The sequence below is a fragment of the Gottfriedia acidiceleris genome (genome assembly GCF_036421055.1).
Taxonomy (GTDB): Bacteria; Bacillota; Bacilli; order Bacillales; family Bacillaceae_G; genus Gottfriedia; species Gottfriedia acidiceleris_C.
Genome location: NZ_JAZGQS010000006.1, coordinates 1 through 57,671 on the forward strand (window position 1 = coordinate 1; position 57,671 = coordinate 57,671).

43 protein-coding genes, 1 pseudogene and 3 other annotated features (1 of these 47 running past the window's edge) are annotated in these 57,671 nt (G+C 34.9%); of the genes and pseudogenes, 11 read left to right on the plus strand and 33 right to left on the minus strand.

Annotated features, from left to right (window positions below):
- Positions 1 to 236: 236 nt before the first annotated feature.
- A complete protein-coding gene (locus tag RAH41_RS10690; RefSeq protein ID WP_331222446.1) occupies positions 237 to 1,964 on the minus strand; it encodes an AAA family ATPase in 1,728 nt (575 codons plus the stop codon).
- Positions 1,965 to 2,177: 213 nt separating this feature from the next.
- A complete protein-coding gene (locus RAH41_RS10695; RefSeq protein WP_069035332.1) occupies positions 2,178 to 2,474 on the minus strand; it encodes a hypothetical protein in 297 nt (98 codons plus the stop codon).
- A gap of 367 nt (positions 2,475 to 2,841) precedes the next feature.
- Between RAH41_RS10695 and RAH41_RS10700 the strand changes: the two genes are divergently transcribed.
- On the plus strand, positions 2,842 to 3,573 hold the full coding sequence (locus RAH41_RS10700; RefSeq protein ID WP_331222448.1) for a hypothetical protein: 732 nt from the start codon (positions 2,842 to 2,844) through the stop codon (positions 3,571 to 3,573).
- A 114-nt stretch (positions 3,574 to 3,687) separates the two neighbouring features.
- Here the strand turns inward: RAH41_RS10700 and RAH41_RS10705 are convergent, their stop codons facing one another.
- The 4 genes from RAH41_RS10705 to rpiA form a co-directional block, all read right to left on the minus strand.
- The gene (locus tag RAH41_RS10705) at positions 3,688 to 4,359 is read right to left on the minus strand and encodes a GNAT family N-acetyltransferase (protein WP_331222450.1); all 672 of its coding nucleotides are present in this window, start codon (positions 4,357 to 4,359) and stop codon (positions 3,688 to 3,690) included.
- A gap of 15 nt (positions 4,360 to 4,374) precedes the next feature.
- Positions 4,375 to 5,046 carry a GNAT family N-acetyltransferase gene (locus RAH41_RS10710; protein WP_331222453.1) on the minus strand — a complete coding sequence of 224 codons (672 nt, stop codon included), beginning with the start codon at positions 5,044 to 5,046 and terminating at the stop codon, positions 4,375 to 4,377.
- A 44-nt stretch (positions 5,047 to 5,090) separates the two neighbouring features.
- Positions 5,091 to 5,945, minus strand: coding sequence for a carbon-nitrogen hydrolase family protein (locus RAH41_RS10715; protein WP_331222455.1), 855 nt, complete (start codon positions 5,943 to 5,945; stop codon positions 5,091 to 5,093).
- A gap of 112 nt (positions 5,946 to 6,057) precedes the next feature.
- Positions 6,058 to 6,732 carry a ribose-5-phosphate isomerase RpiA gene (gene rpiA / locus RAH41_RS10720; protein WP_331222457.1) on the minus strand — a complete coding sequence of 225 codons (675 nt, stop codon included), beginning with the start codon at positions 6,730 to 6,732 and terminating at the stop codon, positions 6,058 to 6,060.
- A 170-nt stretch (positions 6,733 to 6,902) separates the two neighbouring features.
- Between rpiA and RAH41_RS10725 the strand changes: the two genes are divergently transcribed.
- The gene (locus RAH41_RS10725) at positions 6,903 to 7,100 is read left to right on the plus strand and encodes a hypothetical protein (RefSeq protein WP_331222459.1); all 198 of its coding nucleotides are present in this window, start codon (positions 6,903 to 6,905) and stop codon (positions 7,098 to 7,100) included.
- 96 nt (positions 7,101 to 7,196) lie between these two features.
- Here the strand turns inward: RAH41_RS10725 and RAH41_RS10730 are convergent, their stop codons facing one another.
- A complete protein-coding gene (locus tag RAH41_RS10730; protein WP_331222461.1) occupies positions 7,197 to 8,546 on the minus strand; it encodes an FAD-binding oxidoreductase in 1,350 nt (449 codons plus the stop codon).
- A gap of 98 nt (positions 8,547 to 8,644) precedes the next feature.
- A complete protein-coding gene (locus RAH41_RS10735) occupies positions 8,645 to 9,976 on the minus strand; it encodes a cytochrome P450 (RefSeq protein ID WP_331222463.1) in 1,332 nt (443 codons plus the stop codon).
- 417 nt (positions 9,977 to 10,393) lie between these two features.
- Here RAH41_RS10735 and RAH41_RS10740 point away from each other — a divergent pair, with 417 nt between their 5' ends.
- Complete coding sequence (locus tag RAH41_RS10740) at positions 10,394 to 12,817, plus strand: immune inhibitor A domain-containing protein (RefSeq protein WP_419471591.1); 2,424 nt, start codon at positions 10,394 to 10,396, stop codon at positions 12,815 to 12,817.
- A 175-nt stretch (positions 12,818 to 12,992) separates the two neighbouring features.
- Here the strand turns inward: RAH41_RS10740 and RAH41_RS10745 are convergent, their stop codons facing one another.
- The 13 genes from RAH41_RS10745 to RAH41_RS10805 all read right to left on the minus strand — a co-directional run bounded on the left by RAH41_RS10745 (position 12,993) and on the right by RAH41_RS10805 (position 30,027).
- Entirely contained in the window at positions 12,993 to 14,780 is a 1,788-nt protein-coding gene (locus RAH41_RS10745; protein ID WP_331222466.1) for a hybrid sensor histidine kinase/response regulator transcription factor, read from the minus strand.
- 94 nt (positions 14,781 to 14,874) lie between these two features.
- On the minus strand, positions 14,875 to 15,453 hold the full coding sequence (locus RAH41_RS10750; protein ID WP_331222468.1) for a sensor domain-containing protein: 579 nt from the start codon (positions 15,451 to 15,453) through the stop codon (positions 14,875 to 14,877).
- 181 nt (positions 15,454 to 15,634) lie between these two features.
- On the minus strand, positions 15,635 to 16,975 hold the full coding sequence (locus RAH41_RS10755; RefSeq protein ID WP_331222470.1) for an erythromycin esterase family protein: 1,341 nt from the start codon (positions 16,973 to 16,975) through the stop codon (positions 15,635 to 15,637).
- A gap of 464 nt (positions 16,976 to 17,439) precedes the next feature.
- On the minus strand, positions 17,440 to 18,423 hold the full coding sequence (gene asnA, locus RAH41_RS10760) for an aspartate--ammonia ligase (protein ID WP_331222472.1): 984 nt from the start codon (positions 18,421 to 18,423) through the stop codon (positions 17,440 to 17,442).
- Between the two features lie 70 nt (positions 18,424 to 18,493).
- Positions 18,494 to 18,754, minus strand: a binding site (T-box leader).
- A 259-nt stretch (positions 18,755 to 19,013) separates the two neighbouring features.
- On the minus strand, positions 19,014 to 19,586 hold the full coding sequence (locus RAH41_RS10765) for a histidine phosphatase family protein (RefSeq protein WP_331222475.1): 573 nt from the start codon (positions 19,584 to 19,586) through the stop codon (positions 19,014 to 19,016).
- 88 nt (positions 19,587 to 19,674) lie between these two features.
- Positions 19,675 to 19,833, minus strand: a complete 159-nt coding sequence (locus tag RAH41_RS10770; protein WP_331222477.1) for a hypothetical protein — start codon at positions 19,831 to 19,833, stop codon at positions 19,675 to 19,677.
- Between the two features lie 208 nt (positions 19,834 to 20,041).
- Complete coding sequence (locus RAH41_RS10775; protein ID WP_331222478.1) at positions 20,042 to 21,214, minus strand: sugar ABC transporter permease; 1,173 nt, start codon at positions 21,212 to 21,214, stop codon at positions 20,042 to 20,044.
- 15 nt (positions 21,215 to 21,229) lie between these two features.
- Positions 21,230 to 22,744 carry an ATP-binding cassette domain-containing protein gene (locus RAH41_RS10780; RefSeq protein ID WP_331222479.1) on the minus strand — a complete coding sequence of 505 codons (1,515 nt, stop codon included), beginning with the start codon at positions 22,742 to 22,744 and terminating at the stop codon, positions 21,230 to 21,232.
- Positions 22,745 to 22,855: 111 nt separating this feature from the next.
- Positions 22,856 to 24,004, minus strand: a complete 1,149-nt coding sequence (locus tag RAH41_RS10785; protein ID WP_331222480.1) for a sugar-binding protein — start codon at positions 24,002 to 24,004, stop codon at positions 22,856 to 22,858.
- A 377-nt stretch (positions 24,005 to 24,381) separates the two neighbouring features.
- Positions 24,382 to 25,923 (minus strand): response regulator, encoded by a 1,542-nt coding sequence (locus RAH41_RS10790; RefSeq protein ID WP_331222481.1) that lies wholly within the window; start codon positions 25,921 to 25,923, stop codon positions 24,382 to 24,384.
- Between the two features lie 11 nt (positions 25,924 to 25,934).
- On the minus strand, positions 25,935 to 27,362 hold the full coding sequence (locus RAH41_RS10795) for a sensor histidine kinase (protein ID WP_331222482.1): 1,428 nt from the start codon (positions 27,360 to 27,362) through the stop codon (positions 25,935 to 25,937).
- Positions 27,352 to 28,344 (minus strand): sugar-binding protein, encoded by a 993-nt coding sequence (locus RAH41_RS10800; protein ID WP_331222483.1) that lies wholly within the window; start codon positions 28,342 to 28,344, stop codon positions 27,352 to 27,354. Before RAH41_RS10800 ends, RAH41_RS10795 begins: the two co-directional genes overlap by 11 nt.
- 432 nt (positions 28,345 to 28,776) lie before the next feature.
- Entirely contained in the window at positions 28,777 to 30,027 is a 1,251-nt protein-coding gene (locus RAH41_RS10805; RefSeq protein WP_331222484.1) for a dicarboxylate/amino acid:cation symporter, read from the minus strand.
- Between the two features lie 237 nt (positions 30,028 to 30,264).
- On the opposite strand from RAH41_RS10805, the gene dcuS reads away from it, so the two are divergent.
- The 3 genes and pseudogenes from dcuS to RAH41_RS10820 form a co-directional block, all read left to right on the plus strand.
- Complete coding sequence (dcuS, locus tag RAH41_RS10810) at positions 30,265 to 31,875, plus strand: DcuS/MalK family sensor histidine kinase (protein WP_331222486.1); 1,611 nt, start codon at positions 30,265 to 30,267, stop codon at positions 31,873 to 31,875.
- Complete coding sequence (locus tag RAH41_RS10815) at positions 31,868 to 32,581, plus strand: response regulator (protein ID WP_331222488.1); 714 nt, start codon at positions 31,868 to 31,870, stop codon at positions 32,579 to 32,581. Before dcuS ends, RAH41_RS10815 begins: the two co-directional genes overlap by 8 nt.
- Positions 32,582 to 32,728: 147 nt before the next feature.
- Positions 32,729 to 33,049: pseudogene (locus RAH41_RS10820) on the plus strand (malic enzyme-like NAD(P)-binding protein); the annotation flags it as partial.
- Positions 33,050 to 33,133: 84 nt separating this feature from the next.
- Here RAH41_RS10820 and RAH41_RS10825 read toward each other — a convergent pair.
- Together RAH41_RS10825 and RAH41_RS10830 are read right to left on the minus strand one after the other, a co-directional pair.
- On the minus strand, positions 33,134 to 33,631 hold the full coding sequence (locus tag RAH41_RS10825) for an ABC transporter permease (RefSeq protein ID WP_331222490.1): 498 nt from the start codon (positions 33,629 to 33,631) through the stop codon (positions 33,134 to 33,136).
- A gap of 275 nt (positions 33,632 to 33,906) precedes the next feature.
- A complete protein-coding gene (locus RAH41_RS10830; protein WP_331222492.1) occupies positions 33,907 to 35,259 on the minus strand; it encodes an amino acid permease in 1,353 nt (450 codons plus the stop codon).
- A 61-nt stretch (positions 35,260 to 35,320) separates the two neighbouring features.
- Positions 35,321 to 35,555 (minus strand) — a binding site (T-box leader).
- Positions 35,556 to 35,798: 243 nt separating this feature from the next.
- Here RAH41_RS10830 and RAH41_RS10835 point away from each other — a divergent pair.
- Positions 35,799 to 36,041, plus strand: a complete 243-nt coding sequence (locus RAH41_RS10835) for a hypothetical protein (RefSeq protein ID WP_331222494.1) — start codon at positions 35,799 to 35,801, stop codon at positions 36,039 to 36,041.
- Between the two features lie 124 nt (positions 36,042 to 36,165).
- Here RAH41_RS10835 and pstA read toward each other — a convergent pair whose 3' ends face one another.
- The 5 genes from pstA to RAH41_RS10860 form a co-directional block, all read right to left on the minus strand.
- The gene (gene pstA, locus RAH41_RS10840; RefSeq protein ID WP_331222496.1) at positions 36,166 to 37,053 is read right to left on the minus strand and encodes a phosphate ABC transporter permease PstA; all 888 of its coding nucleotides are present in this window, start codon (positions 37,051 to 37,053) and stop codon (positions 36,166 to 36,168) included.
- Complete coding sequence (gene pstC, locus RAH41_RS10845; protein WP_331222498.1) at positions 37,050 to 37,946, minus strand: phosphate ABC transporter permease subunit PstC; 897 nt, start codon at positions 37,944 to 37,946, stop codon at positions 37,050 to 37,052. The genes pstA and pstC overlap by 4 nt, the downstream gene beginning before the upstream one ends.
- Before the next feature lie 69 nt (positions 37,947 to 38,015).
- Complete coding sequence (locus RAH41_RS10850; protein WP_331222694.1) at positions 38,016 to 38,918, minus strand: phosphate ABC transporter substrate-binding protein PstS family protein; 903 nt, start codon at positions 38,916 to 38,918, stop codon at positions 38,016 to 38,018.
- Between the two features lie 413 nt (positions 38,919 to 39,331).
- A complete protein-coding gene (locus tag RAH41_RS10855; protein WP_331222500.1) occupies positions 39,332 to 40,228 on the minus strand; it encodes a phosphate ABC transporter substrate-binding protein PstS family protein in 897 nt (298 codons plus the stop codon).
- Between the two features lie 239 nt (positions 40,229 to 40,467).
- Entirely contained in the window at positions 40,468 to 41,694 is a 1,227-nt protein-coding gene (locus RAH41_RS10860) for a Zn-dependent hydrolase (protein WP_331222502.1), read from the minus strand.
- A 479-nt stretch (positions 41,695 to 42,173) separates the two neighbouring features.
- Here RAH41_RS10860 and RAH41_RS10865 point away from each other — a divergent pair, with 479 nt between their 5' ends.
- Positions 42,174 to 46,598 (plus strand): alpha-amylase family glycosyl hydrolase, encoded by a 4,425-nt coding sequence (locus RAH41_RS10865; RefSeq protein ID WP_331222503.1) that lies wholly within the window; start codon positions 42,174 to 42,176, stop codon positions 46,596 to 46,598.
- Positions 46,599 to 46,780: 182 nt separating this feature from the next.
- Here RAH41_RS10865 and RAH41_RS10870 read toward each other — a convergent pair whose 3' ends face one another.
- The 3 genes from RAH41_RS10870 to proC form a co-directional block, all read right to left on the minus strand.
- Positions 46,781 to 48,073, minus strand: a complete 1,293-nt coding sequence (locus RAH41_RS10870) for a right-handed parallel beta-helix repeat-containing protein (RefSeq protein WP_331222504.1) — start codon at positions 48,071 to 48,073, stop codon at positions 46,781 to 46,783.
- 229 nt (positions 48,074 to 48,302) lie between these two features.
- Positions 48,303 to 49,127, minus strand: coding sequence for an amidohydrolase family protein (locus RAH41_RS10875; protein WP_331222505.1), 825 nt, complete (start codon positions 49,125 to 49,127; stop codon positions 48,303 to 48,305).
- Between the two features lie 1,045 nt (positions 49,128 to 50,172).
- Complete coding sequence (proC, locus tag RAH41_RS10880) at positions 50,173 to 50,988, minus strand: pyrroline-5-carboxylate reductase (protein ID WP_331222506.1); 816 nt, start codon at positions 50,986 to 50,988, stop codon at positions 50,173 to 50,175.
- Between the two features lie 358 nt (positions 50,989 to 51,346).
- Positions 51,347 to 51,559: a binding site (T-box leader), on the plus strand.
- Positions 51,560 to 51,663: 104 nt separating this feature from the next.
- On the opposite strand from proC, the gene proB reads away from it, so the two are divergent.
- Both proB and RAH41_RS10890 read left to right on the plus strand, forming a co-directional pair.
- Positions 51,664 to 52,767 carry a glutamate 5-kinase gene (proB, locus tag RAH41_RS10885; RefSeq protein ID WP_331222507.1) on the plus strand — a complete coding sequence of 368 codons (1,104 nt, stop codon included), beginning with the start codon at positions 51,664 to 51,666 and terminating at the stop codon, positions 52,765 to 52,767.
- Positions 52,768 to 52,935: 168 nt separating this feature from the next.
- Entirely contained in the window at positions 52,936 to 54,183 is a 1,248-nt protein-coding gene (locus RAH41_RS10890; protein WP_331222508.1) for a glutamate-5-semialdehyde dehydrogenase, read from the plus strand.
- 202 nt (positions 54,184 to 54,385) lie between these two features.
- On the opposite strand, the gene rlmD is transcribed toward RAH41_RS10890, so the two are convergent.
- Positions 54,386 to 55,768 (minus strand): 23S rRNA (uracil(1939)-C(5))-methyltransferase RlmD, encoded by a 1,383-nt coding sequence (rlmD, locus tag RAH41_RS10895; protein WP_331222509.1) that lies wholly within the window; start codon positions 55,766 to 55,768, stop codon positions 54,386 to 54,388.
- Between the two features lie 13 nt (positions 55,769 to 55,781).
- Positions 55,782 to 56,642: a DNA-3-methyladenine glycosylase gene (locus tag RAH41_RS10900; RefSeq protein ID WP_331222510.1), complete on the minus strand. Its 861-nt coding sequence runs from the start codon at positions 56,640 to 56,642 to the stop codon at positions 55,782 to 55,784.
- Positions 56,643 to 57,207: 565 nt separating this feature from the next.
- On the opposite strand from RAH41_RS10900, the gene RAH41_RS10905 reads away from it, so the two are divergent.
- Positions 57,208 to 57,671, plus strand: partial view of a CDP-glycerol:glycerophosphate glycerophosphotransferase gene (locus RAH41_RS10905; RefSeq protein WP_331222511.1) — the start only. Its footprint extends 2,266 nt past the window's final position; the window shows 464 of its 2,730 coding nt (coding positions 1-464); the start codon lies at positions 57,208 to 57,210; its stop codon lies beyond the right edge, outside the window.

Sequence of the window (57,671 nt, forward strand, 5' to 3'; positions counted from 1 at the left end):
AGATAATGATACTACGAATTTTTTCTTCATTTTAATTCACTCCTTGGAATGTATTAGACTTTTATTATATTTCAGATACTCAATAAATTGGTTTCAATCATGTGAAGGAAGGATGAAATTAAGTCATTATTCTAAATTTGTTCACAATTTCTGATGAATACAATTTAAAAAAATCCACAAGGCAATTACCTTGCGGATTGTCTTTATATATAATCAATAAAGCACAATTGTTTCAGCTAGTTCTGATCACTTTCAGGTAATTTATCAAAATCCTTAAGCAATCCTTGAATATTTTTCTCATAAACAGAACCAATTTTGACAATAGGTGGTTCAGGACGGGTACGTGAATAAATGCTTTCGTAAATATCTTCTATTTCTTCGCCTGTTAAGTCTCCTCTTTTTAGCAACTCTTGTGCAATTGAGTGTACGAAATCCGCGTGGTCAGTAACAAGTTTTTTTACTTGACTCATTTGGTCCTTTAGAAGAAGGTTAATTTTTGGTCGTAGTGCTCTAAGACCTTCTGCTTGAGATCCGAATACATTCCAGCTGAATAACTCATCACCCATTCCAACTAAACCTAAATAGGCACCAGCAAGTAGGGTTGCTTGTTGCAAATCAGATGTGACACCGTTTAATTTCTTGAATAGAAACTCTTCTTCTACTGCTCTTGCTGCCAAACAAACTTGGATTGCTGCAAGTATTTCGCTATCACTTCGATTATATCTTTCTGTTGTTGGCTTAGTCGCGGCCAGCCCTAGTGCGTCACCTCTACGAATAATTGTTACCTTCCATACTCGATCATGTGGCTTCAACAAATATTGAGCTACGGCGTGACCTGCCTCATGATACGCTACATTTCTCTTCTCATCTTCACTCATGGATCTAAGTGGCTGCTTAAGTCCCCACTCATATGTTTCCATTGCATCACGGAAGTCAGTGTAATTTGCAACATCAGCACCTCGCTGATGAGCAATTACGACAGATTCATTCACTATATGTTTAATTTGTGCTGGACTATATCCAATCGTATCAAGAGCTGCTCGCTCTGGTGTTAAAGATGAGTCGATTTTCACCTTTTTTAGATAATATTGGAAAACATCAATCCGCCCATCATAATCAGGAGAATCTACCCAAAGTTTTCGGTCAAAACGCCCTGGTCGTAGTAATGCTTGATCAAGTACATCAGGTAAATTTGTAGCTGCAATCGTCAGAACTGCGGGGCGCTCTGCTTTCTTTTTACGTAACCCGAGTGAGCGAAGAAATTTTGCTAATTTAGAACTATCAATGTTTGGAGGATCCATTTGTAGCAACAACTCATTCAATAATCCAGAACCCATTCCCATACCAAATAATCCACCACCACCGGCTCCTCCTCCTTGACGAGACATACCAATTGCGTCAACTTCATCGATAAAAATGATACACGCTCCGTAAATATTAGCTAACTTTCTAGCCTTTTTGTAAATTCCCATTACTTTCAAATTCCCTACACCAAAAAACATGTTTTGAAAACTTGGAGCCGAGGCATATGCAAAAGGTACTTGGGCCTCATTCGCAATAACCTGTGCAAGATAAGATTTACCTGTACCTGGAGGACCACAAAGCAGCAATCCACGAATTGCCTCTCCACCCATCTCTTTAAACGTTTTAACACCTTTTAGTAATGTTACGATTCGTTTTGCATTTTCAACAATCTCAGGGTTTCCACGATAATCATCCCACGTCGATCCAGTCTCACCAGGTAATATCCAATAAGTACGACCTCTAGCTAGAAACCAGAAAATTGCTACAAATTGGATGATCGCCATGAAAATCATAACGGCGAACTGAAATAAAAGACTAACAATCGATATTGCTACACTCCAGTATGTTGGCCCCCCTTTAGTAAGCACAACACCAATAAAAATAATAACAGCTAACCAAATTAATACTCTTCGCCATTTAACCCATTGATATTTTGTCATAAACATTACTTCCTTCTAGGGAATTTTTTGAATATTCTATGAAAAAATTAGCCCATTGGTGCCTAGAAATATATGTATGCAAAAACTATATAAATTTGTTTAGTTAATTAAAATAAAATAACCTCTTTGACATTGGCTTTTCAGTCTGTTTACAAAGCCCTAAAAATTTGATTTCATACTAAAAAGCCCTCCATAAAAGAGGGCTTTCAATACTTATTGAAATTTACTAAAAATGTCTTTCAAATACTTAATAACGATTGCGATTCCAGCAATGAAATAAAACGTTATTAAAATCCATCCTGTAGGATCAAGTCCAAACATTGTTATTAAAAACTTCAGTGGAAAAATGAAGTATAGAATATCCTTTAAATATCCTAGTATAAAAGATGTATCGAATGAACCTTTCCAGAATGAACGGATAAATGCTATTACAAAATCAAGAATCATTAATCCAGTAACTGCCCAAATAGTATATAGCATCCAATCCGCAAGTCCGAAGCCTAAATCCATATTTATCACCACCTTACATCATACTATTCAAATAAAATAGGCTGGTGATATGAATTCACTTAATTTTCAGATAATATTTTTTAAACCTTTTAAAGACTATTGTTCTGTTCTTTATCCCTGTGTTTATCATATTAATTTAATAAGAGATTAAATGGCAAAATGAGTCTAAGTTCCCACTTCATATTTACTAAAAATACTCTTTTACTAAAATTTATTATAAGGAAAAAACAGAACATTACACACTTCAAATTTCCTAACTAATCGTCGATTTCCAGCTAAACAATAGCCCAACTAAACATACCCAAGTTCCCCCATCTGTACTTGAACATAAAATATTAGAAAAAAATATAGAAAGGGAGATATAGTAGTGGGATTATTTATTAATAAGAATGAACACCCTGATGTCTTTAAAAATAATGAAACAATCCAAACACCAAATCAAGGGCTTGTTCGGCATAATTACTTAGCTGAGCTAATGGAAGAACAACAAAAAAATAACATGAACTTAGAAAAATCAATCTCTGAATTGAAACCACGATATGAGCAATTAGAAGAATTGCAAACAAATCAATGGAATCATGTTAAAAATCAAATAAATAGTCTCATAGGTAGTAACCGTGAGCGTGAACAATTTGAAAAAATCATGATCCAGCGATTAAATACATCAGACAAAAATGAAAGTCTGGAAAAACAATCGTTGATTGATAAAATGATTAGTTTAAATGAAGCTTATACAGAATTGGCAAAACGATTGGAAAAAAGTGAATCTGATAACCAAGCTCTCTCTTTACAACTAGATAAGCTAATCGAAAAACAAAATGAAGTCGCTCATGGATTGTTACAGCAAGAAGAATTTCAACATGGGGTTTTAGATCGCCTTGATACGCAAGAAGCGATGATGGATAGAATCTCTCACCAGCTTAACAACATACGCTCGATTATTTTTGAACGAGCAAGCTATATCACTACAAAACTAGAAGACAGTTATAAACTAACAACTGACTATATTTATAAATTTATAAATGGCACAGATAAGCCCAAATCCTATACTACTACGGTGAACACAAAAAAAGAGGAAAAACAAAAACAAGCAGACTAATTATACGGCAAATCCTCAATTGGAGAATTGTTCGAAAATCTTTTAAGTTTAAATTAGAATCGAATATAAAAAAAGCTTCTCGAAGTCTAATCGAAAAGCTTTTTTTATGTTCACTTAAAAATACACTAATGCGACTTTTTCTTTCTCTTCTAACTTTTCAATCATTGAATACCAAGACTCTGGTTTATTTGACAGCACTGTATAATAACGCTTTAGAAACTTTACGATCAAGTCTGATTGTAGCTCATTCTTCTCCTCATTCATTGGAAGGAAACATAAATCTAAACCTGTTACCGCTTCACCGTCGTTGTTCCATGACGGATGGATATATTCAAAATCTAGACGCTTATAACCAAGGTGGGCTAATACTTCTCGACGAACATATGGATTCATTGGTTTAACACCGCCAAACTCATGGTGTTCTACTAGATAGGGATTGTAAATTTCAGCAAACATACCTGATAACTTCTTATTATTTTCAGTTGCTAATCTCTGTAAATCTACTAATCTATTTTGGGCCAAATATGGGCCAATTCCCAAACCAGCTTGGCCAATTATAGTAAAGTCAGTCATGGCAACATTAAAATCATCATAATAGCGATATTCTGTAGCGCCTACTACTTTATCTTCATGGACAGCAACAAAAACACGAATGCCTGGATCCTCCAAAGGCTCTTTCCAAAGATCAAATTCTAATACTTCTTCTGGAGGAAATATATCTTGCATTAATTGATGCATTTGTTTAAATAATGGGTCATTAATCTTTGTAATTCTTCTATATTCCATTTTCTTTCTCTCCCTTTAATTAGAATGTTTAAATGGATTTTTCCATTCCATTAGAGTCCCATAATTGCATGATTCTTCATCCTCTAAATAATTAGCTACTACCTTAAATGGAGTACGACCACATCGAAGTAGAAAGCTGATCACATGATCCTTTAGCTCTCCTTTTATTACAGCGTCTATGTATTGTTCGGCAGACAAGTTATTCGCCTCTTTATGATAACCTGGCATCCTGCCTCCTCCAAGCAATCTTACCAAACCAAGTTGTACAACAACATCATACATAGAAAACATTAGCCATTTTCCTAAACCTAATTTTCGATATGACGGTCTAACACAGATATCAACGACATAAAGTGTATTACCGTTTGGATTGTGATTACGAATATATCCACGATCAGTAACCTCTTCCCATGAATGGTCAGGCTGGCTAGGATCAAAATGAACAAGTAAACCTGTCATAGAACCTGCCATTTGACCATTTACTTCGATACATAACGCTCCCTCTGGAAAAAGAGTAACATGATTTTTAAGCTGCTCCTCATTCCACCAAAGTTCTGATGGGAATGGTGGGGGAAAACTTTCTTGTTGAATACGGATTAAATCAGTAAAGTCATTCTCTTTATAATTACGGATTACCACTGGGACAGGTTTGTCCTGGTCGAAAACAAAAAATTCCTTTCGATACATGTGCGAAAATCCTCTTTTCTATTTAAGAATAAGCTTACTCTAGTTTACCAATCCGGATAAAGATCTGTACGTCTGTCACGCCAAGTTGTAACGGATCCCTTTTCACGGACTTTGTATAATAAGTCTAAATTAAGATCAGCTGTCACAATCATATCCTGATTCATTTCACCTTCTACCATAATTCCTTTTGGAGGAAATGGGATGTCGTTAGGAGTGATTACAACTGCTTGGCCGAAATTTGCACGCATAAAATCAACCGTTGGAAGTGAACCAATCGTACCTGTATTTACAACATATACTTGATTTTCGATTGCCCTTGCATGACATGTATAACGAACTCGGTGGAACCCATGGCGATCGTCTGTGCATGATGGACAGAAAATGACATCTGCTCCCTTAGCTTTTGCCATTCGAACGATTTCTGGGAATTCAATGTCATAACATGTCAACATCGCAATTGTTCCTTTATCTGTTTCAAAAACCTCTAGACCGTCACCAGCACTCATATTCCACTCATTTACCTCTGTTGGTGTAATATGTAGCTTTGCCTGCTCACCAATTCGTCCATCTGGATAGAACAAATGTGCAACATTATATAGTCGATCGCCTTTTTTAATAACATGCGTCCCTCCAATAATGTGCATATTGTATTGTTTTGCCAACTTTAAAAATAAAGAACGATATTGCTCAGTAAAGTTAGGTAAGTCCTGGATTGTTAATGCCTCTTTTTTTTCATTACCAATTGACATAAGCTGAGTTGTAAAAAATTCAGGAAAAATGATAAATTCCGCTTCAAATTCCTCAGCTGTTTTAATGTAATGCTCTACTTGTTTTTCAAACTCTTCAAAGGAGTTTATTGTGTGAAGATGATATTGAACGGCTGAAACTCTTAACTGCATAGTATTCCCCTCTTCCCATTAACTCTTTATCTTTTACTTTTATTATTGAATAAACAGAAGGAACGGGCAAGTATGTACTCTTCATTACATTTGTAAATGACTTAACTTTGCATCATTTACGTAACATTTGAACATTTTCATTTTTATCCAGCGTAATAACTAAATCGGTCATTCCAACAAATAATCCGTTTTCTACTACACCTGGAATTAAATTGAGTTCTCTTTCTACTATTTCTGCTTGAATATGATCAGGTATACCGCAGTCAAAAATATAGTTTCCGTTATCCGTAATAAACGGAGTCGCTCCATTTAAACGAAGTTCAGGGCTTAAACCGATTGCTTTAATCTGTTTCATCGTCATTTCCATGCCAAATGGAATAACTTCTACTGGAAGGCGGAACTTCCCTAATCTCTCTACCATCTTAGTTGGATCTGCAACTACTATAAAGGTTTCAGCTGCTTTCGCAATGATTTTTTCTCTTAATAGTGCGCCTCCCCCACCTTTAATTAGCTCGAAGTTTGGATTAATTTCATCGGCACCATCAATTGCAATATCAATCTGTTCAATTTTACTAAAGTTTACGAGTTGGATGCCCACCTCTTTAGCAAGCTTTTCAGTTTGTATGGAGGTTGGAATCCCCTTTATATTCAGTCCTTCCTGAACTAATTGCCCAAGTTTTTTTATCGTATATAAAACTGTAGATCCTGTACCTAATCCAACAACCATACCATCTTTTACAAATTCTGCTGCCTTTTCTCCTACAATTTGCTTAACATTCTCATTCATATTTACACCTTCTATTTTTTGTTCTATTTCTTAACTAGTATAAGTAATAAATCCAAATTTCATTTTTAGATAGGATGTTCCATTTAATAGTACTGTATAAAAATAGTTTGAATAAAGATTTTTAACTAAGAAAAACTAAATGAAAAAATAGTAAGTAAGGTGAAGATGAGATGGATGTCCCTAATTTTGTACTTAAGTTTTGTATCATTTTAATGATTTTACCTGTGACGATCGTGTGTTGTTATTTTGGTTATTTAGATAAAAACTATCAAATCGTTATTTTCGGTTTTGTACTACTAGGATTTTCAATATTCGGTAATTACTTTGTCTTTACAAGAGGCAATAAAAGTAGTAAATCGGAGCAATAAAAACCTCTGTTAGTAACTTCTAAGTTAGTGAAAAACCGACCAATTTTGAACATCATCGATCGGTTTTCCACTAATATTTTTTTTGAATTTTTCACTTTAAAACCAACTAATAAAAGGTGGAATACTTTGAGGAAATTTAAATAGATTAAATGGGTCATATTCTCGTTTTACAACTCTAAGACGATTTAGATTCCCACCATAATATGCACTTGGCCAATTTCTAATAAACCGATCAGGCCAATTTACGTAGTCACCAGTAGTGTATCTAGATAAGGCAGTTCTTATCTCTTCAACCCATTGATTGTTTTTTCGTTCTTCTTCAGGTGTACTCCAATTTGCAAGATACTCTTGAGCAATAATGGCATTCCTGTAATAGTAGGCAGTTTCATCTGGCCTAATCCGTCTTACTGCTCCTCCAAGAGATTGGTGCCAAATACTTGATTTTCCATTTGGTGTATTTTCTAGAAAATTTTTCATGATCAAAATTGCTCTCTTTGGAAAAGTTTTATTTAGAAAAGACCCAGATCTCTTTTTATAAGCTGGGACATTACCACTTGGATCATCAAAAAAATGAACAGCTTCTATATAAGGTACTTCCTTTACCATTACGTTTATTGGTGAACCAGTTTCTGTTAGGGGCCTTAACAGTTCGTTCAATTTTGTTACTGGGCCTACAAATTCCCCTTGAGCAATAATTTGATTTACTTCCTTTGATTTTAGTTCAATCTCTGAAGTTAGCTTGATATCCGTATTAATTGCCCAATTTTGCCAAGCATCAAAAACATCTTCAAAGTCTTTCCACTCCCAACTAATCGAGAAGATCGAAACAGTTGAAATTGGGTGTACTTTAAATTTAAGCGAAGTGACAATGCCAAAATTTCCGCCTCCACCGCCACAGCAAGCCCAAAAAAGATCACTATTCTTGTTTTTATTTGCTTTAATGAGTTTAGCTTTCCCATGCCCATTCGATACGACTATTTCTATTTCTAATAGATTATCACATGTAAGACCATACAATCGCGACAGCATTCCAATACCTCCGCCAAGTGTAAGACCAACAAGGCCAACACTACTTTCAGTACCTGCTGGGATTGTCGTACCATTTTCCCATAGAATCTTATATACTTTCCCTAAATCAGCACCGGCTTGTATTTTTGCAGTCATGTTTTTGCAATCTACACTAACTGTATTCATTTCATTAACATCGATCACAAGACCACCATCTACGAGTGAAAAATTTTCATAGTTATGCCTACCACTTCTTACTCTAAATGGCATATTCTTTTCCTTCACCCAATTCAAAGCATTTAATACATCTCGTTTCTTTTGACAAAATACAATTATTTTAGGAAATTTTGGATTGTTTAACGTATTGTTTGTTCTAGCCTGTTCATAGTCCGCATCATCCGGTGTAACAATCCGTCCAGTAAGTTTTGCCTTTTCCAAAAAATATACCCCCTTTCAAACATACTGTAAGAGAATGCTATATTCTATGAAAAAACTCCTGGAAAAGACACTTGCCTATGTGTGTACACTAAATCTACTCATTTTCTCTTTTTTACAATCATACGCAAACCATCTTTTGGCCGAAGTGTAATAAGTGGTTCTGTCTCCACTTTATGATGGTTCGAAGCTAGATCAATCGTATAATGCTGAACGATTGTTGCTAATACTAAAGTAGCTTCCATAATGGCGAAATGATTTCCGATACAAACACGTGGTCCACCACCAAAAGGAAAATACGCATATTCAGGAACACCTTCTACCTTTCCATCCTTAAACCGCTCTGGAAGAAATTTTTCGGCATGTTTGTAATATCTTTCAGAACGCTGCATGATATAAGAACTCATCATAACTGTCTCACCTTTTTGAATTTTGTAATCGCCAATGCTGACATCTTCTATTGCTTTTCTGCTAATAAGCCATGCAGGAGGATAGAGGCGAATACTTTCCCAAATTATTTGCTGAGTATAGATTAAATCTTTTATAGAATGATAATCTGCTCGTCTTTTGCCAAGAACGTGATCTACTTCTTCATATAATAATTTAGCTTTTTCGGGATGCTGAGATAAAAGATATAAGCACCAAGACAATGCATTTGCTGTCGTTTCATGACCTGCAAGGAAGATTGTCATAGCTTCATCCCTTAATTGTTGATTCGTCATGCCTTCATTAGACTCCTCATCCCTTGCTTGCATTAGTCGTCCTAATAAATCCTCCTTTGTTTCTGAGCTATTTCTTTTATCAATCATTTCATATAACACTTTATCGATAGCCTTAATAGCCTCCGATAAAGATTTATTTTTAGGTGTATTCAGTTTGAGTGGAGCTTTTAAAACAGATCGAATTCTCTTAGTCGCAATATCCATAATAATGTCAAAGTGTTTCCCAACACGATCATGTCCCTGATTCAGATTCATACTAAACATAGTTTTAGCAATAATAGCTAATGTAAGCTCCATCATATCTCTACTAATGAGACGCTCTTCACCATCCTTCCAAGAACTAATAAACTCTTCCGTGAGCAACGTCATATCTTCTGCATAGGATTGTATATGTTGCTTCGTAAATGATGGCTGAATTAAACGCCGCTGCCTCATATGTACTTCATCTTCACTTGTTAACAATCCCTCACCAAGCAAGGTTTTCATCTCTTGAAATGGCTTTGATTTATGGAAAGAATGCTGCTTCGTTACTAATACCTCTTTTATTAAATCGGGCTCCAACAGCAAGTTCATTTTACGATGAGCAAATCGAAATGAGACAATCTTATCATGATTTCTATAAAGTTCACTTAAAAAAAGTATTGGATCTTTCCGAAAATCATTCAAATGCCCTAAAGGGGAATACGAAGCCAGTCCTCTTACTTCAAGCATAAAATTCACTCCATTTCAGGAAATTTTTATCATAGAATACTCTTATTATATTAAGAAGAAGAGAGGGCTAATGCTTTTTATAATTTAATATACATGTACTTAAATTTAGCAGACTCGTATTTTAGGAGTTATTTTTAATAAGGAAGGCTTAATCCTCTTCCAAACTATGTCCGAACCATTCTGAAACTACCCAAGAAATACCATGACCTTTTTAACATTCAATCTCGTGATTCTCGTCATATTGCTTCTGTTATACCTAGTCCTAATGCCTAATTCTTCTCAAAGTTTGTCGAAGCTTTTAATTATTTCTTAATAATATAAACATTCAAAATATTCAGGTTTATTATATAATTATATTGTCCTTTCGACAGGATAGAGAGAAAAGACATCATTTTTTATCGAAATGTCGAAACAAAAATGAGGAGGAATGGAAACTTGAACTGGAAAAATCGCATTACCACACCAATTTTATCCGCAGGTCTTGTTTTAAGTACTATGGGACCAGGTGTGACTCACCACGAGAAAGTCGTAAAGGCCTCTACTAGTGAAGTTGCACCAGTTGATTTAGCCATCGCAAACGAAGGTAGATTAATTGACATGTTAAAGAAAAATGGAACCATCCCACAAGATGCTACTCCTGCAGAGGCAGACAAAGCATTACAAGAATATCTACATAAGCTAGCAACATCTTCAGCTGCTAAGAAAGAAACAGATTCGTTTGCGAAAAAACGTGCTACTCTAACGGATCAAATTAAAGCGAACATGCAAAGTAACGGCGTAACGAAAGGTAAAGGAAATAAAGTAGGCGAAGCACAACAAAATACTGTTTCTCCTGTCACAAAAGAAAAATGGGATGGAAAGCAACGTAAAGATGAAGTCCTTGTCTTATTAATTGATTTTCCTGACCTTCCACATGGCCAATTAACACCTGATGAAACTGATATGTATTATAGTGGCTCGGATGCTTATTCTCATCAACATTATCAAGACATGATTTTTGGTGAAAAAGGGTATCTTGGTCCAGACGGAAAAACAAAAATTTCAATGAAGCAATACTATGAGCAACAATCAGGTGGTAGTTATACGGTTGATGGTGAAGTCGCAGGTTGGTATACGGCCTCTCATAATTCAGATTATTACGGTGCCCATACGGCAACTGGAGGAAACGATGCAAGACCAAGGAATTTAGTGTACGAAGCGTTAACAAAGGCTGCTAGTAATGGTGTAAACCTTAACAAATATGATATCGAAGATCCGTTTGATTTAGATGGAGACGGGAATACTCGTGAACCAGATGGCATCATTGATCACTTAATGGTTATTCACTCTGGTGTTGGTGAAGAAGCTGGTGGTGGTAAAATTGGTGCAAATGCGATCTGGTCGCATAGTTGGGATTTAGGTGGAGTCGTGCCTATTCCAGGTACAAGCTCAGATGTTCCTTACTGGGGAGGAAAATTAGGCGGTTATGCTTACACAATCGAACCAGAAGACGGAGCGGCCGGTGTATTCTCACATGAATTTGGTCACAATTTAGGTTTACCAGATGAGTACGATACACTTTACAGCGGTTCGGGTGAACCAGTGAGCTATTGGTCTATCATGTCGAGTGGAAGTTGGACTGGAAAGATTCCAGGTACAGAACCATCTGGCTTTAGTCCATATGATAAAGAGTATTTACAACAATCAATGACAACTTCATCGTTTACGCCAAATTGGCAAACGGGCGATTCAATTGATCTTAATCAAGTAACATCAAAAGGAACAGAATTCCTTCTTGATGAAGCAAGTTCAAAAGGAACGAATAACGATGTGGTAAAAGTCAACCTTCCGAATAAAGTAACAGTTGTCAACACACCAACAAGTGGCACTTCTGAGTACTTCAGTGGTAGTGCAAATGATTTAAATAACAAGATGTCTACAACACTTGATTTGACACAAGCTACAAGTGCTCAACTTAATTTTAAAACTTGGTACTCAATTGAAGATGGATATGATTATGCATCTGTTCAAGTAAATGGAGAGACAATTAAAGGAAATATTACGACGACTGCACCTGGTGAAGATGGCGGGAATCCAGGTAACGGAATAACAGGTAATTCAAATGGTTGGGTTGACGCATCATTTGATTTATCAAAATACGCTGGTCAAAAAGTTACTTTAAGCTTCAATTATCAAAGTGATGCAGGTGTTGCCCTTCCAGGTTTTTATGTTGATGATGTCAAAGTGTCGACTAACAATAAGGAAATCTTATCAGACGATGCAGAAGGAGCTTCGAAGTTTAACCTTAGTGGATTCTCAAAAGATTCTGGTAAAAAGGAAACAAGTCACTACTACTTATTAGAATGGCGTTCTCACAACGGCTCTGATTCAGGTTTAGCAAATGTAAATCGTAGAGGTACTATGTTATCTTATGACCAAGGGCTAGTGGTTTGGTATGTCGATAATAGTTATGATAACAACTGGACAGGTCAAGGTTACCATCCTGGTGATGGCTTCTTAGGAGTTGTCGATGCCGATCAACACAACAATATCTGGCATAATAAAAATTGGACAGATCCTACCGATAGCTACGGTCTAAATAAAGTACTAGGTTCAAACAGCTACCAAATGCATGATGCAGCATTTAGCTTGAATAAAGGCAGCGATGTCACGATTGGTGATTCATCTTTCTACATGAAAGATAACTATACGCAAAGTAATCCCCTTTTCGATGATTCTCAAGATTATAGCAACCCTCAAGATCCAGATGTTGGCCGAAATGTTCCTAAATACGGATTGAAAGTTCGTGTAGTTGGTCAAAGTACTGACGGTTCAGTTGGGAAAATTGTTGTTTTTAAATAAGGAATGAAGTGAACACAATACGTTTATAAAGTTGTTTAACGAGGATTGAAACCTGTATTGGACAGGATTCAATCCTCTTAACTTTGTCTTAAATGGTTTGTATTGTTATATTAAATAGATTTTTATTTTCCAACTTGCTAAATTCGTATTTATATTGGGTTCCATTCCACTTTTCTCATTCAATAATTCCGATTTCTTGAGCCATCTGAACAGCTTCTTCCTTGTTACGTACTCCTAACTTTGTATAAGCCGTGGAAGCATAGTTTCTAACCGTTCCATTCGATAAATATAATCTTGATGCGATCGTATTGTATCTTAGTCCCTTTGCGACTAGTTGCAATATTTCTATCTCTCTAGCTGTTAGCTCATAAGCATTGGCTTTTGATTGTGGTGTCTCATTTTGCGCATCAAACTTTTCAAATATTTTGTGAGACATTCCCTGATCTATCAGGGTCCCACCTCTATGAATAAGTCGAATCGCATTAGCTAGCTCCAACGTTTCAATCGATTTAAGTAAAAAACCATCCGCACCGTTTCGAAGCGTGTCCAACGCCTGTTCAGTATCCTGAAACGTTGTAAAAATCAATACGCGGATATGTGGCCATTGTTGCTTAATCCTTTTCGTTGCTTCGACTCCATCCATGTGTTGCATATCTAAATCCATTAGTACAATGTCAGGTTGAAGGCGCCCGCATAAGTTAATGGCTTGCTCCCCATCTTCAGCCAAACCAACTACATTAAAATCTTTATATTTTTCGAGAAGTGTCCTCAAACTTTCTCGAACAAACGGTTGATCGTCGACAATTAACAAACGAATCAGCCCATCTTTTATTTCAGTTTGTCGCGGTATAGTACATGTAACAAGCATTCCTTCATCTGGCTTAGTATATACAGACAATTGACCTTGCAAATTCATTACCCGCTCTTTCATCGCTTTAATACCGAAGCCTTCCTGCCATTCTACATTTCCCTTACCATTATCTTGCACTTCTAATCTAGTAAATTGTTGTTCAAACTGCAATGAAACTATCATTTCATTTCCCTGACCATGACGTACTGCATTTGTAAGGGACTCTTGTAAGCAACGGATGAACGCTATTCTTGCTTGCCGAGACAGTTCGTATTCCTCTCCGAATGCTCGAAAACTTACATTCACCCGAGCGTACTCTTGGAATTCGGTTCCAAGATCTTGTAGAGATTGAACTAAGGAAAGCGATTGACACGGAGAATCCATTTGATGTAGATAACCTCTTACGTCCTCAATGCTTTTACGTCCCATTTCAAGCAGGGAATCTAGCCTCTGTATACCCTTTTCACTCACGAGCTCGGCACGAAGCGTTTCCATCCCCAAAATAATGGAAGTATAAGCGTGGCCAACTGTATCATGAAGCTCACTAGACAGCCTACTTCGTTCCTCTGCAAGTGTAATACGTTCGATCTGAGACATATATTGCTCAAGTACAGCGTTTTGTTTAGAAATCGCCTCATTTTGTTTATGATTGACGATTAATAAATGAAAAGCAAACCCCATTACATAAGCAAACCCGTAGTAGGTGAACATAATCCAATAGCTATTACTTGGCGCAACCGCATAGAAAATTCCAGTTATAATAAAAATTGTTGTTGGAGCTGTCCAATAATAGGACAAATTCCTACTATTTGCTGCGATAAGAAACACCGATATAAGAAATGTATTGTAAGCTTCTGGAAATAAAGAAGTTAAATAGATACATAGTCCGCCATATATAAATATTTCTGTGAACAAGTAATATTTATAATTGAACAGTAAGGCTACCCATGGAATAGAGAAGGCAACAACCTCCCAAGGAATAATAATCCAAAGTGGTAATGTTAAACCATCCTGAAAATTTAATGTAGCTAGGATGATAGACATACTAACTAGTAGACGGATTCCTAACATAATCCAATCATACCAAAACCAATACTTAACCATATTCAACAAGTCATTTACCTCCTAAGTAGCCTTCCTTCTTATTTCCTATATTATAGAATAATCTTTATCGGATTTTTATACTTTTAATTTAAACTGCAAACTTCTATCGATTTAGCTGCCGAATCATAAAACGCGTATAACCTCCAATTTTTTTTGCCAAACCATCTACTAATTTAATACTTATAGCCGTAGACGCTATACCCACAGACATTACAAGAAGTGATTTGGCAAAAGTATCGATCTGCATGAAAAAAATATTCATGTCGATGGATTGATACAGTAGTGGTGCCAATAGAAACATAAGTGGCATTACATATAAAATGACGGCACTTATGAGACTGAAAACTCCAATCACAAATTTCTGCATTAACCAAAAGACAGCAGACCAGGTGCGACGATTCGTAAGTCCTAATTTCACTTGTGCCCAATCCGATGTATCAATTGTTACACTACTATTGTAAGAGTCTGTCGAAATATCAGTGTAAATTTTCGTTTGTATTCGTTCGAATTGGATAAAGGCTGTGGTAGTCTGAAGTATACGTATAACTAGTGGAATCCCGACTATGGTAAATGAAAGGGTGAAACTCAATAGCAGAGCTACTAGGTAAAAACAAAAATAAAACAATCCTGTTACGAAAGTTAGCAATAAAAAATAACCATTCTGGATGAATCTTAATTTCATAAGGTTCATTACTCCTCTCTGTTTAATACCAGCATCATACTGCTTTCTTTGTCAAACTCACTAGTGTAAAAATGTCATATGACATTTTTAAATATTGCTAAAAAAGGAGCAACAGCGCCTATGATTTTCATCAAAAAACAACCCCGTTCTTGGCTCTGCAAGAAGGGATTGTTTTGTACTCTTAATTAATATGAGATGGACTTGTTTTTCGGATATGAAAAATTATATCGAACTGCTCAAGCAATGAAGTATCATTATATAAAGAACTATTTGGGATGAGCTGTCCCCCTATACTCAGTAATGGCCTCTTTTCTCTAACCCATTTCTTTGCTTGACCATTAACGTGACGAATATCTAACAAAAACATATTATATGGGACTTTTCCAAGGATATAATTGAAACTATTCACATTTTGTGGAATAGTATCCGTTGCAATCTTACCTCCAGTGGAAGGATTATATTCGCTGTATAAGGTGAATTTCCCCTCTGTAGTTGTACTACCAATTGAGACATAATTATTGTCTAAACGTTCTTTCAAAAACTGTCCCGCAACATTAGGGTAAAATTTTTCATCGATTATTCCTTTGGCTATGTGAATATTATGTGCCCACACCATAGTTTTACCGCCTAAGTACTCTTGTGCCCACATTGCATGATCGGCCAAATATTGATCGTGTAGCTTCACCATACTTGAATAATCTTTAGGAAGTAGCATTGTGGTAAATTCCTCTATTACATTCGCCGTCTCTTTCACCCAGACTAAGTCGGATGAAACACTCTCTGTGTTTGCATGTTCATTTTCATCATTTAGCAATTGGACTACTTTCTCAGCATTTGCCTTGAATTTTTCTTTTATTTCAGGAGCAAGTTGCATATATTCCTGTAGACTTCCAGTGTAAGTAGAAAGCTCTTTATAGTTTTCTTCCACTTCTGCCAGTATATCTGGTCGATGCTGCTTTACATAATCTATTACTTTATTAAAGACACTTTGGTCCATAGTTTTTAAGTCCAGACCGATAAATTGGATCTTCTTTTTATTGGATGGATCAGCATTATAATCTTTCATCCACTCAATCATGGCTATAATTTCATCAGTAGGATATAACAATTTTAAAAATTCTCTTGGATTTCCTTTTCCTGTTTGAATATATTCATTTAGCTTTATGCCGTTACCCCAATCTTCTTCCATTCCGAAATTCGTAAAACCCATCTCAGTAACCAAGTATTTCACAAGACGAAACTTCATAGTGAAAATTTCAGAGCTTCCATGAGTATTCTCTCCCAATCCTACATATTGTGAGCTCCCAATCATGTTCTTAAGTGGCTTTAAATCATCAAATGGTTTTGATGGTTCTATCGTTTTTAATCGCTTTGCCTGTGATTCTATCGAATTAACGATATTATTTTGGATTGGTTGAACTGAATCTTCGACTGCTACCGTTTGAGCTTTTCCTTCTCCACCAAATCCTGCTACTAATATAGCTGTACTAACCATTGCGCTATACATCTTTTTCTTATTCATTTTCTCACCTCAATTGAATTATTCAAAGGCAAGATTGATTCATGAACTTGCACGGATCAATCAATTGCCTGAATTCAATTGTTAGTTATTCAATATCACATTTTCTAGTTACATATTGTCATAAGATTAATTGACACAGGTCATATGCTAATCATTACACTTTCGTACTTTCGGTTTTATCTGTAATTTTTTACAAAATTAACCCTAAGCTAACTCTATTATAACTTCCAATTAACCCGTTCAATATTCGACTAAACTGTCACTGTCATTCTGTGCAATAAAAAAAATCGAATTTACATTCGATTTTTTTTGTACAACCAATGCATGGTTTATTTTAGTTTTCGATTTTCTAAAGTTTATCAAGAAAATGGTTTATAGCCTATGGTGTATTCTGATTGTTTGATCTCTGGTTTTGTATATTGCATTCTTATAAAATCATGCTTTAATTTAGAGGTCATATTTTCTTAAAACAAATGAATGTTTTCTTTCCTACATGCTTCTTTCATTTCATCAGGCCATACAGAAGATTGAACTTCACCAATATGCGCTTTACGTAAGAAAAACATGCACATTCTTGATTGCCCAATCCCACCACCTATTGTTAGTGGAAGCACTTCTTCTAAAATACCTTTATGAAAATCATAATCACGTTTGAAATCTTCACCTGTCTTCGTTAACTGCTCATCAAGTGATTTGCTATCAACTCGGATACCCATAGATGATAATTCAAATGAAGATTGCAATACTGGATGCCAGAATAAGATGTCTCCGTTTAATTTCCAATCGTCATAGTCAGCTGCACGTCCATCATGTTTTTCCCCAGAACGAAGTGCATCGCCAATTCCAATAATAAAAACTGCACCGTGCTCTTTTGCAATCGCATGCTCACGATCTTTCGGTGTTAAATCTGGGTATTTATCTTCTAATTCTTGAGCTGTGATAAATACGATATCTTCTGGTAAATACTTCCCAAGGTAAGGATATTTTTCAAATAAATAATTTTCCAAATCTTTGAAGATTCCATAAATTGTTTGTACGGTTTCTTGCAAATAACCTACTGTACGCCATTCTTTTTGAATAATTTTTTCCCAATCCCATTGGTCAACGTAAATTGAATGAGTTGCATCAAGTTCCTCATCACGGCGAATCGCGTTCATATTTGTATATAGACCTTCACCAGCTTCGTACCCATAATCATGCAGTGCAAATCGTTTCCATTTCGCTAGTGAGTGAACAATTTCTAACTCTTCTCCTGAATGAAGCATATCAAATTCAATTGGGCGTTCTACACCGTTTAAGTGATCGTTTAAACCTGATTTTTTCGTTACGAATAATGGTGCAGATACGCGGAACAATTCAAGTCGTTTTGATAATTGATCCTCAAAAAATGTTTTTACTTCCTTAATTGCGATTTGTGTCTCTCTTACTGTCATTAATGATTGATACATACTTATTTCCTCCTAAAATGTTTGGATGTAAGGAAAAAAGCCAACAAAAAAAGCCCTTCTTTCCCAAAAAAACTGGGACGAAAGGCTTTGGTTCCGCGGTACCACCCAAATTAGCAACAGAGGTTGCTCACTTATTCAGTACGGAGATTAGAGAGATCTCGATACTGTTCTTCTTTAACGGCGAAGTTCACGGCTAAGTCTACTTTCCCTCAAAAGGATTTCGGTTAGCGACTCCAGGAGGTTCTTCATAATAGGCTTCGTATCAGGCTCACACCACCCCTGACTCGCTTTGTCTACTTCCTATTACTACTCGTCCTTTCACAGTCGTTCTATTGTCACATCTCTGAAACATTTTATTAATGATTATTTTATAGATAAAAATGAGAATGTCAATATTTTTTTCATTTTTTATTTTATTCTAAACAAATAAACATGATAATGATTTGGACTAACACTGTAGCTATTATGCTTTTTCAGCCAGTAATATTGCTGATCAAATTTTAGGTTTCATTCATTATTGTACTCAATTTTCATCGATGCTTATCTGCACACGCATGCGTTATTTACATAAAAAGTAAATGTGAAATCTTTTAACCATCGATTGAAAATGTGGTTATATCCCAATGTTTCGAACTTGTTTTTTTATTTGCTTTCCAACCCGTCTTTTTAAGTTCTTTAGCAATCAAAAGATTAAAAAAGCCATGTCCGACCAATACAATATCCGTATGCTCTTGGGCATATTTTATTAATAATTTTGATGCTTTTTTAGCTCTAATTTTTGCATCATTTAATGACTCACAGTTACTTGAATAACCACAAAACCATAGACATCTCAATATTACTGCCCAAATACTGGGTTTTAGCCTCAATCCAAACAAATTTGTAAAAGGAGTAGGTAATTCCGTTTCACGAAACAATGGATTTGCTTTAGATGTAATATCATAAGCATTCAAAAACTCAGCTGATTTAATTGATCTTACCAAATCACTCGTAATGATTACTTTAGTATTAGAGACTATTTTTAAAGTTTCTGATGGATAATTCTTTTCTTCAAATACCCCATTCTCATCATACTTTTGTATCCAATTTTTAAAATCTCTTGTAGTTATTGGTTTATCTTCAGTCCACTGAGATTTACCATGTCTTATCAACGAAATTTCCATAGCAGACTCCTAAGATTATTTTCTAGTACTTACTAAACTAACTCATTACTTTAGTTGGAAAGTAAATTTAACATCCACTTAGTTTTTTCTAACTTTTTCCTACAAAATAAAAAGAGCAAGATAAAAATATAAGACCTAATCCCACACCAAATATCATCGAAAATTCAAGAACATTTTTAAGTGCTAAGCCACCCGTAATTGAGGCAATAAACAAAAGTAAAAAAAGTACTGTGTATTTATTTTTCATAGTTAGAAAACTCCTAAAAATTAATTACCGTCTGATAAATGTTAACATATTTTGGAATTAATTTTGTTGTTTTTTTGATAACTTATGTTCAACTAACCTACCATTTAAGTCGCATAAGATAACCTCAATCCGCTTTAACAAATTCAAATCGTAAAAAATAAAAAAACAGAAACAAGCCACTACAATTGACTGTTTCTGTTTTTCTATATTATTTCCCTTTATTGCGTGTCATTACGTCAAACACAACTGCAAGAACAAGTACTGCTCCTCGAATGATGTATTGGTATGAGATATCAATACCCATTAAGTTCATCCCACTTGTTAATGAAGCCATTACGAATGCACCGATAATTGTACCTGTTACTTTACCAACTCCACCAGCAGCAGAAACACCACCTACATAAGCTGCAGCAATTGCATCTAATTCAAACATTGTACCTGCTTGGGGAGAAGCAGATGCAAGTCGAGCTGTAAACAATACGCCTGAAAGGGCTGCAAGCATACTCATTGAACCGAATACAATGTAAGTGATTTTCTTTACGCTAATTCCACTTAACTGAGCTGCTTCAGGGTTTCCACCAACAGCATAAATGTGACGGCCTAAAGGAGTTCTAGTTGTAATGAAATGATAAACTACTACAACAATAAACATAATCACAGCAGTCCAAGAAATCCCTTGATAGCCTGCAAGAATATAGCAAATGTAACCAATGATACCAGAAATAAATACTAATTTTAGAATTTGCATTGGCATTGAAAGTACTTCAAAACCGTACTTGATGTTTACGCTTCTCTTTTTAAAGTCACTCCATATAAGAAGAATGATACAGATCGCACCAATTAATAGTGTTGATACGTGTAAGCCATTTAAATCTCCTAAACTAGGAATATAGCCATTTCCAATTGCCTTGAAACTTTCATTAGCAACGATGATCGTACCAGTTTTAACAAGAGACATTAGTAGTAATCCCTTGAATATTAACATTCCCGCTAGTGAAACTACGAATGATGGAATTCCTAAATTAGCAACGAAGAATCCATTTATTAAACCAATAATAGCGCCAAATACTAGAACTGCAATGATTGAGATCCAAACTGGCATGCCATGTGTTAGAAATAGAGCAACCACTGCTCCTAGAAAACCAGCTACAAACCCAACTGAAAGGTCAATATGACGAATGACAATTACTAGTGTCATCCCTACAGCAAGAACAGCTACATAACCTGTCATATTGATTAAATCACTTAAATTACGAGATGACATAAATAGTCCATCTGTATTTAAAGTAAATACTAACATTATTACTGCAAGAGCAATATACATTCCATATTCACGGATGTTTTTCCTTAATAACATGCCTGCTTCTTGAAAAAAGTTCATTCTATTCAACCTCTCTTAAACGGTAGCTAGAGCCATAACGCTCTCTTGAGTTGCTTCATCTCTTGATAATTCCCCGGTTATTTTACCTTCAGCCATAACATAAATTCGGTCACTCATACCAAGGACTTCTGGAAGTTCAGAGGAAATCATGATAATGCTCATGCCTTGTTCAACCAGTAGATTCATAAAACTATAGATTTCAAATTTTGCACCTACGTCTATTCCACGAGTTGGTTCATCGAGAATAAGTACGTTTGGATTCGTAAATAACCATTTACTCAATGATACTTTTTGCTGATTACCCCCACTTAATTTTCCAACGATTGAAGTGATTGAAGGAGCTTTTATGTTTAACTTGTTTAAATAATTATTTGCGACAACGATTTCTTCATGTTGATTGATTACACTTGTTTTCGAAATTTCAAATAAGTTCGTAATTGAAATATTGTTTTTAATATCTTGTTCTAGAATTAATCCATCGCCTTTACGATCCTCTGTTACATAGGCTACTCCAGCTTTTATTGCATCTTTTGGATGTTTAAAACGCTTTTGCTCACCTTGTACTAAAACGGAACCGTCAAGTTTGAAATTTGTAGGATTTCCAAAAATACTTTTCGCAAGTTCAGTTCGACCTGATCCCATCAAACCTGCAATACCGATAATTTCACCTTTTCGAACATTTAGGTTGATATTATGAAGAATCTTTCGACCTAATTTTGGATCATATACATTCCAGTCTTTTAATTCTAATGAAACTTTACCAAACTTTTGGTTTGGACGCTTCGGATAAATATCGTCAATTTCGCGACCAACCATGTGCTTTATTATTGTGTTTTCGGTGATTTCTTCTTTATTTAAAGAGCAAATTGTTTTCCCGTCGCGAAGTACAGTAACAGTATCAGCGACAGCAATTACTTCTTTAAGTTTATGCGAAATCATAATACAAGAAATTCCTTGATTCTTTAATTCTCCCATCAAGAAAAGTAGGTTTTCACTATCATCTTCATTTAAGGCAGCAGTAGGCTCATCGAGAATTAGCAATTTAACATCTTTACTAAGTGCTTTTGCTATTTCAACAAGTTGTTGCTTACCTACGCCTAACTCTTTAATTTGCACGTCAGGATTTACGTCTAGTTTTACTTTTTTTAGCAATTCAATTGCACTTACAATCGTTTCATTGAAATCAACGGTCATTCCCTTTTTAATTTCATGTCCGATAAAAATATTTTCATATACAGACAGCTCTGGAAAAAGAGATAACTCTTGATAAATGATCCCGATACCCTTTTTTTCACTATCACTTATTTTTGAAAACTTTTGAACCTCATCTTCAAAAACAATATCGCCTGTATATGTTCCAAATGGATAAATACCACTTAAAACTTTCATTAAGGTTGATTTTCCAGCACCATTTTCACCAACTAAGCAATGTATTTCACCTTTTTTAACTTTGAAGTTTACATCACTTAAAGCTTTAACACCTGGAAATTCTTTTGAGATATTTCTCATCTCTAAAATAAATTCACTCATATGATCCGTCTCCCGAATTTGCCATCTACTTGAGTCATTGACTAAATTGAATAATTAACAAAATAGTGACGGTTAGACCATCACTATTTTGCAAGGTTTTCCTTTTATAAATTACTTCAATCCAGTGAAGTCTGAAGCACTATAGTATCCAGAATCAACTAAGTCTTTCTTCACTGAGCTTTGGTCAACAACAATAATATCTGTTTGTTTTGTTTTGATATCAGCTTTACCATTGTTTGTAACGCCTGAAGCATCAGGTGTTTCATTTTTTAAGATTGAAGTTGCAGTAGCGATTGCATCTTTAACTAAAGTACGAACATCTTTGAAAACAGTCATAGATTGTTTTCCATCAATAATGTATTGTACAGAAGCTTTTTCAGCATCTTGACCAGAAATTACATATGAAGATACGTCTTTATCTGATTTAAATGTATCAGCGATTGAACGAGCAGTTCCATCGTTTGGAGCAAGAACTAATACATCGCCTTTATCAGCTTTTGAAGCTTTAGTTAAGTTAGATGAAGCTAAGTTTTTAGCCACATTGAAATCCCAGTTAGTTGTAACTTGACCAATAATTTTTGCTTGCTCATCACGAGTTAAATCAGCTTTAGCTTTTAAGCTATTTGCAGCAGCTGAATTCTCAACTTTGAATGTGCCATCAGCAATTTTTGGTTGAAGAACTTTCCAAGCACCTTGGAAGAATAAGAATGCATTGTTATCAGATGCAGCACCTGCGTATAGGTATAAAGGTTGACCTGATTTACCTGATGCATGATCTACAAGATATTGTGCTTGTGCAGCACCTACAGCAACACTATCAAATGATACATAGTAATCAACTGCGTCAGTACCTGTAATTAAACGATCGTAAGAAATCACTTTAACACCAGCAGCTTTTGCAGCTTCAGCTGAAGCAGCAGCAGCAGCACCGTCTTGAGGACAAATAATTAAAACTTTGATGCCTTTTGCAATTAAAGAATCAACATTTGCTTTTTCTTTTGCAGAGTCACCTTGTGAGAATAAAATTTCAACTGAATAATCTGTATCTTTTAAAGCATTTTTAAAACGAGTTTCATCTTGAGTCCAACGAGGCTCATCTTTCGTAGGTAAAACGATACCAATATCAACTTTACCATCTTTACTTTTCTTACCAGCAGAAGTGCTATCACTTGATGTTGCTGAAGATCCACATCCAGCTGCAACAAGAGTCATTACTAAAAATACAGAAATTATTGCAAAAATCTTTGATAACTTTTTCAAAATGTTTCCCCCTTTTTTTCTGGTTACGCTTTCATAAATAAGGTTATCACGATTTTTATTGAAAACGCTTACTCATTTCCTTCACTCTTTTGTCTATTATCTGCACTAATTTACCTAACTTCAGAAAACGTTTACATTCAGAATATTAAAACTAGCATTATTTTAACTTTAGGACATATTAGTGCAGATAATTTTCATATAAAAACAAAAAAAGAGTAAAACTTAAAACTAATAAAAGTATGTACAAATTAAAAAGCAATTCGTATATACGATCATTAAGTTCGTCGTTGACTCTTTTAACAATAAATATTCACATATTGTAAGTAATCTTTTATCAGCAGTTCAAATTCAAGTATTCAATTCTCCTCTTATTCTCTTTAACTATTCATTAATACCTTTTTTCGATATTCCTTAGGAGATTCATTCGTACATTTTTTAAATACTCGGCTAAAATAATTTGGATCATTATAGCCCACTTGGTAACAAATTTCTTTTAAATTTAATTCTCTTTTTTCCATTAATTGTTTTGCTTTATTAATTCTCAAATTCATTAAATAATCACTGAAAGTTTCACCTGTTTGCTTTTTAAATAGTTTACTAAAGTAAACAGGATTCAATTTTAAATAGTTAGCCACTTGCTCAAGTGAGAGATCCTCAATGAAGTGATGAGCGATATATTCCCTGGCCAATATCATCAGATGATTGGTTTTGATTTCCTTTTCTCGATCGATTTTTGTAATTAAATGAATGATTTGTTTCTCCACAATCATCTTCAATTGACTGATATCGTTAATGTCTGGAATCTGAAATTTCTCAACTTCAATCGATGAGCTACGGAGTGATTGGAAAATTTGATTAAATAGTGAATTTAATTCCCTTCTAGCTTGCTTAACATTATAATTAACAAGTCTTTCATATAAAATATTAAATTGGTTTATAACGTCTTCTAAATCAGCTTTTCTAAAAGCGTCAATTAAAACTTGTTTTTCCTCATCCGGTATACTTAAAGATAGATTTACTGAATGCAGATTAACACGTGTTAAGTCATCACACTCTAAACTTGCTTGGTATGCCTCCTTAAAGGACTGTCGTAACCCTTCAACTCCTTGCTTTAAAGACCCAATACCAATCACTGTTTGATAACCAGTTTGATTTTCTATATATTCAATCGTTTTTAAAGCATCTTGATAGTGTACAAGCGATTGAAGATCTGCTTCTCGATTTGGCTTTACTGGAATAAATATCGCTAATTGGCCATCTACAACAGGGCTAATTAAACAATTCCTCGAAGATTTCATAAAATGCCTAACACATTCATAAATTCTCCTTTGCTCCTTATCATTTTGACTAATTTCTGTAGGCAATTTTATGACGTTCGCATAACCTAACTCGATTTCAAAACCAAGAATACTAGATAATTGAGACACATTAAGCTCTTGAACAGTATTAAACATTAACATTAACGTATATTCATTTTCAGTGAGAGGACGTATAATCGATAAATTTTCAATAGCCTCTAACTCTTGTAATCTTTTCTTATGGTCATCTTCTATTTCATCGATCATCTTTTGAAGTAAAGAGATGATATGATCTCGTTTAGCAGGCTTTAAAATATAATCTTTAACACCTAATGAAATAGCTTCTTGTGCATATGTAAAGTAATCATATGCAGTGACAATGAATATTTTTGTATCAGGTAATTTTTGTTTTATAACTGAAACTGCTTCAAGCCCTTGAATACCAGGCATTTTTATATCCATAAAGATAATATGAGGCTGGTATTCAATTGACTTCTCAATCGCAACTCGTCCATTTTCAGCCTGTTCAAATTGAAATTGATTAGGCATTGAACGGTTAATCATCAATTCAAGTCCCTCACGCTCTAATGGTTCATCATCTACAATTAATAAGCGGTACATAGTTTCCTCCTTCAATTTTCAAATTTTGATGAGACAGGAAGTTTTAAAAAAATGGTTGTCCCTTTATTTATTTCACTTTTGATATCAACAGTATTTTCTTCTCCATAAAAGAGGCGCCAGCGTTTAAACACATTTGTTGTACCTAACCCTGTTGAGCTTTTTTGAGAGATGATTGGCATAGACGACGTTAAAAGAGCCTCTCTAGTCTCTTCATTCATACCAGCACCATTATCATAAATTTCGATGTTAATATATTTTTCATGATTCTTAATTGTAATCCCTATTACTGCTCCTTGCTCCATCCCCTCGATACCGTGTATAAATGCGTTTTCAAGAAGTGGTTGTAATGTTAAACAAGGAACTTTATTTCCTAAACAGGACTCATCTATATTTAATTCAAAGCGTACACGATCTCTAAACCTCGCCTTTTGGATCGAAAAGTATTCCTCAGCATTCTTAACTTCTTCCAAAAGAGTTACAGGCTCGTCTAATTTTCGTAAATTATAACGAAGTAAATTCGAAGTCGATACCGTTAGATCACTCGTTTGCTCAGCCCCTTCAATATAAGCTAACTTAGAAATAACGTTTAATGTATTGAATAGGAAATGCGGGTTTATCTGACTTTGTAAAGCTTTTAACTCAAGTTCCTTCACAAGGCGATCCTTCTCTACTATTTCAATATTTTTTATCATTAAATTGCTTAAATTCTTAGACATTTCATTGAGGATTTTACCAAGAATACCGATTTCATTATTTCGATACAATGTAGGGGGGGCTACATTGAAATTACCTTTACCAATTTGTTTAGCCATATAAACTAATCGATTAATTGGAATGACAATACTTCTAGACAACCATATTGCAAAAACAATACTAATGATAGTCGTTATAACGAACAACTGGACACCTAATTGATTCATAGACTGAGTATTCGCAATAATTTTTCCAAAAATAGGCTGATAATTACTTAGTTCTAAATCAACTAAGTTTTGACTATCTTCTCTAATAAACCCTGATATTTTCTCTATATCCCGATATTGATCTGTATAACTTGAAAAATTTTGAGAGACTAAATTATCCGTAATGGATGATTCTAACTCTAGAAAAGAATCAATCATATGGGTGAAATTTTCTAACACAAGCTGATTATTTTTAGTAGCATTATGTGTTAATAATTCTTTTTTTAACTTCTGTAAATTGCTTTTATGCTGCAAAATTGATCGATAGTTTTTTGGCTGTGGATTAATAATATAACTACTAACTAAACTTAAGTTTTCCTGAGTTTCAGATGAGATTTGTTTATATAAAAATATTTTATTAATCATTAAATTATAACTCTCTTGAACTTTCTTACTATTTTCAAAAACAAAAAACGAAACTAGATTTAATAAAATAACTAGAATAGGGATAAAAATAAATAACTTTGTCCTAATTTTCAACGTTTCTCCTCCTGATCAACGTTTCTTTCGTCACCACCTCGGTTGGTGTAAAATTTTCTTTATTAATAACTTTTCCATGTAACCAGTCGATTAATAATCCTACAGATTGAAAGCCCATTTCATATGGCTTCTGAATAACGGTTGCTTTAATCGCATCATCTTGAACTGCTTGAAGTGTACCTTCAATATTATCAAATCCAAATATCTCAACTTGATTTAACTTTAAATTTTTTGATGCATTCAAAATACCAATTGCGTCTAAAGCACTCGTACCAACCATAACTGAAATGTCTTTATTATTACGAAGCATACTTTCAGTTTGAAGCTTCGCTTGAATAATCGATATATTAGAGGACTCAATATCCTTAACTATTAATTTCGGATGCTTTTTAACAATACTTAAAAATCCGTTTAGTCTCGCCTGCTGACTTTCTGATTTTTCACTCCCTATAATAACGCCAATTTTTCCAACACCATTCGTTTCCTCTACAACAACTTTTCCTAACTGCTCTCCTGCGCTAAAATTATTTGTTCCAACATAAGCAATACGCTTACTTTTTGGTGCATCTGTATCAATTGTAATAACAGGGATATGTTGTGTAACCGCTTTATTTATTACGGGCGAAAAAGTATTCTCATCCAGACTTTGTACGATAATACCATCCACCTGAGAGGCAATTGCCTTTTCTAATAACTTAATTTGTTCTTCTGGACTTGTCCGTAAAGGACCGATGTATTCAACATTCACTCCATATTTTTCTGCAGCAACATCTGCTCCTTCTTGTACTTTCCTCCAATAAGGATTATCATACTCCTGCGAAATAAGGACAAAATGGAGTTTTTTCTTCGATTCTATTTCCCGATCCTGTAATTTTTGAACTGAATTTTCAATATTTCTAGCATTTATTTCAAAATGAATAAGTACATAAACAAACAATAAAAAAAGTACGGTTAAAATAATCGACCATTTTTTCTCTTCCATAACGTCCCCCAGTCCTATATTAAAATAGTACATTTTGATTATACAGTTTACAAGACTATTAAACTTTACAATTTTTTCCCTTTTATGTTAAATACTAATTTTCCCAATTGTTTTATAAATAAGTTTGACGTTGTACTATACTTTATTTGTTAGTCAAACATCTCTCATAAAATTTTAAATCGTTATATTGAAATTTTTTCAATAAAAATGATCTCCTTTCTATAAATAGGAGATCATCATTTTCATAAATTTTATTGTATCTATGTATGTTATTCCTCTTACAAACCCAAGAATTTTAACCAATCTCAATAACCATTGGTTGACTCAAAAAAGTGCACAAAATATCTGTGCACTTTTACAATATCGTTTCTATAATTTTTTTCTTTCACTTAATTTGTTCAGAATTCAAAATGTTAGATCACATTTTCTAACTTAAACTGTCATTTTTGTTTCCTCAAACTCGTAGGTCGGATGAAATTCCCCTTCAGACTTTGATACTACAACAGTAGCAACACCGTTTCCAATAAGATTAGTAACTGCGCGTGCTTCCGACATGAAACGGTCAACACCAAGAATGAGTGCCATTCCCTCTACTGGGATGGATGGAAATACAGCTAATGTTGCGGCTAATGTCACAAATCCGGAACCAGTAACTCCCGCAGCGCCTTTAGAAGTCAGCATTAAGACTCCTAGTAACGTAATCTGCTGCAACATGCTTAAATCAGCGCCATAAGCTTGTGCTATAAACAATGCTGCCATTGAGAGATAGATAGATGTTCCATCAAGATTAAAAGAATAACCTGTTGGAATAACTAGTCCTACTACTGATTTTGAACATCCATATTTCTCAAGCTTTTCCATCATTTTCGGCAACGCTGCCTCAGATGATGAAGTTCCAACAACAAGAAGGATTTCTTCTTTTATATAAGCAATAAATTTAAAGATATTAAAACCGAACATTTTAGCAATTCCGCCAAGAACTAGAACAATGAATAACGCCATTGTTAAGTAAACAGATCCCATTAGTTTTCCAAGATATAACAGAGAGCCGATACCGAATTCTCCAATTGTATATGCCATCGCACCGAATGCGGCAAATGGAGAAACTTTCATGATAATATTTACAATTCCGAAGAACACTTCAGTCAATTTTTCAAAAAGCTCTATAACCGGTTTGCCTTTCTTGCCTAAATGGGCAAGAGAAATGCCAAACATTATTGCTAGTAGAAGCACTGGTAGAAGCTGACCATTTGCAAATGCTCCAATAAAGCTATCAGGTATAATTGAGGCGATAAAGTCCATAAAACCATGGCTTGTTTCCGCAGCTGCCTTTGTATATTGCGTAATATCTCCTTTTCCTGAAGTTGCATCAATCCCTTTACCCGGCTTTAATATATTTGCAACAATAATACCAATCACTAAAGAGATTGTCGAAACGATTTCAAAATAAAGTAAGGCCTTCCCACCAATTTTGCCAACTTTCTTTATATCCCCCATACCCGCAATTCCAATCACAATGGTTAAGAAAATAATCGGTGCAATCACAACTTTTACTAGTTTTATAAAAATATCAGCAATAACCTTTAACTGTGAACCGAAATCTGGATATACGAACCCTACCAAAACACCTAGAAAAATACCAAGAATAACTTGAGTTGTAAGACTTTTAAAATTAATCCTCATTGCCCTTATCCTCCTATCACTTTTTGAAAACGATTACATTTTTTGAATTATTTACATGTTACAATTTTGTGAACATTATAAATAGTTAAATTAACTTTTTAAATTGTTTTGTAATTAAAGTAAGTAACAAAATCAAGATGTTTCGTTCAATTGGCCTATATTTTATAGTAAATTGGAAAAGTATGAATAAAATCATGCTAACTTTTAATAATTACTAGTAATTTTACGGAGGTAAATGTGCGCGATCAGCGATTTAGATTTAAATTAAGTACAATTATCATTTTTTTTGTTTGTTTAGTTGTTCTACTCTCTTTAATGATTACTGATTTATTAATAAGTAACAATGTCAGTAATAAACTTATAAAAAATCAAGAAGAAAAGGCCATAATTGTAGCCAGAACTGTTGCTAAATCTCAACTTGTAATTGATGAAATAAGTGACAAACAGCCCACTACTGCAATTCAAGATTATACAAAGGACATTCAAACCGCCACAAATGTATTATTTATTGTTGTAATGGATATGAACGGAATACGTAAATCCCATCCAAACCCAGAAAAAATTGGCAAACATTTTGTTGGTGGTGATGAAAAAGCAGCACTAAAGGGTAAAGAATATATATCGATCTCACATGGTACATTAGGTGAATCAGTTCGTGCTTTTACCCCTATATACAATGGAAGAAATGAACAAATCGGCGTAGTAGCAGTCGGAATATCACTTAAGAGTGTAGAGTCCGTACTTGGCAAAAGTCATTGGAACATTCTGATCGTTACAATTCTTGGTTTAATAATAGGCATTATTGGTGCCATTTTACTTGCAAGGTTTATTAAAAGGATATTGCTGGGACTCGAACCCTTTGCCATTGCAAAGATTCTTGAGGAGAGGAGTACAATGCTCCAATCCGTTCATGAGGGAATTATCGCAGTCGATAATCAATCGATCATTACTTTGGTAAATAAATCGGCATTACAAATCTTTCAAAAGGCTGGACTTTCTCAAAAACCTGTTGGCATGAAAATAGATGAGTATATGCCATCAACAAGATTAGATTATGTTTTAGAAACAGGTAAACCTGAATTAGATGAAGAACAAAACATAAACGGTATCTCCATCCTCGTTAACCGAGTTCCACTTCTAGTAAATGGTGAAGTCGTAGGGGCGATTTCCACTTTCCGAGATAAGACCGAAGTAAATCAGTTGGCCGAACAATTAACAGGGGTAAAAATGTATGCCGAATCCCTTCGCGCCCAGTCCCATGAATTTATGAATCGACTTCACGTCATTCTTGGGATGGTCCAAATGAAATCTTATGATGAATTATCAGATTTTATCCGGACTTTAGTGAACTATCAAAATCAAGAATTTGGAAATATTACTCAAACCATTAAAGACCCTGCTCTGGCTGGATTTATTATGGGAAAATTAAGTTATGCTAGGGAAGAAAATGTAGAGCTATCTTTTGAATGTAATAATGTCATACCAGAGCCAAAAGATCCTCAGTTCACTCAAGAATTAATAACCATTCTTGGGAATTTGATTGATAACTCGATAGAAGCAATGTCTGATACTGATGAAAAAACATTGGAAGTAAATTTTAATTACACTGAGAAATTTTTAACAATCGAAGTTTTAGATTCAGGACCTGGCATGTCTGATGAATTACAAAAGAAAGTATTTGAAAAAGGTTTTTCCACAAAAGGAGAAAATCGTGGCTATGGCCTTTATTTGGTTGCAAATAGCATCCAAAACCTAAACGGGGGATTAATTATCGACTCAAAATTACAGTTAGGGACTGAATTCCATATACAAATTCCATATGAAGAAAAGAGGTATGATCATGATTAATGTCTTAATTGTAGAAGATGATCCGATGGTTGCTGAATTCAACAAACGTTATCTTAAAGAGATTAAAGGTTTCAGTTTATTAGGAATTACTCATTCCGTGAAAGATGCCATTGAGTTCCTTAAAAATGAACAGGTAGACCTTATTTTGCTAGATGTTTATATGCCTGGATCGACTGGACTTGAATTACTTAGCTTTATTAGAGAACAAAACATGGCAGTAGATGTCATTCTAATAACTGCAGCTGCAGATAAAGAAAAAATCCGTACAGCTATAAGATATGGTGCAATAGATTATTTAATTAAACCGTTTGAGTTTGAAAGATTTAATCAGGCCTTGATGAAATATAAAGATAAATATAATTTTTTTGCAACTAAAAATTTGTTTAGTCAGGAAGATCTAGATGAACAGTTCTTTAGTATCGATCAAAAAACTATTGGAGACGCAATGAGTAATTTGCCTAAAGGCTTAACTAGTAGTACTTTACAGGTAGTCATAAATGTGATCAAGTCAAAAGGAAACAGTCAGTTTACAACAGATGATATCTCTGAAACTACCCTTATATCACGAGTGTCGATACGAAAATATTTGAAGTTTCTAACCAGTCTTGGTGCTCTTGAAGAGTCATTAACATATGGAATTGGAAGACCAGTCTATTTGTACACGCTAAAATTAGATAAACTAAAACATGTGAATATATTACTTTAAAAAGCCTTGCCACTTTTTTAATTTTAAAACGTTGATTAATTACATAACCTATTTATCTTCTAAATTATTTTTTAGGGTAAAGTTGATAATAACTGAAAGTGATTACCAACTGGGGCATTGAAGTTCGACTATTTTAAATCAATGGCAAAAGATCCAATCGTCTTTCCACTGGCTAACCCTATCCCTGAAATCTATCCAGAAGATGCGATTGCAGCAGGTGCAGCAGTAGTAGGTACATGGAGATCTGATTATCCTAATCAGGTAAATAATTTACTAGCATTTCCCGGTATTTTCCGAGGTGCAATTGATGCAAGAACAAGTAATATTACAACCGAAATGAAACTGACTGCTGCCTATACAATTGCTAGAATCGTTACGGAAAAAGAATTAAATTCCAACTACGTCATTCCAAATGCACAAGACGAACGTGCTGCCAAAGAAAAGAATTATTTCTACAAATTAAATTAGTAAAAAATAATAAGGCACTGACTTTTAGTCAATGCCTTTTTCAATACTAGTTTAGTTTTTTTTTTCTCTCTTCCCTCTCTTTTTTTAGGATGGAGACGGAAATCTCGCAGCTTCAAAATGAGTACTAACTTCACCATCAACATTGGCATCAATCGTACCAGCTAGGCTACTTTGGGCAAAAGCCTCAACTTTATCCATAGCACTTAGTTTCAGGATTGTTGAAACATTTACAGTATTTCCAAAAAGGATCGGACCAAAAAAATCATTATCTATAGCGATTGCAGGTTTTCCATTCACCCGAATTTCAATCCGTGCTCTATAATTGACATTGTTGTTAACTGGAAAAAAAGTAATTGTTGCAGATACCAAGTAGACTCCATTATTTTTGGGCCTAAATGTTGAAGTAAACTGATTATATTCATTTGCTAAATCAAATTGTTTTTGTTGGTAGTTTACTTTTACAAAAGTATTTTCAGGTACAGTTTGAGTTGTATTGCTTATAGCTCTAAAAGCCGATGCTATATTAATATTCTCTTCATTTGAATCATCTGGTTTTTTCATTTTTGGAGGCACACTTTTCACTTCACTCTCTAATAAACTCCTATCATTATATTGAGACGAGTTTTTAAGTGATTGTATGCTTGTCCCTTAGCGAGTACTTATGGCAACTTAAATGTTATTCTCTGATAGGCTCAGTTAAATTAACTTTCTGATCTAGTCATTAAAAAAAAGGCTTTACTCATTAGAGTAAAGCACCTATTAATGGAAGAACATGTATAGCATTAGTTTAGTCGCTGCATGAGCTGCCTTAAGTAAACCATTTTCAACATCTATTTCAATCATTACTACTATCTCATTTACAAGTTTTTGTTAAGGCGTTTTTTCCATAAATACGTCATGGTAATAAAGATATAAATGCAAAGTGTAATAATCGTAACGATGATTGGTGTCGTGAATATGATTCCGATTAGAATCAACATTAACGCGATGATTACAGCCCAAGTCGTATATGGGAACCATTTAACCAAATAGGCACTTGTTTTTCCAGATGACTGTTTACGAGATTTTAAATGGGCAAAGGCAATAATCAACCAGATGAATAATACAGTATATCCAAGCGAACCCATCAGGAAATCAAATGTTTTACTACCAGCAAATAAGGAAATCAGTACTCCACCAAATAAAGTGGATGTACACATTAAAATTGCGTATACAGGAACTTTCCTCTTAGATAATCTTGAAAAGATTTTTGGGATGCGACCGTCCGCAGCTTGCGTATACAGAACGCGGGATGAACCATACAATCCAGAGTTCATCGATGAAATAATCGCTATTAGAACAACGGCGTTCATAATATGGTCAGCACCAGGAATTCCAATCATTTTAAAGACCATCACAAATGGACTTTCAGGAACCCCGTTTACTTTGTTCCAAGGAATTAAACTAACGATAATGAAAAATGGAATGATATAAAAAGAAATGATTCTGACCAATGTACTTCGAACGGCTTTTGGAACTACTTTTTCGGGATTTTTTGTTTCTGCTAATGTAACTCCGATAATTTCAGTACCACCATATGAATAAATTACCACCAGCATAGCCGAGATTAAACCAGTTGATCCATTCGGAAAGAAACCACCATGTTCTGTTAAGTTAGAGAAACCTACTGCTTTGTGATCTCCAAAATTCACTAGCAATAACACGAATCCAGCTAAGATGAATACAATGATGACCGTAATTTTAATTAAAGCAAGCCAATATTCAGTTTCAGCAAAAACCTTTACTGATAGTAAGTTGATTGTTGTAACTAACACTGAAACAACTAATGCCAGTATCCAGATTGGATAGTCAGGCACCCAATATTGAATGAAAATGGCAGCTACGATTGATTCGGCCGTGATGTTCAATACCCACATTTTCCAATAGATCCAATCAAGGAAATAAGCAGGATATTTTCCTAAAATAGATTGGACAAGATCCCTGAATGTTCTTGCATCGCTATTTCTAACGGCCATTTCAGCTAAACCTTGTAGGATGAATAATAAGATGATGCCTCCTAGCAAGTAGGCAATTAAAATGGATGGTCCAGCCATATCAATTGCTGAACTACTTCCCTTAAATAAACCTGCCCCAATAGCTCCGCCTAATGCCATCATCGTAATATGTCTTGACGTCATTGTCCTTTGTAAATTCCGTTTTTCCGTTTTCATATCCTAACCTCCCAAAAAAATCAAAAAAGGCATATCATCTCATTCTTCATAATCAAATGAAGAAAGAGACGACATGCCTTAGCTTACCGCGGTACCACTCTTATTGGCTCTTTACGAACCCGACTTTAAAAACCTTGTAACGAAGGTTAATCGTTAAAACAAGAGAAAAGATTAAATCTAATCATTCGTTTTACCACTCCCAGGCAAGTTCAAAGTATCATTGGACTGCGTTGCACCAACCCGCAGCTCTCTTAGCCTAATAATTAACTTTTACTACTCCTGATCTTTGCGTTTCGATAAATATTTCTGAATATTTTTTATAATAACTAATACTATACGGACGTGATGCATACTTGTCAACAGTTTTTTCAGGATAATTTTTTTCAAAAAACAAATTATAAGCTTATTGATTCAATAGCAAAATAGATCTTAAAGTCCTTTTAATTGAAGTATCCTCTGTCAATTTCGTTAGCTCTAAAAAACTAAATAAATCCACTTAAAAATACCACAAAAACTAAACGAAATGGAGCATGCCAAGAATGAATGAAATGATTGAAAATCTGAAAAGTATGCATAATGAAATAAGTGTAAAGCTTAGCAATGCTTTCAATTTCTCAGAAACCAATGATAAGCATCACCAAAATTCACATCACGATTATGCAAAATTATCTAAAGTAGCTAAAGAACAGTTAGAACAAAATAAAGAACATCAAATAGCTCAAACAATTTTAAAACATTTAGATACATTACTTCGTGAGGTTGATATAATAAAAAACACTTAACTTTTAATCACTACTTAAGAATAATATTTTCAATCAAAATAGCACTCCCAACATGTATAAAGCTCTCTAATACAAAAAATCTCTACGGAATTTTCCATAGAGATTTTTTAAAATCCTTATTTGATTATCTTTTTGCCCCTGTGAAGCGTCTATTTAAAAATTTAGCAAACAATCTGGCAAATAAATTAAATAATAGGATCATTACGATTAAGACTGCCGCAGATTTTGTAGCGATACTTTGCGCATCTGGAACAATACCTTCTGAATTTAATTTCCAAATATGAACTGTTAATGTTTCTGCTGGTCTAAAAATATTAAATGGATTCATTGGTGTATTTAATGGAGCAGCATTATTTAGAATCGGCGTTGTAAGTCCAGCAGTATAAATTAATGCCGCTGCTTCTCCAAAAATTCTGCCAGCTGCTAAAATAATTCCCGTAATTAATTGTGGAATTGCAGTTGGGATACTAATTTTAGTAATTGTTTGCCATTTTGTAGCTCCTAATCCAAGACTACCTTCTTTACTAGTTTTAGGAACATTTAATAACGCTGTTTCACTTATCCTCGTTAAACTTGGAAGATTTAAAATTGAAATCGCAAGTGCACCACCAATTAAAGTGTAACCCCATCCAGTCATCGTTACAAAAACTAATAAACCGAATAAGCCAACTACGATTGAAGGCAATGATGCTAACGTTTCAATACATAATCTTAAGAAATTCAAAAAACGACCTGGTTTTGCGTATTCTGCCATATATATCCCTGCTCCTACTCCAATCGGAACTGAAATAATTAATGTTAATACTAAGATATAAAATGAATTAAAAAGTTGTGGTCCAATCCCACCGCCTGCTTGAATATTACTAGGTTTTCCAAACAGGAAATCAAAGTCCCAGAATCCCCAACCTTTAAAAATAATTTCACTTAATAAAAATAATAATAATATTACAACTAAACCAGCTATTGAACAAAGTATTCCCGTCCATATTTTATCCATTTTTCTTGCAATCATGATTCATATCCTCCTTTTCTTCCGATTAATCGAATGACTAGAATAAATAGGAAGGATATTAAAAGTAAGATCATTGCTAAAGTCCATAGCGTGTTATTCCAAGCTGTACCATTTAATGTATTTGCCATATCCATTGTTAAAATCCCTGTTAAAGTTGCTGTTGGGTCAAAAATACCATTAGGGAACTTAACTGTATTTCCGATTACCATTTGTACCGCTAATGCTTCACCAAAAGCACGAGCAAGACCTAAGACAATCGCAGTTAAAATGTTTGTTTTTGCAGCTGGAACAATTGCCATCTTAATTGCTTGCCATCTAGTTGAACCTAGTCCATATGATGCTTCTAAAAATGTTCTTGGAACAGCTCGCACAGCATCAGATGCTATACTTGCAATTGTAGGTAAAATCATGATACTAAGCACTATAATCCCTGCAATTAAGCTAAAACCTACGCCACCTACTGTATTTCTAATAAGAGGAACTAATACGGTTACGCCAAGAAATCCATAAACTACTGAAGGAATACCGACTAGAATTTCTAATACTGGAATTAATACTTTTTCACCAAACTTAGGTGAAATAAAATTCATGAAAATTGCTAATGCAATCGCAATTGGTGCAGCGATAATTACAGCACCAACAGATACTAGAATTGAGCCAACAATAAAGATTAAAGCACCATATGTTGGATTTGAAGCATTATTTGGGCTCCAGTGTTTTGAAAACAAAATATCACTTAAACTTATATCATTAACTGTAAATGATTGGATTCCTTTACTAACAATAAATCCTATTATTGCTATTGTAATACCGATCATTAAGAAACCACATAAAGTTACAAGAGTTCTTCCAAGGTATTCAATTAGAAAAAAGTTTCTTTTTTTGAAATTCATGATAAACCCCTATCATCCATTAATAAATTAGTTTGAGAGTTGGTATAAAACCAACTCCCATTTTTTATATTATTCTAAACCTGTCATTTTTGAAGCTGGGATATAACCCATTTCTACTAACTTGTTAGCAAACTCATCGCCACTAATAAATTCAATATATTCTTTTACAGGAGATTTCGCATCGCCTTTTGTAATCATGTACTCGTAAGAATAGAATGGGTAATCACCTGCAACGATATTGTCTGTAGTAGACTCTTTTCCATCAATTTTCACAGTTTTTAAAGCATCTTTCTTATCGCCGATTAAATATGAGTTAGCAAGGTATGAAATTGCACCTGGAGTAGAGTTTACAGCTTGTTCAACTGCACCGTTTGAGTCTTGAACAGTCCCTACGCTATCATTAATCTTAACGTCTTTCATAATTTTCTTTTCAAATGCTGCGCGAGTACCAGATGATGCTGGACGATTGATTACATTAATTTTCTCGTCTTTACCGCCAACCTCTTTCCAGTTCGTTACTTTCCCAGCGAAAATATCTTCAATTTGTTGAAGTGTAAGTGAATCTACACCAACATCTTTATTTGTTACCATTGAGTAACCAACACCAGCAACTTTAGCTTCTACTAATGAACTTGCTAAAGATTTATCTTCTAATTTTTCAGCAGCTGGTACATCTGAGTTACCAATTTGAATTGCTCCAGTAGAAACTTGGTTTACACCAGTACCACTACCGCCACCTTGAACTGTAATTGATACTTGTGGGTACTTCGCCATGAATTCAGTAGCCGCTTCGTCAGCTAATGGTTGTAATGCTGTTGATCCTGCAGCACCAATTGTTCCTGTTAATTCTACTTTTTTATCATCAGTATTAGTCTTACCAGTTGATTTATCATCTTTATTAGAACATCCTGCTAACATACCTGTAATAGCCATTGCTGCAAATGTTAATTTTAATCCACGTTTCATTTTAATCCCCCTAAAATGTTTGTTTTTATTTTTAATTTTGTTTTATTTCGTTTGTTATCTCTTACATTCTCTACTTTAAAGTTTTTAAGTTAAGCAAGTTTTAATCAATCGTAAAGAAATTGTAAATCTTTTTAAGAGGTAGTATGTTTAGTTGATTTATGGGAAGTGTAAGTAACGATAAATTACTAATTACTTATTAAAATTTTATAAATACAATAAGAAAATCTACTTAAAAGTGGCTTAACTTTAAAGTAGTTTTAGGTACTGATCTATAGTAGGGAATATTAAAAACACATAGTGCACTTATAAAGTTGCTAAAGTTCTTTCATAAAGACGTATACTTCATTGACATAGTAAAAGAAATAGAAAAAGCTGACTCAAAAAGTCATAGACCCTTTGAGTCAGCTTTAATTGCAGTATTATTGTAAACCTGACATTTTTGAAGCTGGGATATAACCCATCTCTACTAACTTGTTAGCAAACTCATCGCCACTAATGAATTCAATATATTCTTTAACTGGAGATTTTGCATCACCTTTTGTAATCATATACTCATATGAATAGAATGGGTATGCACCAGAAGTAATGTTATCAGTTGAAGATTCTTTCCCATCAATTTTAACTGTCTTTAATGCATCTTTTTTATCGCCGATTAAATATGAGTTAGCAAGGTATGAAATTGCACCTGGAGTAGAGTTTACAGCTTGTTCAACTGCACCGTTTGAGTCTTGAACAGTCCCTACGCTATCATTAATCTTAACGTCTTTCATAATTTTCTTTTCAAATGCTGCGCGAGTACCTGATGATGCTGGACGATTAATTACATTAATTTTCTCGTCTTTACCGCCAACCTCTTTCCAGTTCGTTACTTTCCCAGCGAAAATATCTTCAATTTGTTGAAGTGTAAGTGAATCTACACCAACATCTTTATTTGTTACCATTGAATAACCAACACCAGCAACTTTAGCTTCTACTAATGAACTTGCTAAAGATTTATCTTCTAATTTTTCAGCAGCTGGTACATCTGAGTTACCAATTTGAATTGCTCCAGTAGATACTTGATTTACACCAGTACCACTACCGCCACCTTGAACTGTAATAGAAACTTGTGGGTATTTCGCCATAAACTCAGTTGCTGCTTCATCAGCTAGTGGTTGTAATGCTGTTGATCCTGCAGCACCAATTGTTCCTGTTAATTCTACTTTTTTATCATCTGTACTAGTCTTGCCAGTTGTTTTTTCATCTTTATTAGAACATCCCGCTAACATACCTGTAATAGCCATTGCTGCAAATGTTAATTTTAATCCACGTTTCATTATTGATTGTCCTCCTAAGGAAAGTTATTATTTTCTACATCTCTAACTATAAAAAAGAATAATTAACCTAGTTTTAAACGATTGTAAATAATTCGTAAAGTTGGGATAAGAGGAGAAATTAAAGATAAAAATAAGACTCTCTAATTATTTAAGAGAGTCTCGTCAAACAATCTATTTCGCTTGGCATACGATTCGTGAAAAACATACAAAGTATTACTAGTAGTTTTGATATAAAAGCCTTATTTATTCACTTTTTCAAGGCATAGTTTTAATACTGCATTTAGTAATACATTCGCTCCTTTAGCACAATCTTCATATGAAGTTAATTCATCTTCACGATGACTATACCCATTTATACTTGGGACAAAAATCATCGCAGTTGGAATATAGGAAGCAACGAATTGAGCATCATGTCCGGCACCGCTATACATACGGTTTTCCTTATATCCTAACTCTTTGCAAGCATATTCCACAGCATTTACGACTTCTTCATCAAAGTGAACTGTGTCTCGATCCCATAGGCGTGTGGATTTGATTGGACAGCCACTTAAATTTTTTGGCAGTTCTTCTATCATTCGTGTAACTTCTGCAATTATACTAGGATCCTTATGTCTCGCTTCTAAAGTAAAGGTTACTTCTGAAGGAATGACCGTGTGAATATTTGGATATGCATTTATGCGACCGATCGTGTAAACGAGCTCTGAATCTAGTCTTTGTAATTGTTTTTGTAAATCTACTACCACATTAGCAGCAGTGAACATCGGATCTTTGCGCATGCTAATTGGTGTCGTACCTGCATGGTTGGATTCTCCAAAGACAGAGATTTCATAGCATACCATCCCTAATACACCTTCTACTACACCTATTTCTAAGTTTTTCCGTTCTAGTACCGGTCCTTGTTCAATATGTAGTTCGATATACGCGCGAGCATCTTTTAGGCGATTTGCTTCAGATCCCTCAAAACCGCTTTCACTAAGTGATTTAGCAAAAGTAATTCCATTTTTATCCGTAGAAGCAATCATCTTCTTTTTATCAAATTTACCTGATAGCACTCCAGAAGACATAAGTGATGGCTCAAATCTTGCCCCTTCCTCATTTGTAAAATTGACAATAGTAATTGGGTAATCTATTTCAATCTTTTCATCTATTATTGTAAGAACAGTTTCTAAAGCTGTAAGTACACCTAGTACACCGTCAAAACGACCTCCCTTAATCACTGAGTCCAAATGGGAACCAATTACAATTGGAGGCAAGTCTTGCTTCCCCGGTAAAGTAGCATACATATTCCCCATATCATCATGCTTTACGATCATTCCCACTTCTTCACATAACGCTTGAAATTTCTTCCTTGCAGCAATATCTTCAGCAGTTAATGCTAGTCTAGTTACACCATTGTTTTCCGTTTTACCATATTCGCTAAACAACTCAATTAATGTTTGAAGCCGATTGGCATTCGTCTTGATCATAAGAAGGCCTCCTTCAATTATTGGGCAATTTCTTCAATAACAACTGATGTTAATTCATTGAGAACTAGAACTATTCCAGAAAATTTACTAACTTAAATAAAGTTGTTTCATTAAATAATACGATGGAAACTGCTGTTATAATACTAGCAATTGCACCTTACTTATTCATTCAAATCAAGGATAGACATCTTCTCATTTTTGGGAGTGCATCTGTCTTTGTACTTTCAATTTAAATCGTTTGAAACTATGATTAATTACTAATCCTTAACCCTATCTGAGACTGACATTAAGTGTCCTTAATTCAGAAAATTTGTATTATTTTGCTATTTTCCATTGAATTGTGTTAATAAAAAGTTATAATTATTTTGAAAACAATTTGTGCAAACGCTTGCAATAAGTGAGCAATACCTCCATACATATTTTTATTGCATCTTTTGTATAAACGTTTTCCTAATTAAAATAGAGAAAGGGGTTTTTTCATGAGGAGAAAACAGAGATCAATCTTATCGCTCGTTACTGTATTAGGATTAGTTCTCCAGATGTTTCCAGGACTTTTTACAAATGTAACTGTAAAAGCAGCAGAAACGACAGCTAGACAAGTTGTACTTGTAGGAAGCCTTCAGAAATTGTTAGGAAATTCAGGTGATTGGGACCCATCCTCGCATCAAACAGAGATGGTGTATAAAGGGAATGGTCTCTATACATTTACTGGTACTTTACCGGCTGGTGAATATGAGTACAAAATCGCCATTGGTGGAAACTGGTCAGAAAATTACGGTGAAGGCGGAAATCCTGACGGCAACAACATTAAACTAATACTATCCGATCAAAAGGATGTCACTTTCTATTATAATGATAACACTCATTCAATTACTGACAGCACTCATTACACTCCTATAGCAGAGGAAAAACAACCGCGTCTTGTTGGAACAATCCAGCCTGCTATTCATGCAGGATCAGCTTGGAGCCCAGCTGACTCAACAGCCTTTTTAAAAGATGATAATTTCAAAAATATCTATTCATTTACTACAAAAGTGCCAAGTGGTACTTACGAATACAAGATTGTATTAGGAAAAGATTGGACAGAGTCTTACCCTTCTTCAAATCTGAAGTTAACTGTAATCTCTGAAACTACTATTACATTTTTCTATAATAGTGAAACAAAAGAAGTTTATACAGATTATAAACCAACCGGCTCTGATGGCTTGATTGATCAGAATGCCCTCTCTCATGATTCATGGGACCAAGTATACAAAAAGCCATTTGGTGCCGTTCCAGAAAAGACACCTGTCACCTTCCGGATATCGGCAAAGAAAGGAGATTTAACAAGCGCGAGCCTTTATGTAAAAAATTATAATTCCGGCACAACAAAGGTCTTGGCTATGAAGAATGTAGGCTGGTCAAATTCAAATGGCAAAGGTGACCTTGAGTACTGGGAAGCTACGTTTACGCCAACAGACAAAGGGATTCATGGTTATAAGTTCATTGTCAGAGATCAAGATACATCAGCTGAATATGGCGAAGATACACAAGAAGGTCATACTGGAAAAGCAGTAGATAAAAATGCAAGCCTTTTCCAACTGACAGTATATGACCCTAATTACCAAACGCCAGATTGGATGAAAGAAGCTGTAGTTTATCAAATCTTCCCCGATCGCTTTTTTAACGGAAACAAAAGCAATGACAATGTAAAGGATAAAATTGGTGCTCGTGGTAACCAGCCAATCGAACATCCCGCTTCTTGGTCAAGCTTACCAGATAATCCTTATGAACAAGGAACTGGATCATATACTGGAGACGGAGAATTTAGTAATGATTTTTATGGAGGAGACATCGCTGGAATCCAATCTAAGCTCGATTACCTTCAATCACTGGGAGTCAACACACTCTATTTAAATCCAATTGCTCTAGCTCCATCTAACCATAAATATGATGCAACAGATTACAAATTGGTTGACCCGATGTTTGGCTCAGAAAAGGAATTTAAAAACTTCACAAAAGAATTAGCTAAACGTCATATGCATTTAATTTTGGACGGTGTTTTTAATCACGTCTCAGACGACTCAATCTATTTTGACCGTTATAACAAATATAAAACAGTTGGTGCATATGAATATTGGTCTCGTATTTATGATTTAATGAATAATGAAAAATTGTCCGAGGCAACTGCCAAAGAGAAAGCAAAAAACCAATTTATCTCCGAAGGCCAATCTTTTAGCCCGTACGGTTTTGAAAACTGGTTCCATATTGAAAATGTAAAAGTACCGAATGAAAAAGTCAACGGTGTTTCAAATGGAGAACATTATAAGTATGAAGGTTGGTGGGGCTATGACAGTCTCCCAGTATTTGAATCAAAAGAAGGTTCAAAGGTTGATCACCCAAGTGAACTTAACAACACTGCATTTGCTAATTATATAATGTATGATAAAAACTCCGTAAGCAAATCATGGATTGATCAAGGTTCTTCCGGTTGGCGTTTAGATGTAGCGAATGAAGTAGACAGCTCATTTTGGCAGGAATTTCGAAAAGAAATTAAATCCAAGACGATGACAGGTGCAGGACAAACTCTTCAAAAAGATGAAAAACCACTTATTTTGGGAGAAATTTGGGATGATGCTTCCAAATACTTTTTAGGAGATCAATATGACTCTGTAATGAATTATCGTTTCCGAGGTGCAGTACTAGATTACTTAAAGAATGGTAATGCAGAAAATGCACAAAACTCCCTACTTGCAGTACAAGAGGATTATCCAAAGGAAGCTTTTTATGCTCTTATGAACCTAATGGGATCTCATGATACTGCACGAGCTATATTCTTGCTTGGTAACGGGACAGATACTTATAACAGAGCTGAACAGGATCCAAACTATAATTACAATGAAGGGGTGAAACGATTAAAGCTAGCTTCCATCCTTCAAATGGGTTATCCTGGTGCGCCGACTATTTTTTATGGAGATGAAGCAGGTCAAACAGGTTCAAAAGATCCAGATGATCGCCGTACGTATCCGTGGGGAAATGAAAACCAAGATTTGATTAAACATTATCAATCGATTGGTCAAATTCGCAGTAAAAATTCTGATCTATTTAGTCATGGAGATCTTCACCATATTTATGCTAAAGATGATGTCTTAGCTTACACTCGTACTAAAGGAACAAAATCAGCGCTTATCATCATTAACAGAGGGAAAACTGCACGAACTGTTGATGTTGACACTAAAAAGCTGATTGCAAACGGAATTCGTCTAGAAGACCAATTAGATAAAAAATATGCTGCTACAGTGAAAGATGGCAAGTTGACATTGACCATACCTGCCGAATCAGGAAGAATGTTACTTTCTAGTAATGACGTGAAAAATCCACAGTCAGTTAAAAATGTAATCGGTACTGTAGGGTCTAAACAAATTACTTTAAATTGGACAGGAACTGCAGAAAAATTCAATGTCTATCAATCAACTATTGCTGGCGGATTATGGACAAAAGTAAAAGAAACGAAAGACACGAATGTAACCATTTCAGATTTAAATAATGGTCGCAACTACTATTTTTCTGTAACTGCTGTAGATTCTTATGGGAACGAATCTGAACCTGCTGTCTCAGTTGGTCTCGTGCCTCACTACGATATTAGCAAAGCTAGCGTGTCCAACATGACAGCCCTATCCAATCAGGAGCTGAACTTAGCACTTAATTCTACTGTTAAAGCAACTTTTTACTTGCAGGGTGCAACAGAAACAGGCCCAGCTGAAGGAATTATGGCAGAGCTTCAAGTAAGAATGAAAGGCCAAACTGCTTGGGAATCATACAAAGCTCTATACAATGGTCAATCTCAGGAAAATCAAGCTAATGAGTTCCAAGGTAGCTTCACACCATTAGAGGCTGGTATATATGAATACCGTATTGCCTTTACACCTGATTTAGGAAATACATGGGTGTACTCTGAAACAGGAGAAGTAAACTATACACGTAGCACTTTAGATACTACTCCCCCTGCTAGTAAGGTCAATTTGGAGACACCAATTCAAGAATCTGGTCAGGTTAACTTGAACTGGAAACTTACTCAGCCAGATCAGCCATATAAAACTGTCATTTACCGTGACGGTCATATACTTACTTCAGTAAACGGGGATACTACTACCTTCCGTGATTATCAGGTCACAAACGGTACAACATATAATTACCAAATCCGCGTCTTTGATCAAGCAGGGAACTATGTGGATTCAAATACTGTAAATGTCACACCAGATATTGTCATGGTACAAGTAACATTTAAAGTACATGCACCAGCTGGCACTCCATTGTCAGCACAAATGAATATACCTAACAGCTTAAATGGTTGGAATACAGGTGCATGGTCAATGAGCCGAAATGGTGCAGTTACACCAGATTGGGAATATACAGTTGAGCTTGAGGAAGGAACTGAAATTACTTATAAGTATACGAGAGACAACACATGGGATCATGAAGGATTAGCAGATCATACACCATCTGATCCATCAGACGATGATATCAGTTATTATGGTTACGGTGCGACTGGAACTGATATGAAAATAGTTGTTTCAAACCAAGGTGGCAACAAAATGACTGTCCAAGATACAATTTTACGCTGGATTGATAAGCCGCTTGTAGTAAGCCAAATTGATGTAAATGGTTCAACTTTAACTGTGAAAGGTAATTCTATTAAAGGAGCTAACCTTACTATTAATGGTGAAAAAGTAACTGTAAATAATGATATGAATTTCACCCAATCTTTTAATCTAAAAGAAGGTCAGACACTAGTACCAGTACACATTGAACCAACTGATCCAACTAAAACCACAATTTTTAAAGGTGATGGCGGTTCGATTAATAAAAACACTAAAAACTATGTGATTGACGTGATAAATAAAACGATTAGTGAGTCCAAATAATTAGAAACAATAAAGGTCTGCCAAATTGGCAGACCTTTTTATTCACCGCAAACGCCCTCTTTCTTAATTGATTCTAATATCTGGTTACGGTGCTCATTACCGTCTAAGGAAAATAAGCTCCTCACTAGACTTCGCGTAATGAAAGTAAGCGTTGTCCAAATTATTGATAAGGAAAGGGGGTTCTAGTCGTCATCATCATCGTCGTCATCGTCGTCGTCATCGTCGTCATCGTCGTAACAAGCTGGGTCAGATGCACCAGTTATTTGCGGTTGACTGTTGTTTGAGAACGTACTTTGAGTAATAGTGATTGTACCAGTATTCGCAATAGCCCCTCCACTCGTAGCAGTGTTGCCAGTAAACGTACTTCTATTAATCGTTGCTGTTCCAGAATTCTTTATAGCGCCACCTACACCATTCGGAGCACTATTGTTCGTAAACGTACTTCTATCAATCGTAGCTGTTCCAGTATTGGATATTGCTCCTCCATCACCATTAAGAGCACTGTTGTTAGTAAATGTACTTCTCATAACGATCAGTGTACCATCATTTGTTATAGCACCACCATTACGTGTAGCACTATTGTCAGAGAACGTACTATTTGTAATATTGACTGTACTTCCAGAAAAATTCCCAATAGCCCCACCGAAATTAGAGGTGTTGCCTGTGAACGTACTATTTGTAACAGTAACTTCAGAACCAGAATCACTATTCGATATTGCTCCACCAACACCATTTGGCGCACTATTGTTAGTAAACGTACTATTTGAAATGCTAACTTTACCTGAGCCAAAATTTGCGATCGCGCCACCATCACCATTCGGAGCACTGTTGTTTGTAAACGTAGTTCTCATTATGGTAAGTGTACCATCGTTTGCAATAGCCCCCCCTCTACCAGAAGCAGTATTACCAGTGAACATACTATTTGTGATGTTAACTATGCCATCATTTGCGATCGCTCCACCGTTAGCCGTAGCGCTGTTGTTTGAGAACGTACTATTTGTAACATTGACTGTACTACCAGAAAAATTCCCGATCGCTCCACCAAAATTAGAAGTATTGCCTAAGAACATACTATTTGAAATGTTCACTGTACCAGAATTCTGATTTGCTATTGCACCACCAGATATAGAAGAGTGATTGTTTAAGAACATAGACCTAATCACATTCAATGTGGCACCATCATTAAGGATTGCCCCTCCAATAGTATCATTACCATTTTCGAAGGTTAGGTTGCTGATTGTTACTGTAATTGCACCGCTAATATTAAAGATACGCGTATTAATACCGCTGATTGTCGGACCAGGACCATTTATAGTTAAGGTTTTATTAATAACTATCGGACTATTTAAAATAATAGTACCAGATCGAACAGGTCCAGCAAACACAATCGTGTCTCCTGGGTTTGCTATTGCAACAGCATCTCGAAGTGAACCTGGACCACTATCATTGGTATTGGTCACCGTAATTGTTGCCATATTATCCTCTCCTTATTTTTTATTTTTGGACTTGTCCTATTTTTAATCTTAGACATGTCCTAATTTATTCTATTCAAGGACAAGCTAATCGTGACAATTTACGACCATTTACACTATAATGAGCAACACGATTCTTCATTTATCTTGTGCTGGGCACACGCATAAAAAAATTGACTCAGATAACTGAGTCAATTTTTATTTTAGTTCTTGTACAGAATACATAATTTTCCTATTCAATTAATCCTAAAAAGTTTTTTCCGAGTATGTATTCCTTTTCATTATCAGGAATTAGAAGGGACTCCACCCATCTTTTCTTGTCTGAATAGTCATATTCATTAAAAGTCTTCATTCCATATGGTCCGTCACAGCCAAATAGAACTTTACGGTAACCTAAAGCCTCTACCGCTTGTTTTACAATTGAAGGATTGAGATAATCACTTGATGTATCAACATATACATTTGGTTTATTTTTAACATATTTCCATAGTTTTCTCCAAAATGGTAGACCAGCGTGAGCATAAATTAATTTAAGTTTGGGAAAATTTTCAGGTAGATATTTATAGGAGTCAATCTCAGAAGAAAGATGAATAATCATAGGTACACCTTTTAACTCACATAAAGTAGCAACTGGTTCAAGAGCTTTAACACTGTAACCATGCATAAATGGATGAGCCTTTACCCCAATAAAACTAGGGTTTTTAAGATAGCATTCTATTTCTTCCATAAAATTAGGAATCATAGGGTTCACTGCTACCCAACCTAGAAAACGGTCTGGAAATCTTGCAATTGCATTAGCCACAATATCATTTTGCGGCTTACTAAAAATCTTATATGTCTTACCATAAAGTTTAAAATAGCCATCTTTCACTAGACCATCATAAATTTTATATCCGATTTGAGGTGTATTAAGTATTAGAAAACGGAATAAACGTTGGATATGATACTGAATGGTACTATCTGATTCAAACATTGTTTCACTCATAGGGGGAATAAGAGCAGTTTTTGCAATATTATTTTGATCCATCCCCTCTATCATTTTTTCTAAAGTCAACATGGATTCATCCACATGAAAATGGCAATCAATAATTATATAAATCTCCCCTTTTCTACTCTATTATTTTCAATTTATTGCTTTATCAACTTTTAAATGATTCATTATTACTAGTATCATCTATATGCTTTGAAAAAAAAACTTTATTAAATTAAAAACTTCTGAGCAGCACAATGCACCTTTAACAGCAAAAGAATTGCTCTTTCTTATTTACGAATAGAGTTATTAGCAGAAGCTCCCTCAGGGGTATTTTTCAACTTTTGAATATAGGTTTAAGAATTGGAGATAGATAGTTTTTACCAGTCATTATGTACTGTGATACAAAAAAAAATCAGCTGAACTGCTAGTAGCCAAGTGAAATACATACTAAAATAAGAAGTTTCGTATTTTATGGGACTAGTTCAACCCAATAGCTTAAAAAGAAAAAGGCTTATACAATTTTTTTATAAGCCTTTTTTGTAGTTAGGTTATCTATAGCCTTCTAATTAAATTAAAGTGGTATCTAGTAGTTTTACTAATTAATTTAGTACGTTTACTGTCTCTAGTAAGAATAATTTTACTCCTATTGTAATAAGCGTCATTCTTCAAATAAATTACCGCATTTAAATATTTAGGGGTATAGTTACCAAATCCAAGGAAAACTAATATACCATTCCAAACAGCTTTTGCTTTATTGATATAATAAACTCCTGGTAATCCATTAATCAGAATAGTTGCTTTGTAAACTTCAAATGCTCCAATATTGTATCAAGTTTTTCGTTTATTTTAAAAGCTGTTACAGGATTATAAAGGCAAACTGAACTCCCTTTAGTTGTTTAACAGCTTCTTCTACCTTCATAACTTCTTTTACTACAATTTACCGTTCAAAACAAGCCATATCTTTAGCACTAAAGGAGTCTAGGGCCACTTTCTCGATCCGTTATAAATTCATAATCGTACCCTAACAAACAACAAAGAAAAAATAGGGAAAAGGATAAAGGTGACTACTTCAATCCCCCTATTCAGCCTACGTTCAAAACTGAACAAAAAATCGCCTTTTGATTTACATCTATTTTATCAGACTGGTTAGTTCAACAGACTTTTGCGTACAACGCTGTATAGCTGAAATGATAGCTGTTCTTAAGCCTTTTTCCTCTAATATTGCTACAGCTTCTATTGACGTTCCACCTGGAGAACAAACCATGTCTTTCAATGCACCTGGATGTATTCCCGTTTCCAGTACCATTTTTGCAGAGCCTAATACAGCTTGAGCTGCGAATTTATATGCTTGATCTCTTGGCATACCATCTAATACAGCAGCATCTGCCATGGCTTCTATAAACATAAATACATATGCTGGCGAAGAACCACTTACAGATGTTACAACATCCATTAATTTTTCGTTTACTATCTCTGTTTGGCCAAAACTATTAAAAATGTTCAGTATATCCTCTAAATCTTTTTCTGTAACCATTTCATTAGGACATAATGCAGACATACCTTCTCCAACAAGAGCAGGTGTATTAGGCATTACTCTTACAACCTTTAACTTTTTATTAAAAGCTTCCTCAGTACTTTTAATGCTTTTTCCTGCAGCGATAGTTACGACGATAACATCGTTTTTTATCTGTTCGTTTATTTCGTTAATTACTGATGAGTATAGGTCTGGTTTAATAGATAAAATTAAAATGTCAGCATTTTTAGCTACCTCATTGTTGTCAGTAGTTGTTGTTATACCATATTTTTTACTAGCATTTTTTAAATTTGTATGGTTTAAATCTGAACAAATTATTTTATCCGAAGGCACTATATTTCTGGTTATCATCCCACCGATCATAGCTATCCCCATATTTCCGCATCCAATGAATCCAATTTGTTTATCCATATTTACTCAATTTTGCTCCTTCTAAAATAAATTATATCGGTTTGAAATTACTATTCTGAAAAAACTAATAATATTCCATGCAATATAAAAAAACATTTTAAGAGAGTACATTGTTTTTTGCAATATAAAAAAATTTAATTTAGTATATTAACTAATCAAATTTTAAATCATGTTGAAGATTAGTAATACATCACTATTAACATCGTAATGAATATAAAAAAACTTATGTTTAGACATGAATTTCTCTTTATTCTAAGAGATATTTAGAAAATTAATTAAATTAATTAAATTAATTTAATTTAAAAAATTCCTCTTGACATAAAAACGCACTATATTGCATAATGTATAAAAATCAAATTGAAAATCGTCGAAGGGAACTAGTACATATATCTTCTTGCGAAAGAGAGTGGAATTCACCGGCTGAAAGATTCCTCGTATAGAAAGTATGGAACCTATCCCTGAGTCTTAAACGAAAGTTTAGGCGTATACCTTCGTTATAGGTGTCAAGCGGATATATATATTTATATCAATAAAGGTGGTACCGCGGAACAATGACCGTTTCGTCCTTTTTATTAAGGGCGAAGCGGTCATTTTTATTTTGCTCTTTATTGCTAAATAGCATGTTTAGAAGTTTAATTTACAAAAAAATTCGCATTTAGAACAGGAGGTAAAAAAGTGAAAAAACAGCGAATTGTCGTGAAAATTGGAAGCAGTTCCTTGGCAGCTAATCATGGAGGTATCTCTGAGGAACAGCTTTCTGATCATGTTGCTGCTTTGGCGCAATTGAAACAGGAAGGACATGAAGTGTTGCTGGTTACATCTGGGGCAATTGCTGCAGGTTTTTCTGCTCTTGGGTATCCAAGTCGACCTGTAACAATTAAAGGGAAGCAGGCTGCCGCGGCTGTAGGACAAAGTCTGTTAATGCAGGCGTATACGGAGGAATTCCGTAAATATGGTATCGTTACCGCGCAGCTTTTGCTAACGAGAAGTGATTTTTCTAGAAAAGATCAATACAGTAATGCATATGCCACTTTAGAAGAGCTACTAAATCGTTCCTCTCTTCCAATAATCAATGAAAATGATTCAATTTCTTTAGAGGAGCTCACTTTTGGTGATAATGATATGCTGTCAGCTTTAGTGAGTGGGCTTGTTTCGGCGGATATGCTCATGATTTTTACGGATGTGAACGGTTTATATGACAAAAACCCTCAGAAAAATGCGGACGCGAAAAAGTATTATTTCCTCCCTGAGGTTACGGAAGAAATTGCTTCTCTTGCTGGAGATGCGGGCTCAAAACTTGGGACTGGCGGTATGAGATCAAAAATCGATGCTGCAAAGACTGCACTATCTCTTGGAGTGAGTGTATTTATCGGAACAGGACGTGGACAGGAGAAGTTTTTAGATGTTTTGAAGGGTAAAGGTGATGGAACGTATATCGGTAATGCTCCTCAAAAAGTGATTAAGATGAACAAGCAATGGATCGCGCTACATTCGCTTGTTAGTGGACAAATTGAAGTAGATGCAGGGGCAGCCTCTGCCATCATTCATCATGGAAAAAGTCTTCTTCCTGCTGGTGTTACTAATGTGTCTGGGTTCTTTCGAGCGGGAGATGTTGTGGAGGTCATTACACAACAAGGACTCTTGATAGGGAAAGGTCAATGTAGATATAGTGCAGAGGAACTACAGGATATAAAAGGGATGCAGAGTCACGTCATTCAGGCTCAAGGCGAAAGACATAGCTATGAAGTCATTCATAGAGATAATTGGGTTTCATTTTAAGAATAGAGAGGATCCGTTCAAGTGAAGACGGCGGAATCCTCCGTCTTAAAATCTGATTGATACACCTACTATCTATGTAGAAGAGTCTTGGATGATCGTTTTAAGTTGTCAAAGTTAAACATGCCTCAAGTTTTTATATTTTTGAATCTTTAAAAGGAGGAAATGAAGATGAATGAAGTATTAGAAAAGGGACAAATAGCGAAAAAGATAGCTGGAGAACTTGTTCTCAAATCCACAGTTCAAAAAAACATGGCACTTGCTACGATTGCGGATCAATTGATAATAGAAACACCCTATATTTTGGAGGAGAACAAAAGAGATATTGAAGTAGGTAAAGCAAAAGGAATGTCTGCTTCTATACTTGACCGCCTTACGCTGAATGAACAGCGCATTATTGATATGACAGAGGGTATCCGGCAGCTAATTGATTTGCGTGATCCTGTTGGAGAATGTGTAAGAACATGGGAAAGACCGAATGGATTGTCTATTCAAGAAATGCGTGTGCCACTAGGTGTTGTCGGGATGATATACGAAGCGCGACCGAATGTAACTGTGGATGCGGCCACAATATGCTTGAAAACAGGAAACGCAGTGATCTTGCGTGGCAGTTCTTCCGCTACTTATTCTAACAAAGCCATCGTAGCTGTCATTCACCGAGCTCTTAAACAAACAAGCTTGCCGAAAGAAAGCGTACAGCTCATTGAAGATACGTCACGATATAGTGCAAAGCAGCTGTTTACATTAAATGAGTATTTGGATGTTCTTATCCCAAGAGGTGGCAAACAGCTAATTGATACTGTAGTGAGAGAAGCGTCTGTTCCTGTATTGGAAACAGGTGCGGGAAATTGTCACATTTTCATTGATGAAACAGCGGATAAACAGATGGCATTTGATATTATTATAAATGCAAAAACACAGCGACCATCTGTATGTAATGCAATTGAAACAATTATACTTCATGAAAAGTGGGCGCACCGATTTGGTACCGAGCTCTTTTCTTCCTTAAAGGAAAAAGGAGTAGAACTACGTGGAGATCAGAAGGCACTGGCTATCGATTCTTCTATTGTACCTGCTTCAGAAGAAGACTGGGGAACTGAATTTTTGTCTCTCACGCTGGCAGTCAAAATGGTCTCCTCTGTTGAAGAAGCTATTAACCACATCAATACTTATGGATCCATGCATTCCGAAGCGATTATTACAGAAAGAGAAGAAAGTGTGAACAAGTTTTTCACATCCGTAGATGCCGCGGCGCTCTACCATAATGCTTCGACTCGCTTTACTGATGGGTTTGAATTCGGCTTTGGTGCAGAAATCGGCATCAGTACGCAAAAGCTACATGTAAGGGGACCAATGGGACTTCCTGCATTGACTTCTACAAAATACGTGATTCGTGGAAATGGACAAATTCGGAGATAAACCCGTTTTTCCACATTTTTCATTCCAACTTTTTTAGCAAATCATTATTATTTTTCGAATAAAGTCTTGATACAAAAAAAGGGAAAAGGCTTGAGGTGACTGCGATCGTCCCTTTTTCCTTTTCCCTGTTAATGCCTTTTATCAGATGTTCATTCTGATTTTGGCAAAGGTTTATTATGTTTGTCAGAAGTTTATTTGTTGGTTACACTTTTAAAATGAGTTGTGCGATACACTCCACATGAGCAGTATGCGGAAACATATCAACAGGCTGCAAATACTTCACATCATAACTCTTACTCAAAACCTTTAAATCCCTAGCTAAAGTAGAAGGATTACAAGAAACATATACTAATTTCTTTGGTTTAATCTTTAATACAGTGTTTAAGAATTCCTCATCACAGCCGGTTCTAGGTGGATCAGTTATGATCACATCTGGTTTCCAACCTTCGTTTAACCATTTCGGTAATACTTGTTCAGCTTTACCTGCTTCGTAATGTGTATTTGTAAAGCCATGGCTTAACGCATTTGTTTTTGCATCGATGATTGCTTCTTTTGTAACATCCATGCCTCGAACTTCTTTTGCGTCTTTTGCTAACCATAGTCCGATTGTCCCTACTCCGCAATAAGCATCTACGACTTTTTCTGTTCCAGTAAGTGCCGCTGCTTTTTTGACTTCATCATATAGCTTAACGGTTTGTTCAGGATTTAATTGGAAAAACGCTCTTGCTGAAAGTTCGAATGATAAGTCTCCAAGCTTTTCTTCAATTACTTCTTCTCCTGCTAAATAAACAGTTTCACGACCAAAGATCACTGAAGTCATTTGATTATTAATGTTTTGCATTAAGCTTGTCACTTCAGGAATTCGCTTTTTAATTTCGCTGATTAGTTCATTTTTCTGAGGAAAATCTTTCGTTCCAGTAACTAGTACTAATTGGATTTGGCCTGTGCGTAAGCCAACTCGAGCTACAATTGTTCGAATTACCCCTTTATTTTTTCGCTCATTATAAACAGGGATATTTAAACGAGTTAAAATTTTCTTCACTTTACCTGTAATTTTATTTAAATCCTCATGTTGGATTGGGCAATGGCCAATATCGACAACATTATGAGAGTTTTGTGTATAAAGTCCAGCGATGATTTTATTTTTTTCTAGCCCAGCTTGAAGCTGACTTTTGTTTCGGTAATTCCAAGGATTTTCCATACCGATCGTTTCTTTAATTGGTGTTTTTTCTAATAAATCTTTCGCATACTTTTCCATTGCTTGGATGACAATGTCGCGTTTATATCGAAGTTGTCCTTCATAAGATGCATGCTGAATTTGACAGCCACCACATTTTTCGTAGATTTTACAAGTCGGCTCTACACGATCTGGTGATGCTTTTCGAATACGTTGAATTTTCCCTTCAGCAAAACCATTACGAACATTCGTTACCTCAGCAACTACTTCCTCACCAGGTAATGCCCCTTTGATAAAAACTACTTGTCTTTTGAAGTAACCGACACCCTCACCATTAATCCCAATACGTTTGATCGTTATAGGAAAGGATTGACCGACTTCTAATTTATTTTCTAACTTATTGCTCATATATACAACTCCATTATTCTATGCTCTTCCAAAGATAAAGGGCGGCGTAGCTTCCAAATGGTGAAACCTGCTCTTTTACATATTCCATTATTTCTTTCGAAGGCTTTTCATCTAAATTTAAAAGCTTTTGAAGTGCGATTTGAATGCCAACATCACCAACCGGGAAAATATCTTTTCGACCTAGACCAAATAATAAGAAGTTTTCAACTGTCCAAGGACCGACTCCCTTAAGCTTGATTAACTCTTTTGAAATGTCCTCTGATGATAATGTTCGATAATCTTGGTGACTTAATACTCCTTCACTCCAAGCTTTAGCAATTCCAATCATATATTCAGCTTTTCTGGTACTAAGCTGCAAATCTCTTAACTCATCTATTGTTAAATTGGCAATTATTTCAGGAGATGGAAAAAACCATGAATTACCAATTCTTTCACCATACATTCGAACAAATCGTTTTGTCACTTGAATAGCAAATGTACGCTGTATTTGTTGATGAATAATACAGGTAATTAAACAGGCAAAAGGATCATTTGAAACGGTAATTGGTGTATGTCCAAAAAGGTCAATAAGAGGAGAAATTGTAGTCTGTCTTAAATGATGATGTAGTTCTTCAAATTCTGTTTGCCATTGCAAAATAGTAGTGACTTCCTCGAGAATTTTCTCTTTATTTTCATGTTCACTAATGACTTCAAACTGAACCGGAGCATCTTTTATTTTCTTAACCTTTACAACTGCTTGATCTCCATCAATATATAAAGGAATACTTAACCGCTTTTCAGCAGAATGCACTGTAAATGTTGGCTCATGCTCTAATCTCTTTAAAACTTCTTCCCATTGATATGGTGTCTCTAATGCTACCTCTTCCTTCCACATTCACCCGTTCCTCCTTAATTACTCTGAAGTGTATTATAGCATAACAAGTACTGCTTAAGAAAATTTGTGTGAAACGCAAAAAAACTAGAGAATAATCTCTAGTTTAGGTGTGTAGAAAAGTACAAAAAAAGCTTGGGGACTAGTCAAGCTTTCTTTGACACTTTAAATTTTAAGGGAATGGGGAAACTTTCAAGTCCAATATGGTTTCAAAACTTATCAAATATAGTTACTGCGGTATTGATATTTGATACAATTAATGATAACGATTATCATTATCAAAGTCAAGCATTGAATAAAAATATATTTATTTAGTCCACTCTCTTCACCCTTAAAAACTCTTTAAATACTTAGAGATAATAGTATGAAGACAATTAACTAAAAGCTTGATTATCAGACTGGTTGCAAGCGGTTGTCAACGGTCTGATATCTCTTTTAATAATTGGTGATAATACAAGTACGATACCTACTTACCATTCGTAAATTATGTTCTTTCGAAAGACGCATTAGGTTATAATTTATGATAAACTATTTAATTGAAAGTAGAGACTAGTGAGGTAAGACTATTATGGAAAAAGCAAAAGTTAGTGTAGTCGTTGTTGCACACAATCATGAAGATGTCTTAAAAGATTGCCTAAACAGTATACAAGGTCAATCATTACCTGATATTGAAACGATTATAATAGACAACGGTTCATCTGATAATAGTAAGAAAATAATTGAAGAATACTCAAATTCATATAAAAATATTCACTTTATATCATTAGAGCTAATGACAAAAAATAAAGCACGTAACATAGGCTTACATGAAGCTACTGGAGAATATGTGGCATTTATCGATGCGGATGATATTGTAAATCCTTCAGCCTATGAAAATTTATATAACAATGCAATAAAGGATCATACTGATATAGCTTTAGGAAATATACAATTATTCAATGGTACAAGAAAATGGGAGCACCATGAATTAAAATCAATCATAAAAAAAGACCTACCGACATTACGTGAGTTTCAGAAACATCCAGAACTTTT

What these genes read in the sequence shown, in the direction of transcription:
- RAH41_RS10690 (WP_331222446.1), bottom strand. Translation starts at nt 1,964, where the DNA reads ATGACAAAATATCAATGGGTTAAATGGCGAAGAGTATTAATTTGGTTA.
- RAH41_RS10695 (WP_069035332.1), bottom strand. Translation starts at nt 2,474, where the DNA reads ATGGATTTAGGCTTCGGACTTGCGGATTGGATGCTATATACTATTTGG.
- RAH41_RS10705 (WP_331222450.1), bottom strand. Translation starts at nt 4,359, where the DNA reads ATGGAATATAGAAGAATTACAAAGATTAATGACCCATTATTTAAACAA.
- RAH41_RS10710 (WP_331222453.1), bottom strand. Translation starts at nt 5,046, where the DNA reads ATGTATCGAAAGGAATTTTTTGTTTTCGACCAGGACAAACCTGTCCCA.
- RAH41_RS10715 (WP_331222455.1), bottom strand. Translation starts at nt 5,945, where the DNA reads ATGCAGTTAAGAGTTTCAGCCGTTCAATATCATCTTCACACAATAAAC.
- rpiA (WP_331222457.1), bottom strand. Translation starts at nt 6,732, where the DNA reads ATGAATGAGAATGTTAAGCAAATTGTAGGAGAAAAGGCAGCAGAATTT.
- RAH41_RS10725 (WP_331222459.1), top strand. Translation starts at nt 6,903, where the DNA reads ATGGATGTCCCTAATTTTGTACTTAAGTTTTGTATCATTTTAATGATT.
- RAH41_RS10735 (WP_331222463.1), bottom strand. Translation starts at nt 9,976, where the DNA reads ATGCTTGAAGTAAGAGGACTGGCTTCGTATTCCCCTTTAGGGCATTTG.
- RAH41_RS10740 (WP_419471591.1), top strand. Translation starts at nt 10,394, where the DNA reads ATGAGGAGGAATGGAAACTTGAACTGGAAAAATCGCATTACCACACCA.
- RAH41_RS10750 (WP_331222468.1), bottom strand. Translation starts at nt 15,453, where the DNA reads ATGAAATTAAGATTCATCCAGAATGGTTATTTTTTATTGCTAACTTTC.
- RAH41_RS10755 (WP_331222470.1), bottom strand. Translation starts at nt 16,975, where the DNA reads ATGAATAAGAAAAAGATGTATAGCGCAATGGTTAGTACAGCTATATTA.
- asnA (WP_331222472.1), bottom strand. Translation starts at nt 18,423, where the DNA reads ATGTATCAATCATTAATGACAGTAAGAGAGACACAAATCGCAATTAAG.
- RAH41_RS10765 (WP_331222475.1), bottom strand. Translation starts at nt 19,586, where the DNA reads ATGGAAATTTCGTTGATAAGACATGGTAAATCTCAGTGGACTGAAGAT.
- RAH41_RS10770 (WP_331222477.1), bottom strand. Translation starts at nt 19,833, where the DNA reads ATGAAAAATAAATACACAGTACTTTTTTTACTTTTGTTTATTGCCTCA.
- RAH41_RS10775 (WP_331222478.1), bottom strand. Translation starts at nt 21,214, where the DNA reads ATGAACTTTTTTCAAGAAGCAGGCATGTTATTAAGGAAAAACATCCGT.
- RAH41_RS10780 (WP_331222479.1), bottom strand. Translation starts at nt 22,744, where the DNA reads ATGAGTGAATTTATTTTAGAGATGAGAAATATCTCAAAAGAATTTCCA.
- RAH41_RS10790 (WP_331222481.1), bottom strand. Translation starts at nt 25,923, where the DNA reads ATGTACCGCTTATTAATTGTAGATGATGAACCATTAGAGCGTGAGGGA.
- RAH41_RS10800 (WP_331222483.1), bottom strand. Translation starts at nt 28,344, where the DNA reads ATGGAAGAGAAAAAATGGTCGATTATTTTAACCGTACTTTTTTTATTG.
- RAH41_RS10805 (WP_331222484.1), bottom strand. Translation starts at nt 30,027, where the DNA reads ATGAGGATTAATTTTAAAAGTCTTACAACTCAAGTTATTCTTGGTATT.
- RAH41_RS10815 (WP_331222488.1), top strand. Translation starts at nt 31,868, where the DNA reads ATGATTAATGTCTTAATTGTAGAAGATGATCCGATGGTTGCTGAATTC.
- RAH41_RS10830 (WP_331222492.1), bottom strand. Translation starts at nt 35,259, where the DNA reads ATGAAAACGGAAAAACGGAATTTACAAAGGACAATGACGTCAAGACAT.
- RAH41_RS10835 (WP_331222494.1), top strand. Translation starts at nt 35,799, where the DNA reads ATGAATGAAATGATTGAAAATCTGAAAAGTATGCATAATGAAATAAGT.
- pstA (WP_331222496.1), bottom strand. Translation starts at nt 37,053, where the DNA reads ATGATTGCAAGAAAAATGGATAAAATATGGACGGGAATACTTTGTTCA.
- pstC (WP_331222498.1), bottom strand. Translation starts at nt 37,946, where the DNA reads ATGAATTTCAAAAAAAGAAACTTTTTTCTAATTGAATACCTTGGAAGA.
- RAH41_RS10855 (WP_331222500.1), bottom strand. Translation starts at nt 40,228, where the DNA reads ATGAAACGTGGATTAAAATTAACATTTGCAGCAATGGCTATTACAGGT.
- RAH41_RS10860 (WP_331222502.1), bottom strand. Translation starts at nt 41,694, where the DNA reads ATGATCAAGACGAATGCCAATCGGCTTCAAACATTAATTGAGTTGTTT.
- RAH41_RS10865 (WP_331222503.1), top strand. Translation starts at nt 42,174, where the DNA reads ATGAGGAGAAAACAGAGATCAATCTTATCGCTCGTTACTGTATTAGGA.
- RAH41_RS10870 (WP_331222504.1), bottom strand. Translation starts at nt 48,073, where the DNA reads ATGGCAACAATTACGGTGACCAATACCAATGATAGTGGTCCAGGTTCA.
- RAH41_RS10875 (WP_331222505.1), bottom strand. Translation starts at nt 49,127, where the DNA reads ATGTTGACTTTAGAAAAAATGATAGAGGGGATGGATCAAAATAATATT.
- proC (WP_331222506.1), bottom strand. Translation starts at nt 50,988, where the DNA reads ATGGATAAACAAATTGGATTCATTGGATGCGGAAATATGGGGATAGCT.
- RAH41_RS10890 (WP_331222508.1), top strand. Translation starts at nt 52,936, where the DNA reads ATGAATGAAGTATTAGAAAAGGGACAAATAGCGAAAAAGATAGCTGGA.
- rlmD (WP_331222509.1), bottom strand. Translation starts at nt 55,768, where the DNA reads ATGAGCAATAAGTTAGAAAATAAATTAGAAGTCGGTCAATCCTTTCCT.
- RAH41_RS10900 (WP_331222510.1), bottom strand. Translation starts at nt 56,642, where the DNA reads ATGTGGAAGGAAGAGGTAGCATTAGAGACACCATATCAATGGGAAGAA.